The organism is Gimesia sp., assembly GCF_048262075.1.
Lineage (GTDB): Bacteria > Planctomycetota > Planctomycetia > Planctomycetales > Planctomycetaceae > Gimesia.
This window is the reverse complement of sequence record NZ_JBLXFK010000013.1, coordinates 57672-115342: the sequence shown is the minus strand read 5'-3', so window position 1 is coordinate 115342 and position 57671 is coordinate 57672. Positions and strand designations below refer to the sequence as shown.

Below are 57671 nucleotides of genomic sequence, written 5' to 3'. Positions count from 1 at the left end.
AGTAATATCTAACACAGATCTGATGACACCCTGACTTCTGATGTAGGACTACGTAATGAAGAACTATCTCTGGATTGTGACCTCGATTCTGATATTGGTCTGCTGTTGTCATCAAGGCCAGATGGCCGATGCCCAACATTTGCCTTCTGCTTCGCCGGAATCGATGGGTATGGATCCCGGACGACTGGCACTGATTGACTTTGTCGTTCAACGTGGTCTGGAACGAAATTCCATGCCTGGCGCAGTCGTGTTGGTGGGCTATCAGGGAAAAGTCGTTTTTCTCAAAGCATACGGTGATCGACAAGCCCAGCCTGAAAAACTAGCGATGACAACGGATACAGTATTCGATCTGGCGTCTCTTACCAAACCCATTGCGACAGCGACGAGCATCATGCAACTGGTCGAGCAGGGTAAAGTACAACTCAGCGATCCGGTTGCGAAATATATCCCTGAGTTTGCCGTCAACGGAAAGCAGGACATCACTGTCTATCAGTTGCTAACACACCAGGGGGGATTAATCCCCGATAATTCGATCAAGGATTATCAGGATGGCCCGGAAAAAGCGATGGAGCGTATTTATGCACTGAAGCTATACTACGAGCCGGGAACCCGCTTCGCGTATACCGACGTTGGTTTTATTCTGCTGGGCGATATTGTAAAACGCGTAACGGGACAGTCGGTGCATGAATATTCGCAGAAACATATTTTTCAGCCACTGGGAATGACCGAAACAGGTTATCTTCCTGCAGCGGGATTGAGGAAGCGTGCGGCGACCACTCAACAGCGCGAAGGACGCTGGATGCAGGGGGAAGTACATGATCCACGGGCATACAAGCTGGACGGTGTCGCTGGACATGCTGGACTGTTTTCAACAGCCGAGGATCTGGCGGTTTATGCGCAAGCTCTGTTGAATCAGGAGAGTTCTGCAGAAAAACAGTTGTTAAAACCGGAAACCGTCGACTTGATGACCCGGGGTTATCAAGTCGTTGACATTCAGCGAGGGCTGGGCTGGGATGTTCTTTCAGGGTATTCATCAAATCGGGGTGATCTCTTTTCCCATCAGGCATTTGGGCATGGTGGCTTTACGGGAACTTCTCTCTGGGTCGACCCGGCACAGGATCTGTTTGTGATCTTTCTGAGTAACCGGGTTCATCCTGATGGCAAGGGATCTATCAACTCGCTGGCAGGACGCATTGGTACCATCGCGGCAGCGGCGATCAGACCGAGAGCAGATATCCACACTTCTGAAGCATCTTCCAGTGATAGCTTGAACGTACTGACGGGAATAGATGTGTTGCAGGCAGAGCAGTTTAAGTCATTAAAAGGCCTGCGAGTTGGCTTGATCACAAATCATACAGGACTGACCCGGGATGGAAAAAGTACGGTACAGATATTGAATGATGCTCCTGAAGTCAGTTTGAAGACGCTGTTCAGCCCTGAGCATGGATTCGCAGGCAAACTGGATGTGTCAAAGATAGGCGATACCACTGATCAAAAAACAGGCCTGAAGGTTTTCAGTCTGTATGGTAAAACCCGAACTCCTACACCTGAAAGTTTGCAGGATCTGGATGTCCTTGTGTTTGATATACAGGATGTCGGTGCCCGGTTTTATACCTATCTTTCTACCATGGGAAATGCCATGCGGGCTGCAGAGCAGCAGGGGATTCGCTTTGTCGTGCTGGATCGTCCGAATCCGATCAATGGAGTCGATTTCTCCGGACCGGTTCTGGATGACGGTTCGCAGTCTTTTGTCGGCTATCACCGTATCCCTGTACGTCATGGTATGACGGCGGGGGAACTGGCGCGCATGTTTAATACGGAGATGAAGATCGGTGCGGATCTGCAGGTTATTCCCATGCGGAACTGGAAGCGCGAAATGTACTACGATGAAACCGGTTTGACCTGGGTTAACCCCTCGCCCAATATGCGGAGTCTGAACGAAGCAGTTCTCTATCCTGGAGTAGGCTTACTTGAAACAACCAATCTTTCAGTGGGGCGAGGAACTGATACTCCTTTCGAATGGATTGGTGCTCCCTGGCTCGACGGAATGCAACTTGCCCGGGAATTGAATCGCTCGGGGCTGCCGGGGATACGATTCGTGCCTGTTCAGTTCACACCCGCATCCAGTAAGTATGCTGGTGAATTATGTGGCGGCGTGAATTTCATTGTGACTGATCGAAGGCGGTTTCAGTCAGTAAAGGCGGGGCTCGAGATAGCCTGTCAGCTACGCAGGTTGTATCCGGAGCGTTGGGAAACAAAATCGTTTAATCGTCTGTTGGGAAATCAGAGCGTATTTGATGCCATCGTCTCAGGCAAATCAGTCTTGCAAATACAGGCTCTGTTTCAACAGGACCTCGCCGAATTTGGATTTCGTCGTGCAAAGTATCTCTTGTACTGAGTGGGGTGTATTTATCCTTGCTTCAGTGCTGTCTTACCACTCACTGGTATCAAAGATGACCTCTTTAGACCCGATGATTTCGGAATCAAAATCTTCCACTAATGCCTGATCTTTATTTGGATAATTCAGCTGATTGAGTACATACTTCAGGCAATTGACCCGCGCGCGTTTTTTATCATCTGATCGAATTACAGTCCAGGGACAGGCTTTGGTGTCTGTTGCCATGAACATCGCGTTTTGGGCTTTAGTATATTCATCCCAGAGCCCCAGGCTTTTGACATCAATCGGACTGAGTTTCCATTGCTTCAACTTATCCGTTTCGCGTGCTTTAAACCGGCGGAATTGTTCTTGACGACTGACTGAGAACCAGAGTTTAAACAGGTGAATACCAGAGTTCACGAGCATATTTTCCAGTTGAGGTGCTTCACGCAGAAAAGTATGGTGTTCCGTGGGACGACAAAATCCCATGACTGGTTCAACGACGCCGCGGTTGTACCACGAGCGATCAAAAAAGACGATTTCTCCTTTGGTTGGCAGGTGTTCGATATAACGCTGAAAATACCATTGTCCCTGTTCGTTGTCATTTGGTTTTGGTAACGCAACCACACGGGCACCACGAGGGTTCAGGTGTTCCATAAAACGCTTAATCGTCCCTCCCTTACCTGCAGCATCACGCCCTTCAAATAACAGTACAATTCGCTCCCCATTCAATTGAACCCAGCGTTGCAGTTTCAGAAGTTCGATTTGAAGTCGGGTGATCTCACGCTCATATTTTTTCCGCTTCAATTTGGTTTGATAGGGATAGTGTTCACAAAGAATCTGACTTTTTTCGGCCGACTTCACCTTTTTCTGGATCGCTTCAGGAACGATGTCTTGGGGAAGTTTCAGGTGGTAGGTGACAGGTAAGAGTGAGCTGTCTTGTGACTTTTTTTCTGACTTTGAACCCATGAGTTGACCTGTGTTAGAGTGTTTTGAATCAGAACGGAAAGTATGAGAATCGTGATCAACGGCCTTCATTATGAAGTTCTAATGAGAAAAGAGAAGCCCGTTCACTGCTGGATCGGGACTATTTTCGACCGAAATAAATGGTTAGATTGCTGTAAGTGATTTTTGGGTAATAGTTTGTGGTGAGTAGTTTTCAGGGGGCTTTCCCACGTATTGCCGAGTGGTGCTTGATCTGTCTGAGGAGATTCAAAAACTTCCTCTTGCAGCAAAACTGCCTTTTTTTTAGTCTTCCTACCGCATTTCAAGAGTTCTACCCCCCGTTGCAAAAATCAAAATTCATCTGCCGACCATTGTACCATTCACAATTCCGTGAAGACTCAGGTCGCCCCGAAAAAAAATCTCAGGAAAGTAAAGCCGATATGTGGAGATCTATTCTCATCACAGGCATGTTAGTTGTGGTGTGCGGCACAGGAGGTCGTCGTTGCTTTGCACAGGAATTTCGAATTCGCACAACGGTATATCAGCACCAGCAGGCAACAGATCCCATCATCGTATCCCGCAGTGTTTCGATTTTCCACGCTGAGAAAGTTTATGATCATGTTGATGGATTAGGTGAAGTGACGATCTTTGACCCGATCCAGAAAAAACTCATTCTGTTAAATGAGTCCCGTATGATAAAAACGGTGATCAATTTTGATGAAATCAAGCATCTGTTGAATGTGGCAAGGCATCAGACGCAGGAATATATTCACGATCAAATAAAAAGAGAAGAATCTACGGGTAAGGCAATTGCTTCCCGGCTAAAATTTCAGTTGGATCCTTCTTTTGAAACTCAGTTTGACAGCAATAAAAACCAGTTGACACTGGAGAGCAAACTGATCAATTACCGTGTGCAATGTGTTGCCTCTGATCAGCAGGCCTCGGTCGAGAACTATCTTCGATTTGCTGACTGGATGGCACGCTTAAACTATGTTCTCCATCCCTATACGCTGCCACCTGCATCGCGAATTACATTAAATGAAGAACTCAGGACCCGAAATCTGATTCCCATTGAAGTGGAGTTGCAGACACGTCTGGAAGAGAAACTGCACCTGCGAGCCGAGCACAAAATTCACTGGAAGCTGGATCACAAAGACCGTGGCCTGATCCACCATTGGGAAACGCTTCGCAAGAACAAAGATGTGAATTCCATCACCATCCAAGAGTATCTCAAAAACCAGTTTGCAAATTTGAGAAAATGATTCTGGTTTTCGAATTGGATTGAATCAGGATTGCGTGGGGTATTATTTACCGATCACAGGTATAGTTGCCGGTGGTTCATACCATTCAATCTTCTCTTCCAGCAGACTGGAAAGTCGGCTCAAATTCTGATTGAGATAATCTATCAGCGCCTGGTCTTTGTGTGGCTTCCAGTCGTACTGTAATAATTCCTGATATGCTTCTTCAGGAGTTTTCTTTTGCACCAGCATGCGATAGGCGGCGATGACACCACCAGTTCGCTGGGCCCCTGCCGCACAATGGACCAGGACTGGCTTTCCTGCTTTTTCACATCGCATGATTTCTGCAACTGCTTCCGCATAATCTTCGACGTCTCCTGTACCATCACCAATCAGATGCAGAACCTGGTGGTCAATGTGCAGTTTTTTTGCAGTTTCCACTTCGGTTTTCAGATAAGGTTTCTGCAGGTCACTGCCGTTCAACGCAATGACTTTCTCGATCTTATTTTCACTGAGTACCGGTTCAATCAGGTAACTGGAAATCTGTCCGCTGCGATAGATTTTTCCCTGCTCCACGACGCCAAAGCGTTTCGCCACGACCCGGTCTTCCAGAAGTCCTTCCCAGATCAGGACCCCCGCACCAATCAGAACGCTGACAAGGAGAGAGATTTTGATCAGTTTATGCTGGCGAGTGGGTTTACTGGCGTGTTGCACAGCCGCATCCTGCTCAGTGCTGGTACTCATTTTTATCCTCGCTGGTTTAACGCCGTTTCGCTGATTTCCAGGGATTCCTGACCCCGGACCCCTGGCATTGTAGTTGAAGACTGCGTCATCTGAACAGAGGAAAATCAGCTCTCATACCCGCAGGAATCAAGCAGCTTCAAACGGACTGGCATTCGCACTGGGGAAGTATTTACACATCAGAATTCCCAGTTCGTAGAGCAGAATCAGAGGCATCATCATCAGGATCATACTCATCGGGTCAGCCGGCGTCATGAGCATGGAAATGATAGCAATGATCAAGACGGCCATACGCCGTTTCTCATGATAGTCCTGCAGAGTGAATACGGAGATACGTTCCAGAAACAGCATTACGAGTGGGAGTTGGAAACTGAGCCCGAACATCACAGGCAATGTGATCGCAAAACTGATCCACTCGGAAAGGCGAATCTGCGGGTTAACACCCAGTAGTTTATTAAAGCCGAGCAGGAAGTTGAGGACGAAGGGGAAGACGGCATAAAAACAGAACAGTGCTCCACCCAGGAATAGAAAAATACTCATGGGCAGATAGATGTAGACGTATTTACGCTCATGGGGATAGAGACCAGCCGCCACGAACAGCCAGATCTGATAGATCACCCATGGACTGGCAAAGACCAGACCTGCGACAAAGGAGACCTTAAGATAAATTGTGGTAAATGCTTCCTGCACCGCCAGAGTGACAGGTTCGGCCATCGTCTCTTCCAGGCTGTCGATCCGGTATTGATAATCGCGGAGAATTTTTTGCAGTGCTTTGGTTTCTGCAGTCTGTGGCTGTTTACTGTTCAGGCTTGCTATCAGCTCATCAATACTGGCAGACTGACTGGCATCAGGATTTTCCGGGTCTTCGGCGATTTGATGTGGGAGTTTATCCAGATTGTATTCTCTCAGAGCAGAATCAATGGGGGCACGGACAACGGCCACAATTTTGTGACCAATAAATAATGCGCCCACAACACAAATCGCAAGTCCAATTAATGCTTTCCATAAATGAATGCGAAGGGCTTCGAGGTGATCCCCAAAGCTCATTGTGGATTCATCAAATAGATCGTGAGACTGTGGTTTCATCTGACTTTGCATTCTGGAGAGACCAACACCAAACAGCATCACCACGATCTACGTTGTACGGGATGAGCGGTAACGGCATCAGTAAAATGAGCGGGTACTGTTCAGAACAAATGGAACAATGTAACTGGCTCCTGAAGAATTCACGATATTGCAGGAATGTGAATCAGGAGTACCCACTCCATTTGCCCGCTGGATGAGCAGGAGGGAAGAGCGGTGGTAACGAGTACTATTGTAAACAACCAGAACACGCTGTCAACCAGAGGTATTCTGAAGATACAGAAATCAGGGAGTTGCCGGTTCTGCAGGGCCAGCTTCCATCGCAGGATCCGCCGCTTCAGGATCTTCAGGGGCTGCGGCATTCTGTTTCTCCTCAGACTCGATGATTCCGTGTGCCTCGATGGAGTAGGCCATGAAATTGATTACGACGATAAAAAGGGTCCAGGTGAGCATGGTCTTGCCCATTTCTTTATCCTTTGTGGCATAACTCCAGCCCTTTCCAAACGCATAAATCGAGATGAAAAAACCAATTACGCAATGTAGTGGTCCATCATTTTTATACAGCTTTATGAGACTGATTATATAACAGACGAACAGGGTGAGGAATGCGATGCCGAACAGGACCCAGACCAGCATTAAAGGCAAATACGGGGTCACAAAATAGAAAATGGTACCGATCCCGGCCCCTCCAAGCACCCCAATTACTGCGAGTTGTATGGGAGGAGTGATATTGTCGTCACTCTTTTCGCGGTCAGCTTTCGAAACATATTTTGTTTCTGTCAGCTTGGTAATCAGGTTCAAGTCAGGCTTGCAATGCACTGCCAGCAGGCCATTGACCCTGGCGTTATAAATCAATGTCGGAGCGTAGAACAGACAGGCAAGCCCCCACAAAATAGAAGGCATGATCAATACTGAAGCGTCAAGTTCTGCGGGTGTTTTGCCAAGAAATGGACCTTCCACAAAATCTTTGATCTTGTTTTCTTCTGCGTATTCCTTTGCACCATTGTCTCTGGCAATTGATGAGTTGTAACGGACATTCGAGAAAAAGGTGTTTAAATCATTACCGCTAACCGCTCCAATAGCAGCCAGGCAGCCAATCACCGGCAGGTTGGTAATCACGAATACAAAACACCAGAACATTGCTGGTTTCACGAGCTTGAGAAAGATTTTTCCCAGTTTATGCATCATCCAGCCTGGTGTGGAATCCGCCATAGTCATGTGTGGAATGGCCAGTGGAAACATCAGAAAGGTAGGTATAAAACCCGCGGCGATCAGAATTGCTCCTGTTGGGGTTGAGCCATTTGAAATGAAATAATACCCGAGAGGCCCCAGGATTGCTTGTGCTGGCAGACTGAACAGGACAACCCAGAAAATGAATTTCATTCCTAATGCTGAACACAGGAAAAAGTCAAAGTTGATGCGTTTCAGTTTATCCTTTTTCTGTAATGCATACCGGACAACTTCAGTCTGAATAAACCAGATCCAGCCGGGAATGGCCATGATGGAAACAAATGCGATAAATCCCCAGAACGCACGAGGAGGAGTTCGATGGCACCACATCACCATGAAGATGGCGCAGAAAAACAATGTGCTCGCAATGGACGAATAAATGAATGTCTTGACCGCCAGTCCTTTATGATTTTTTAGAAACGTGTAGGCGTCTCCCCAGGATTTTGAATAAAACTCTTCAACCGCAGGTCCTTTGCGTTTTCGCTTGCGACGAGTTGCTTCACTCATGCGACCCGTGCTCAGTTCAACACCGCAGTAAGAACATTCAACATCATCTTCTTCAACATCCTGTCCACACCGCGGGCAGATTTTTGATGCCTTGTCTTCGATTTTATCAATATCCAGCGTCGCCAGAAAATCATCTGTATCTGCTGGCTTGCTGCGTTTTCTTTTCGGTTTTGCAGCAGTGACTTTGACAGGAGCGCCACATTCTTTACAACGTACTCGTTTCCCTTCAGCTTCATCTCTGACGGAAAAGGAAGTATTACACTCTTTGCAGCGAACCTTGATGGGCATGTAAGACCTTTGAGATGTTTAGTGAGATCCCGCGAAATCAATCCCAGTCGACCTGCCCCTGAAAGGTGTTTTCATCCGGTTACGGATCTGGGGGTGCTAAAAAAGTATGGTCGACTCTTTGTTTTCCAATTATCAACAGAGCATGGGGCATTTCGCAAGTGGACAGTCACTGAAATTCAAATGCTCGTGATTTATCTTCTGGAGATAAGTCAGTGTTAATTCAACAATGGGTCATGTTGATTTACTTTGAGAAGCCGCTGCATTTCGAATAATCGAGATCGGGTATTCTGTTCCAGAATTGAATGGTGACTCCTGGAAAAACATTCAAGGGATCGATCCAGGCAGCGCGTTGCACGGCAGAAGCGGCCGACTATCCAGAATAATTCACCCAGATGGACGAGGTCCTGACCCATCAAGGAGATATTTTTTGTCTGTTTGTGGAGCTGGTAAGCTTTTCGAAAGCAGGAAACAGCTCGTAAATGGTTTCCCTTCAGCCCTTGTACGATTCCAAGGTTTCCCCAATCAGCAGCCTGGGAATCCAGATCGCCATACAGGATCTCTCGTGACAATGATATGTTCAGTAGTTGTTCTGCGAGTGAGTAGTCCTTTTGCAGGATCGCGTCATTTGCACGTCCTGTCAGGTCACAGGCTGCGTTGTTCGAGAGTTGGTCCAGCTCTTCTTCGAGGGTCTGATGGTTTGCCGAACGCAGGTCTCCCCAGGCAATGGAATATTGCTGAAACTGAGAGGCTAGATCAAAGAATTTCAGATGACGATAGGCGACTGCCAGATTATGACAGACGACGGATCTCAACTGATTATTTTCCTGCTGTTGTGCATCATCAAGTACAATAGAGAATTCTTCAATCGATTCCAGATGGTGGCCGGTTTCAAGCAGGAACTGACCCAGATACAGACGGCGTACCCAGTTTGATGCGTTGAAATCGTTCGAAAAAAACAGGGCACGGGCCTCATGGGGCTTTCCTTCTGAAGCCAACAGATGTGCCTGTTGCACGATCTCATTCAATTGGTCCAAGCCTTCTGATTTCGATCTCGGGGGCAAAGATTCTGACACTGCAAACTCCTCTCGTGTTTCTGATCTTGTGATTTCCTAGATAGATGAAACGAGAGAGAGTGAGTGAGATGAGAACATTTGAGGGAAGGTGACCCTCTAGCCTGAAGGAGAGACTCAGGCACCTGTCTTCTTGGATTACCGATAATACCTATTTTGACGGTTGTGTCAATTTTAAAATGATTTAAACTCCATCAACTTTGGAAAATTACGAAATCAGCGTGACTGAAGAAGAGCAGCAGAAATTAAATGAAGCATTGCTGCCAATATGGCAGCAGGATTTGAGATAACGGAGACTGTCCGGCAGGATTCTCGAGTGAATGGATTTTGGGGAATGTTTGATAACATAAGGTTATCAAATGTCTTATGGATTATTCGACAAATAGGCACGGCGTTCGCAGCTAGGGTAGACACGCTCTTGTCTGTACTGCAGATATGAGTTGACCATGTGTTGTTGTGGATTGGCTCGACCGCCGCCACAGATCATAAAACTATCCGATGTGAAGACATTCGAGTCAAAATTAAAAATTCTAGGAGATCCCAATGGCGAAGAAGGCTGCCAAAGCAAGTAAAGGCGCCCGGATTGTCCCTCTTGGTGACAAAGTCGTTCTGAAAAGAGAAGTTGCAGAGTCAACCACAGCAGGGGGCATTGTTCTTCCTGACAGTGCGCAGGATAAGCCACAACGTGGTGAAGTAGTCGCCGTGGGAGATGGACACGTCAAATCTGATGGAACGAAGCTTCCATTAACCGTCAAGGAAGGGGACCGTGTCATTTTCAGTCCTTATGGTGGGGACGAAATCAAAATTGGCGGAGAAGAGTATCTGTTGCTCCGCGAAAGTGACATTTTGGCAACTTACTAAGTTGCCCCTGTTTTGTTATTAGCGGTAATCGCTCCCGATTCAGGTGAGCTGGTTACTCTTCCTTTCAAATTTCATACTGCGTACATGGAGAGATAGTGAAATGGCAAAGATGATTGCCTTCGATCAGGAAGCTCAAGAAGCGATGCGACGCGGCATCAGCAAGCTGGCAAAAGCCGTTCGTGTGACGCTGGGGCCAAAAGGCCGTAACGTAATTCTGGAAAAAAGCTTTGGTTCCCCGACTGTGACTAAAGACGGTGTATCTGTTGCCCGTGAAATCGAACTACCAGACAAGTTCGAAGACATGGGGGCCCGCATGGTTCGTGAAGTTGCCAGCAAAACATCTGACATCGCCGGCGATGGAACCACAACTGCTACCATTATGGCAGAGGCTATTTACAATGAAGGTCTGAAATCGGTTGTTGCCGGTGTCAGCCCGATTGCCATGAAGCGTGGCATGGATAAGGCAGTCGAAGACATCGTGGGCAAGCTCCACAAGATGTCGATTGAATGCAAGAACAAAAAAGCGATTTCTCAGGTTGGTAAAGTTGCCTCCAATGGTGACGAAGAAATCGGTAAGATTCTGGCAGACGCCATGGAGCAGGTTGGAAAAGACGGTGTGATTACCGTTGAAGAAGGCCAGAGCCTGCAGACCAGCTTCGAAGTGGTAGAAGGCATGCAGTTTGACCGCGGTTATCTGTCTCCTTACTTCGTGACTGATCCTCAGAGCATGTCCTGCGATCTGGAAGATGCTTACGTTCTGGTTCACGAAAAGAAAATTTCGAACATTAAAGATCTGGTTCCTGTCCTGGAAAAAGTCGTTAATGCCGGTAAGCCTCTGCTGATCATCGCTGAAGACATTGAAGGCGAAGCACTGTCGACGCTTGTGATCAACAAACTGCGTGGTACCTTCCGTTGCTGTGCAGTGAAAGCCCCGGGTTATGGCGATCGTCGTAAAGCCATGCTGCAGGATATTGCGATCATGGTTGGTGGCCAGGCGATCTTTGAAGATCTCGGAATTCAGCTGGAAAATCTGCAGTTGTCCGATCTGGGTGTAGCTAAGAAGATTTCTGTTGATAAAGACAATGCCACCATCATCGAAGGTGGTGGAAAGCCAGGCGAAATCAAGTCCCGTATCGAACAGATCCGTCGTGAACTGGAAAATTCCTCCAGCGATTACGACAAGGAAAAGCTGGAAGAACGGATTGCAAAACTTTCCGGTGGTGTTGCACAGATCAATGTCGGTGCTGCGACTGAAAGTGAAATGAAAGAAAAGAAAGCCCGTGTAGAAGATGCTCTGCATGCTGTTCGTGCTGCTGTTGCCGAAGGCATCCTGCCTGGTGGTGGCGTTGCATTACTGCGGTGTTCTGCAGCCTGCAAACCAACCGGCCTTTCTCAGGAAGAAAAAGTTGGTTACGAAATCATCCTGCGAGCCTGCCGTGCTCCTCTGACCTCAATTGCCAATAATGCTGGCGATGATGGCAGTGTGGTATGTGAAAAGGTTTCTGACCTGGAAGGTAACATGGGCTACAACGCCGCAACTTCCAAGTACGAAGATCTGGTCAAAACCGGGATCATTGATCCGACTCGTGTCACGCGGTCAGCTCTCCAGAATTCAGCCAGTGTTTCGACACTACTGCTGACCAGTGATGCTTTGATCGCTGAGAAGGGCAAGGATGACCATGGCGACGACGATCTGCACTAAGCTCAGATTTCGTCCCGTTTTATAATAGATTTAAAGCACCCGGCAGGAGACTGTCGGGTGCTTTTCTTATTCCTGCTGGATCGGGTGACTCAACCCGGCAGAGCGGTTCTGGTGGTTTTTCGTCTGGTTTTCGACTGCCCTGAGCCAGAATGTTAGAATCTGCGCATTGCGGACAGCAACTGATATTAGTACCATTTGCATCATTCCCGAGTTCCGTCAAATCATTGTTTACTCCTTCATTTCCAGAAGATTGGTAGAGTTTCGTGGCAAGAGAAAAAGTAGTTTTGGCATACAGTGGTGGCCTGGATACTTCCGTGGCCGTCAAGTGGATCAATGAAAAATACAATATGGACGTGATCACTTATACCTGTGATCTCGGCCAGGGTCGCGATGTGGATGGAATCAAGGAAAAGGCGATCAAAACCGGTGCTGTAGAAGCCGTCATTGAAGACACTAAGAATATGTTTGTCGATTTCTTCGTCTGGCCTTCTCTGATGACGGGTACGATGTACGAAGGCAAATATCCACTGGCGACCGCATTAGGACGTCCTCTGATTGCTCATCGTATGGTCGAAGTTGCCAAGGAGCACGGTGCGACAGCAGTGGCACATGGCTGTACTGGTAAGGGAAATGACCAGGTTCGGTTTGATGTTTCATTTCAGACGCTGGCACCCCAGTTGAAAATCATTGCTCCCGTGCGAGAATGGAAATGGACTCGTACCGAAGAACTGCAGTATGCCAAAGAGCACGGCATTGAAGTGGAAGCCACGAAAGAAAGCATTTTCAGTATCGACCAGAACTTATGGGGTCGTTCTGTAGAAGCCGGTATTCTCGAAGATCCCTGGGTTGCCCCGCCTAAAGAAGCCTATAAATGGACGGTTTCCCCTGAAGATGCTCCCAATCAACCGGTAGAAGTCACGATTGAATTTGAGCAGGGACGTCCGATTGCCATTGATGGAAAAGAGATGGACGGTGCTGAGCTGATTCTGCACTTGAATAAAATCGGTGGAGAAAATGGTGTCGGTCGCATTGATCATGTTGAAAACCGCCTGGTAGGGATTAAGAGTCGCGAAATTTATGAAGCACCTGCTGCTGTCATTCTGCATAATGCCCACCGCGAACTGGAATTCCTGACTCTGAGCAGGCAGGCACTGCGATTCAAGACCTATGTCAGCCAGACCTGTAGTGACATCATTTATGATGGCCTCTGGTACAGTTCATTCCATCAGGACCTGATGGGATTTGTCGAAAAGAACCAGCGTTTTGTTTCCGGAACTGTACGAGTTTCGCTGTATAAAGGAAATCATACAGTGACCGGTTTGAAGAGTGAGCACAGCCTTTACAGTCCTGAGCTGGCAACCTATGAAGAGGGTGATCAGTTTCCTCATGAAACAGCCTTGGGTTTCATCAGGATCCATGGACTGGCTCAGCAGACTCAGGCTCGTCAACAGTTGCTGAAGGGGGAGCCCAGTTCCAAGCCAACCCGGATTATGCCTCCCAGTCAATCTGACAAATCCTGAAAAAACAGGTTTCTGACGCTCGATCAACCCTGAGTCAGATCTTATCAGCTGATTTTTATCAGCAGCTATGAGTGATGACTCAGGCTAACTTTAATACATGTGGTCGCATGATGGATCAATCGACACAGAAAGGACGAACCATCGCAATCGGTGATATTCACGGTTGCGATGTTGCTCTGGGTACGATTTTGTATCACCTCGAATTGACTCGGGAAGATACCTTTATCTGTCTGGGGGATGCGGTTGACCGGGGGCCTGGTACCAAACATGTGATTGAGATTCTATTGGATCTTAAAGCCACCTGTAAGCTGATCATGATCAAAGGGAATCATGAAGAAATGCTGTTGGATGGCCTGCAGGGAGGCCACTGGGAATCAATCTGGCTGCAGCATGGTGGCAAAGAAGCAATCGACTCCTACGGTGGTCGCTACGATCTCATACCAGAAGAGCATCGTATTTTCATGGCGACTGCACTGGATTATTACGAGACAGAGACCGATATCTTCGTTCATGCGACGGCTGTTCCTGGCGTTCCTCTGGAAGACCTGACAACTCAGGAGCTCCGCTGGGACCGAATCACAGGTGAGGAAGAGCCGGATCCTTCTGGTCGTCGAATCATCTGTGGACACACGGCACAAAAATCGGGCAAACCTCTGGTTTATGATGGCTGGGCCTGTCTTGATACGGCTGCCTATCGAGGAAACTATCTGACCGCTATCGACGTGCACACAAATGAACTCTTTCAGGCTAAACAATCGGGAAAATACCGGGATGGTAAGACGCTCGAACGTTATCTGATTAAGTAATCGTAGTGCAGAAGCAAGAAGTTACCTGCTTCTGCACGTGAACACGGAGTCGATCAGTCTGTCAGGTGCATCACTACCATTTTCTCTTCGCTCATTTCCTGAATAGCATATTTAGGGCCTTCCTTACCTGTCCCACTGTGCTTGATTCCGCCATAAGGCATAGCATCAGCCCGCCACTGGCTGGACCAGTTAATGTGGAGGTTACCACTCTCAACTTCACGGGCAAATTTCATGGCCCGATCGAGATCCTGTGTGAAAATACCAGCCGACAGTCCATAAGTCGTATTATTCGCCATGCGGATCGCATGCTCAATATCATCAAAGTATGACAGTGCGACTGCAGGGCCGAAGATTTCATCTTTTTCGACCTGCATCTCGGGACTAGTGTTATCCAGAATCGTCGGGGCATAGATAGCGCCCTGACGTGTCCCTCCTGTTACCAGCCTCGCCCCCTGGCTGACCGCTTCGTTGACCCATTGTTCGACACGACTGGCATCCGATTCGCGAACCATAGGTCCAATTTTTGTTGATTCTTCCAGCTGGTTGCCGGTGTGCAGAACGTCGACTTTTGATTTTAACAGATCTAAGAAGTCAGACTTGATTGCAGAAGAAGTCAGAATGCGTTGAGCTGAGATACAGACCTGACCGGCGTTGGCGTACCCGGCCATACTGACTGCAGTCGCAGCTTTCTCAAGGTCGGCATCATCCATGATAATGACGGGACTGTTGCTGCCGAGCTCCATCGTGACTTTCTTCAATCCAGCCATTTCGCAAATTTTAGTTCCCACTTCATAACTGCCGGTGAAGCTGATTTTGCGAATTCGGGAATCGGTACAGATGGCGCGACCAATTTCCCCTCCAGGGCCGGTGACACAGGCAATTGCTTCTTTAGGCAAACCTGCTTCCAGTAGAAGCTCTGTCAGCTTCAACGCCGACAAGGGAGTATCGCTGGCCGGCTTGATGAGGATGGCATTACCGGCTGCAATGGCAGGACCAACTTTGTGGCTTACAAGGTTTAAGGGGAAGTTAAAAGGAGTAATCGCAGCGACGATTCCACAAGGGATGCGAAGTGTAAATCCAAGCTTGTTCTGTCCCCCGGCGTTCCCTTCGAGAGGGATCATTTCACCGGTCATACGTCGGGCTTCTTCGCCTGAAAGACGGATCACTTCAGCACTACGAATTGCTTCGACTTGACTCTCCGCCAGAACTTTACCTTCTTCCAGACTGATCGTCCGCGCGAAATCATCTTTTCGCTCCAGCATCAATTCAGACGCTTTTTGTAGAATCTGACTGCGTTCATACGCGGTCATGGATTTCATGATGCGGGCACCCTGCTCCAAGACTGCAACCGCATTCGCAACATCGTCGCTACTCCCCTGGGGGATTGTGTCAATGACCGATTGATCGAACGGGTTGATCACATTGATTGTTTTTGAGGTATCCTGCCATTGTCCCGCGCAAAACATTTTCATATTGATCAATCCTTTATGGAAAGGGGGAGCCAAATAAGTTACAAAAATCAGACAATTTCAGAATAGACGTGCTGACAGAATCTGACAACCCAGGCAGGCCGCTGATTTCAGAGCTGAGACAACGAAAAATACATAAGTGTCATATTTGCAGAGTCTTATAGCTGTCTATTCTGACTCAATATTGATCTTGGCGGAATGTCACAGATTTGTTAAAACACGTCTGCTTCTCAGGGGACAGTTCTGTCTCCCATTTCATTTCTCTCAATAATCTGCTGTGGCGAACACATCGCGGCAGTGAATTGCCCTCAACAATTTTCCTTCTATCGGGTGGATATGATCATGGCCAACCTTCGATGTGTGGCACCGTGGATGGTATGCAGTATCATTATGCTTCTGGCGGGTTCAGGTTGTGAAACGCTGCCTGAGTGGGATTCTGAATCGATGGCCACTACTCATAAGGCTGAAAAACGAGTCAGCCAGGCAGAGGAGTATCGTACGCGGTTTCAAACCAAGCGCGACCCCAAAGCTCTGAACTGGATCCTTAAAAATCGTCTCTACTCTGGAATGCCACGTAACAGTGTGGAAAAAGAACTCGGTGAAGAAGGCGAATTTCAGGAAGCGTCCAAGTGGCTCAAGGCCACTGGCGGCACGTTTCGTACGTCTGATGAGGCTTATCGCTGGGGACCTGACGAAAGTGGTCGCAGTGTCTATCTGATCTTCCGGGATGATGTCCTGGTCAACTTTGATCCCAAAGACTTTGATCTGGAATAGAGTCTTATCAGACTTGGAATGGCACGTTGGCTGAAATGGTCCGCACGCTCGTTGGCGTGCTCGCCTGACATTGACCATCTGTCAATACAGGCTTGATGGACCACTCGACTGTGTCCAGTTTTACTGTAGCGTCTCCAGGGCCATTTGGGCCGAGATATTGAATTGAGAGACGCTATCGTTCAATGTGAAACGCTCTAGCCATCTTCGTTACTGAATCTGTACCAGGTCTTTTTCTTTTTCGCGATTCAGCCTCAACTGTCCGCAGGCAGCGTCGATATCATCCCCTTTGCGTTTCCGGACCGTCACATTGACGCCCCCTTTAGCAAGTGTCATAAAGAAGCGGTCCACGTCTTCGGTACTCGGAGTCTTGTAGCCTGTCTCTTCGACCCCATTGGCGGGGATCAGATTCACATGGGCATTGCGATGCTTCAGCAGGCAGGCCAGTTCATGTGCATGGGCGGGACTGTCATTCACTCCTGCAAGCAGGATATATTCAAATGTGACACGTCTACCTGTTGTCACATAATAATAGTCGGTCGCATCGAGAATTTTTTGAATACCAATTTTGTTATTCGTGGGAACGATCTGATCCCGAAGTGTGTCATTCGGTGCGTGGAGTGAAACTGCAAGGATGTAAGACTTGTTGACGTCTGCCAGTTCGCGGATTTTGACAGGCAGTCCGACCGTGGAGACAGTGATTTTGCGGGCTCCAATGCCCATCCCGCCTTTATGATTCAGAGTATCAAGAGCGGGGATCAAGGCAGACAGATTCGCCAGTGGTTCCCCAATTCCCATGACCACGATATTTGAGATGCGTTCTTCTTCCCCGATGACTCGATCCAGTCGTAAAATCTGTTCCAGGATTTCCCCCATGGTCAGATTACGGGTTAAACCCAGTAATCCGCTGGCGCAGAAAACACAGCCCATGGCACAGCCGACTTGAGTACTGATACAGACGGTGTTCCTTTTGGGTTCACGCATCAACACGCATTCGACGTGATGTCCGTCATGCAGTTCAAGTAACAGTTTTTCCGTGCGATCTCTGGAAGTCTGGTGTTTGACGATACTGGTCGAAAAGAACCGAAAGTTCTCTTTGAGAAGATCTCGAAACTTCTTGGAAATATCGTGCATCGCATCAAAGTCATTGACGCGTTTCGTGAAGATCCAACGCCGGATCTGATCTGCACGATATGAGGAAGAGTCATGATCAATGCACCATTGCGCAAGCTGATCCCGAGTCAAGTCAGTAATCAATGGGAGCTTATCGACTTCCGACGCGGAAGTCTGTGGAATCTCATTTTCAGAAGGCAGCATTTGGAGGCTCAAGCACATGGGGTTCGCAGTCAGTCGAAAGCACTGCGAACAGGTTTTGCAATTCAATCCGGTTTGGGAAAAACGCCCGAAATCTTGTTCAGGCACACGAATCTCTGTAGGTATCATACCGGAGACCCGACCGCATGACTACTATTTCCAAGAGTACTTTCTGATTCCCACCTGGCAAATGTAGTGAGGGGGGATTGTTTTACGGTACATTCGTCTCATCTGGAGGAGCGGGAAAGCTGACTACAGTCCCTTTTTTCTTCTGGCTGCCTTTTGGTTCTTCAATGGATTCCAGATCGAATGAGAGTGCAGGGATCGGAGGGAGAGAACTCGGCATTACCGGCAAATCGGGGGTAGAAAGATCCGGTGCCACTAAGGTCGGCAGTTTAGGGGCAGATTGTGCCTGCAATTGTTGTTGCTCGGGTTTGAGTTGTGGCTGAGGAGCGTTTTGTGATATCTGTGGTGTATCGACAGCACGCCCCGGGTTTTGTCTCACGATCCGCCGACCATCATCTTCAATCGCATTTCTGTTAAACGCGATTGTCTGCCCCTGAATTTCTGCTCCCACGATACGATAATGTTGCCCGGCAGGAGCTTTGAGAGCAGTCAACAGATTACCGGAGTCTGGCGTATTTCGGTCCTGTGGTGTGGATGAGAGCATCAGTTCCAGGCTGGATCCATCTGGGTATTTCAAACGCAATTTGGGTTGAGAATAGGCTACGTTTGTATTTCCGAATGGGTTTCCAAACTCTGCAACGCGCTCAAAACGCGCATGAACTTCGTTTTTTCCGGCTGCCAGTCTCGGGCGGGTATAGGTTTTGTTTGCCATTACTAATTCTGCATTCGACATATGCAAATGCCAGTTGCCAGTCGAGGCAATCACAATATCATCCGCCCCGAAATGCAACTGAGGGTAAACGTACAGAGAAGAGGCGATTTGAGATGCTGCGACCGGGGGCATTCTGTCAGACCCCAGAAACATGGCACATTGAATCAATGTCGGTACCGGTACAGACTGGACAATTTTTGGCTGATTCAATTGTGCCATCATTTTGGTTTTATCATTAGTCGCATAATAAAGTGAAAGTAGTGCGACCGAACTCTGGTTCGTCTCCAGGTCAACATCCAGATTCCGCAGAATTGCTTCTTCGGCTTCGTCATGCTGTTGATACTTTTGCAGGATGCGAGAGCAGAGTAAATTCGCTTCCCAGACATCGCTGGAGTAGGTCTGGGATTTGAGGGCCATTTTCGCTGCGTCTGGCTGTCCCAGGTAATCGCGGATGCCCGCAAGATTTGCCGTTCCCGATGCCAGCATGTCATCACGGCGGAAATAGCCATCGCCGAGATTCGCCAGTTCATTATATGTATGTGAAGCAGCAAAGAGCTGTCCCTGTGCCTGCTGTGTTCGCGCAACGTAATACCAGTAGGGCGGGTAATGGCTCATGAAGCGTTCCAGACGCTTTAAAATCCGCAGCCGTACGCGCGGGTTCTGTTCCTGCATTGCCTGGTCGAGGGTCTCAAGATCGTCGTCTCGAATCAACCAGTCATCGGGGATGTTTTTTTCCTGAGCCAGTTTCCAGAATGTATCCAGAAACAGGGTGGAGCGGGAAATGACCGCTTCCATACGTTCCTTGTCTACCTTCCAGACATCCAGATCTTTCTGAGCTTCTACATTTCGATAGTCCCACCAACTGTTAGCTCCATTTCGGATTGCACTACCGAATTGCAGCGTCAGCACATCGGTTGTTAAAGCCAGTGCATTGGTCGCGACTTTCTGGCGCGCATGATACTTGTGTTTGTTTTTGAAGTATTCCCGTTCCTGCTCAGCAATCTCTACCTGCCCAATTTCGTCCAGAACAGCAGAGTAGAGTTTGACGACTTTCTCGTCTCCGATTCCGTTCAAATTCAAATTGTTCAGAATCTTTTCCCGCTCTTCAAACATGACTTCCTTGGTGCCCGATTTTTTGATGCGGTAGAATGAAGCACGGCAGTAATTGAGGGCAATCGCCGTCTTACCTGCAGTCGGGTCAGGTTCTTTGCGGGCTTCCTCTGCGTGTAACAGAACCAGAGCGGGGCCACTGAGAATCAAGGCCACCAGCAATCGAATTGTTGTACTTCGAAATCGAGTCGGCATGTGATCTCCTTAACTGCCGATCAGCATCAGTATTATGGCAGGAGTTTGGGTAATGTCGTGGATGCTTTGCACATCAATGCAGGAAATTAATTTCGTCTACCTAAATCTACACGATGAATCTCATACGGGGGGAATTTCCCTGCTATTTTTAATGATTTTTTGAGTGGTGCAACGACTGGCTGTCCGGTTGTGTAAAATGGGGTGAGTCTGGTGCCTGTTTTGGCGGAGGTGAGTCGATACCGGTTTGCAGCTAGACAGTGTCTAATTTTACTGTAGCGTTTCCCGGGCTGTTTGGCCCGAGTCTATTAGATTGCGAGACGCTATGGTTAAATGTGATGCGCTCCAGCCGTAAAAAAATCCCACTGTTTTCTGGATGAAACCAGTGGGATAACGTATGACAATTTAGTCGTTTGTTTCTGTTCAGGCCGCTTTTGAGATTTGCGGAGTTTCTGAATAAAGTGTAGGGAATTGTGGTGAAGAAAGTCGTCCCAGGCTTTCGGCGATTCCACGAACTACTGTTTCCTGTTGAACTTCCGTTAATTCTGAGAAGATCGGCAGAGCCAGGCATTCACTGGTGATCAGTTCGGTCTGAGGCAGATCTCCGGACTTACAGTTCAGGTACTCAAAACATTGCTGCAAATGGAGTGGACGAGGATAGTAAATCGCACAACCGATCTGCTTCTCTCGCAGATCCTGAAGAACCTTATCCCGTTGGCCCCCTTTTACTCGGACACTGTACTGGTTGTAAACGTGGCGTCGATCAGGGAGAACCGTGGGTGGTTCTACGCAATCAAGTAACTGATAATGGCGGAACAGGGCGTTGTAGCGTCGTGCATTTTCCTGACGTTCGGTCGTCCACTTATCAAGATGACGCAGTTTGACCCGCAGAACTGCTGCCTGCAGTGCATCCAGTCGACTGTTGATACCAATTTCGGCATGCTGGTATCCGCCGAGATCGCCATGAACCCTTAAGCGTCTGATACGTGTTGCCAGGTCTGGATCGTCGGTTGTTACTAAACCACCATCACCGGCTCCCCCCAGATTCTTTGTAGGGAAAAAGCTGAAACATCCAACGGTACCGAGGACCCCTGCGCGGCGCCCTCGATATTCAGCCCCAATGGCCTGAGCTGCGTCTTCTATGACAGGAATTCCATTACGAACCGCATTTCTCCAGATCGGTTCCATATCTGCACATTGTCCAAAAATATGGACAGGCATGATTGCTTTAGTTCGATCGGTGATTTTGCTCTCAATGGACTCAGGACACAAATTGAAGCTGACAGGATCAATGTCCGCAAACACGGGGGTTGCACCAACGCGTGCAATGCAGCTGCCTGTTGCAAAGAAAGTAAACGGGCTGGTTATGACTTCATCACCGGGACCGATTTCCAAAGCCATCAGGGCCAGTAGTAAGGCATCGGTACCAGACGCGACCCCGATCGCATTTCGGGAATCACAATATTCTGCGATATCGCACTCAAACTCTGCAACTTCATCACCCAGTACAAAGGACTGGTCATCGAACACTTTCAGGACTGCTTCCTGAACCTCAGATTTGATTCTCTGATATTGGGCGACAAGATTGATGAAAGGGACTGGGGTGGGGGTGTTGTTTGTCATTCAGCGACTCCATTCGCTATGGGAATCCGGGGAGTTCCGTGCTCAAAAACCGGTAAAAATGGTAGTTTTGAGAGATTTGGTACACCAAATTATCAGGTTAGACAGTGAGAGATCGATTATCTTGAGGGGATTTCCATCCTGGAATTCTCAATAACAAATCGAAGTTTCGTCGGTAGATTATGTTGAGAACCTGTTTGTGTCAATATGTGTCGAACTGAAAACTGGCCCGATTGATCCAGGGGCATCCAGGGGGCTGAAAACGGCCTCGGGCAGCGAATTCGGCAATCAGCCAATGATTGTTCTGAGGATTGCCGATAGTAGTAGCATACTCTGGATTTAGAGAGATTTTGGTAGTCTTGACACGTGTTTTTGCGAGATCTACGATGAATCGAGAGTTCGAGGTTGAAACGACATTCCAAAATCGACTATATAACATTAAATACCTGTCTTACAGACCTGTCATCAGGCGGTTTTCAGTAAGACTGGTAGTTTTTTGATAGCAGAAGCCTATAATCTCTGAGAAGGCTTCGAGCAGATTTTTGCCTATTATTTCAGAGCAATGTCCAGAAAGGAAAACTCATGGCACACGTGGTTACAGAGGCTTGCTTCAATTGCAAATATACAGATTGTGTCGTGGTTTGCCCCGTAGAATGTTTCTACGAAGGGGAATCAATGGTATACATCAATCCCGATGAGTGCATCGATTGTGAAGCCTGCGTGCCTGAATGCCCGGTTGAGGCGATTTTTCACGAGGACAATGTTCCAGAAAAATGGCAGGAATATACTCAGATCAATGCTGAAAAATCACAGGAACTCCCTGTGATCACCGAAAAGAAAGAGCCCCTGACTGATTCATGATTCAGGTTGATCATTCGAAATAAATTAAAAAACTCCCCATTACTGGTTCAGTAGTGGGGAGTTTTTGATTAATCGATGACATTGAGTCGCTGTCCCAGTTCCCGTAATACTTCAATATCACTTTCGGGCCTGGTGGGACTTTGTGGGTGTGTTTTATTGGTTTTAATCCAGCCCCGTAACAGCAGAAACTGTGCAGCCGAGTGCTTATATGCGGGTGAAGGGCTACGGAAGGTGAAGTAGCCCAGGTACTGCAGTTGATCATTCAGTTCATAAAAAGCAGGGTCACCGGCCGCCCAGAGCGCATCGCGTCTGGCAAACAGGTCAGGGGCAAAGGTACTCAGCCCCAGCAGGTAATCGCTGCCGTACTGAATCATATCAATGCCAAAGTCATTGCCAGTGAAAACTTTAAAATCAGGGCGTTTCGCGTCTCGTAACTGCAGGCGTTCCCATTCTGGTTCCCGGTGAAAAGAGGAATGTTTGGCACCGATGCATTGTGGGATTTCCATCAGTGCTTCGTAAGTGCCCAGATCGTAAACAGAACCGAACGGTGCCAGGTCACGGGTTAATTCAAAGCCGATAAAACGGTCGGTGTTCGCGGCAATTGTCTGATAAGCTGTGATAATTTGATCTGGCGACTGTTCTACCAGGCCAAAGGACTGAAAAATCACGGGAATTCCACCATAGGATTGGATCAGGTCAATTTTTCTCTGGTAACCTGCAGCATCAAAGGCTGCGCCTGGTTGATCGGAGACAAAAGCTCCTGCGACAAACGAGCCACCATTCAAGGTTTGTTGTGTCACTTTCAGGACTTCGATAAAGGTCGATTCATCAATCAGATTGACATAACCTGTATCCATATTCACAGCAGGTGTAATTCCGACATCGGCAGTCCGCGAGATATGAGCAGAGAGTGAATCTCGGTCGATTTCACCCGAATCCAGATAGGGAAGTAGCACAGCAGAGATCCCGGTAATTTTTCTTCTCGGTTTGATCATACTGACGGGATCATAGACTACGGGTGGAGCTGCTTCTGGCATTTGGGTGTTCCTTGCTATATATTGAACAGGTTGTATCCGATCGGCGATCAATTGACTGTCAGGATACCAAATTTGCGCTCAATCTTGGAGGCTTTCATGAGTTTTCGGCACAGAGATTCTTTTGCTTTATTGTTCATACTGTGTTTCCTTGTTTTGACCAGTAATACCCTGGCTGCCGCTGAAAAACAAAAACCGAACGTCCTGTTTTTATTTACGGATGATCAACGGGCGGACACAATCCATGCATTGGGGAATCCATTGATCAAGACCCCCCATCTGGATCAGCTGGTTCATAGTGGCTTTGTCTTCAACAATGCTTATTGCCTGGGGAGTAACTCAGGAGCGGTTTGTGTCTGCAGTCGAAATATGCTGCTCAGTGGGCGAACTTACTTTCGCTGGACCGGAAGATACGCTTCAGCTGAAAAATCGAATTTCCCGGATTCGATGAAAGCTGCCGGATACCACACGTACCATCATGGTAAAAAAGGGAATACTGCAGCGGAAATTCATAAACGATTTGACCAGTCCAAATATGTGAATGATTTGCAGGCGCGTCTGTTGGGGCAGCCGGGTAAAGAGATCGTTGATAACGCGATTGAGTTTTTGGATATGAAGAACGATCAGCCCTTTTTCATGTATCTGGCGTTTGCCTGCCCACACGACCCCAGGGTTGCCGATCAGGAATATATGGATCTGTATCAACGTGAAGAGATTCCATTACCCAAAAACTATCTCCCACTGCATCCCTTTAATAATGGAGAGCAGGTGGTGCGCGATGAATTGCTGGCAGGTTTTCCCCGTAGCAAAGCAGAAGTCCAAAAACATCTTCATGATTACTATGCAGATATTACCGGGTTGGATGGACATATTGGTCGTCTTTTAAAAGCGCTGAAAGAGAGTGGTGAGTACGACAATACGATTATCATTTTTTCTTCCGATCATGGCCTGGCTGTGGGCAGCCATGGACTGATGGGGAAGCAAAGTCTGTACGAGCATAGTATGAAGTCTCCCCTGATATTTTCAGGACCGGGGATTCCTCATGGCCAGAGTGATGCGCTGGTTTATCTGTACGATATTTTTCCGACGGTTTGTGAAATGGTCGGAACAGAGATTCCACAGGGCTTGGATGCCGAAAGCATGTGGCCTGTGATTGAAGGTAGTAAATCGCAAATCAGGGAGACACTGTTTACCGCTTATAAAGATGTACAACGCTCAGTACGCGATCATCGTTGGAAACTGATTACCTATCCGCAGATCAATCAATCGCAATTATTCGATCTTCAGAATGATCCACAGGAAACACAAAATTTATTCGGGCAATCTGCCTGTCAATCTCATGCAGATCGCCTGTGGGCGTCGATGAAAGACTGGCAGAAGAAAACAGGTGATACGAGTCCACTGAAATCAGCTTCACCGCAGGATGCGAAGTTTGCTGCTCCCACGCCAGAGGAACTCAAGAAATTAAAAAAAAGCTGGGAACCTAAAAAGAAAAAAAACAAACAGCAACCATCGCAAAAGAGACAATAACTTTATGGTATCAGAAGATCGGCCACCGATACGATTGGATCAGTTTTTAAAACATCAGGCTGCAGTGGGTACTGGCGGTCACGCGAAGGTAGTCATCCAGGCGGGTGAAGTGACTGTAAACGGCGTCGTGGAAACCAGACGCCGTAAACAACTGGCACCCGGAGATGTTGTTGCCTATGCCGGAGAAGAGTGGTGTGTGGAAGTGACACTTGACGGCTGACTATCTTGTGCCGCTACGGTGGATGTTAAAGATCCCACCAATCACAATCACACAGACCATCAATCTTAAATAATCCGTCGCCGTTGCGTTCCGCCAGGCATTGAGCAGATAATCCATCCAGCCGTCGATCCAGAGTTCCATTGAACGTCCCCCCGTTACTGGCCCGCAACAGTCTGTTAACTCATTAATTTTACACTCTTAAATGAGACAGTGCGTGATCGAGTTAACAATTACGCATGCAGAAGCACTGAAGGTTGCGTTTTAGAATCGGGGGCGCTTTTTTAACGTCTCAATTTTCTCCTGCATTTCACCTAAACTCTGATCGGCGGGTGTCAGTCTGTTCAATTGTGATAGTGTCTTTTCAGCATCGTGGGACTGAGCATAAAACAGCTGACTCTGGAGAAGTAACCTGAGTACTTCCGGCTGGTTCGGAATCAAAGTATTCGTCCGTTCCAGCAGGCTGAGCGCTTTGCCAGGGACCCCGGTTTTCTGATACCAGTCAACCAGTGTCACTACGTCCTGTAGCAATTCCACAGTGAGTTGTTCAGATTTTGCATCATTTATTTTTTGTGGAAAATTTAAACGGTGTTCCGTTTTTTCTTCCAGTTGGAGCATTTGCAAAGTACGAGAAGCATTTGCTTCTCCAGCTGCGACTGCGTAATTTAACTGCTGTATAGCTTCCTGCGTACCGGCTTTCGCAAGATAAACCTTTGCCAGCAGGGAGTGTAGTTTGCCTTTTGAGTCGGGGTAATCGGTCGACTGCTTCAAAGCCTTGAGGAGAACCCGTTCCGCGTTCGTGACTTCTGATAAACGCAGGTAATTCTCTGCCAGTTGCCAAGGGGACTGCTGGTTTGGAACTACAGGCTGCTCCTCTTTTGCTCCTGCTTTATAGCTGGCCTCCAGCGTATTGTGTGCCAGGTTAATTCCTCTGACCAGATCGCGGCGGAGCATCTTCTGATCAGGCATCGAAAATGCCCGCTCGAATTCCCGAATCGCTTTCTGGTATTGCTTCGTTTTAATATACGACCAGGCTAGCAGGTTGCTCAGTCTGACATCGGAGATCTGTTGCTGTTGCAGGTTATCGACGTAGTGGATTAATTCATCATAGCTTGCGGCTGCAAACAGTTGTTGCGCATAGGCAACTTGAAATGCCAGGCGATGAGGAAATTTTTCAATTGCCCGGCGTGCCAGTTTAAGAGAGTCATCGGGATGCCAGTATTGGTTGCGGATTGTTCCACTGCGGTTCGGTTCCAGTTTGAGGATCAGGACTCCCTGTTCGTCATAGACGGGTGTCATACGATAGACCAGGTCCTGGTCGAGAAGATGCCAGGGAAAAGCAGAGACTGTATCTCGACTGAAAGTAACGAGGTAATCAGCGGGTAAATTCTGAATCGCTTCGTGCAGCTTTTCTGCATTGGTAATTTCAAAAAAGTTCAGTTTTTGATAGCGATGCCCTGTGGTCGCGACATCAGCTCGTCGTGTAATCAGTCTGGCATCGGGGCTCGTGTTTTTGCTGATCCATGTGCCGGCTGCTGTCCAGTTACTGAACTGATTAGGAGGGAGTTGGTCTTTGTAAAAATTCTGAGGATCGCGAATCATTTTCAGATTCGCATGAATCAATGCACTATCGGTTTTCAATTGCCAGCCTGCCAGGAGTAACAATAGCAGTAAGCAGACGGCGATCAGTGTTTTGCGAATCTGAGGTCGGGATACTTCGAAGTGATTTGCAAAAGCGACCCAGCCTGCGGGCAGAAAGGCCAGCACGACAGGCAGAAGCGGCAAGGTAAATCGCTGCTGCATCCACGGCCAGAGAGAGAGGATTCCCATGCTGAAGATCAGGTAGCAGAACGCGACAGTTCCCCCCTGCTGACGACGTTTGAGCATCCCGTAGCATGAGAGTACGAGTACTATCGCACCGAGCATCATGTAAACCCAACTCGGTCCCGGCAAGAAGGCGTTTTCATCCAGTATCATCCGCGAATAGCGAGGCATTGTGCCAGGCATATCGGGAAACAGTTTCTGGCAAAAACTATCGAAGTGAATCTGGCATCGTTGTAGTATATTAAACATGGTGCCGACAAGACCGTGTGATTTGAATTCCTGCAGGGCAACAGATACGTAACCACTTTTTTCCAACGCAGAGTTACGGAACATCCAGAAACCTGTTGCTGACAGAGAACAGGCCACTCCGATCAGCCATCGCCAGCGGGTTCTTTTTAAGACGGCCCATGTCCCGACGGCTAACACCAGGGCGATGCCGATCGTTCTTAAAAACGGAAGGAAAATCAGCAGACAGGTGAACAATGCCAGCTGCCATTTTCCTGGAGACTCTTGTTGAACAACCAGTAGATACAGAATCGCCAGAGTGCAGGCCATGAATGGTATTTCACTCATGACGAGCGTAGTAAAAAACAGGGTGTAGGGATTGATGGCAACCATCCCGGCAATCATTATTGCGGGCCAGTAAAAATGATCCGGGTTGGGATGAAATGGATCTTGCTCTGGTTTCTGGAGATGCAGGACATAGAGATATAACAGCGTCAGCATCGCAAGTCCTGTCAGCCAGACAGTGGCTTTCGCCAGCATAACATTGTAGGGAGCAATCAACGCTGCCGGAGATAACAGCAGCGACATTCCCGGCGGCCGATGGGCATACAATGGTTCGCCCGGTGTATCGATTTCACGATATCCCATGCCGTTGACCAGTGATTTCGCCATGATGACATAACGGGCACTGTCAGGTGTAAAGAAATAGAGCTGGTTCCAGCGTGCGATCACCATGCCTGAGAATGACAATAGCAGTAATAATATGCTGATCTGGTGCGACCGCGGTAAAGATAGCAATGGACCTTTCATGAACGGAATCAACTAATAAAAAGGAGTAGAAAATGAGATATCGGCATTGGGATCTCTGGGATAAGCAATTGTTATACCTCTTTGTGGCAGTTGAGCGATGCTGGAGAAACTTCTTGCCTGAACCTGAAAATCAAAACGGTACTGCAGATTAGAGATACTGTCGAAAAGAAAAAAAGAATTGATTCTGGGTGGGGCGAGCCGCATTAAAAGATACGGGCATCATTACTGGATGATTTTTCGCAACGTTGTTGTTTTTTTGCAACATCCAGGAATCTTGATCTCCCATTCACCTGCCGTTGCATTTTGAAGTCAATTGTTTCACAATTCGAGTCGCGCCTCATGGTCTTTTTATGGATTGATCAAGTCTGGTATATTACCCGTTTGGGCTGTTTAAGATTTAAAGCAGGTATTTCATCATGGATGACGAACGTTTTCATATTCTCAAAAAATCACTTCAGACCGTTGCCGAAACAGAAGAATTAGCCCGTTTTCTTGAATCGCAGGGGACGTTCTCTTTCCCGGCCTTGGAGAATGGGCTATTTCCCGCGGCGATTGCCCATGAATCGACGGGATATCAGAGCATCTGGGTTCGCGATAATATTCATGTCGCACATGCATTAAATGCAGTGGGAAAGTCGGGGCCAGCCTGCAAAGCCATTTCCACTTTGACAGAGTATTTTATCAAACACCAGGATCGGCTTGGTCAGATTATTTCCGGACAGGCAAATGCCACTCAAGTAATGAACCGCCCTCACATTCGCTTCGATGGTAATACGCTCGGAGAGATTGATGAAAAGTGGGCACACGCACAAAATGACGCGCTGGGGTATTACGTCTGGTTTTATTGCCTGTTGCTGACGCAGGGAAAGTTGGAGCCCATTCCCGCTTCACTGGAATTGCTGGCATCCTTTGCACGATACTTCGAATCGATCCGCTTCTGGGAAGACGCAGACAGTGGTCACTGGGAGGAAGCCCGGAAAATAGAAGCTTCCAGTATCGGCACGGTACTCAGCGGATTAAAGATGCTGAAACGCTACCTGGACCAGAGTGGGAACTGGGATCAGTTTCGTCATGACGGGGCATTGGTTTCTGCGGAATCAGTGGAAGCATTGATTCAGCAGGGACAAACTGCGTTGGATGATATCCTGCCTGCTGAATGCATTCAGGCTGACCCCCTGCTCGCGCGAAAGTATGATGGTGCGTTGCTCTTCTTGATCTTTCCTCTTGGTCTGGTACAGGGGGAAATGGCCGAGACCATTATGGAAGATGTTCGATCACATTTAATGGGTGAGTATGGGATCCGTCGTTATCAGGGTGACTCTTATTGGTGTGCCGACTACAAAGATATGTTGGGAGAAGATGATCGTACCGTTGATTTCAGCGATGATCAGTCCAGTCGAGATAAACTGTTGAAGCCCGGGCAGGAAGCGCAATGGTGCATTTTCGATTCCGTGATGTCGGTGATTTATGGGCAGCGGTTTCTGCAGTCCAGCAATCAGGAAGACTTAGACAAACAGCGTTTCCATCTGGATCGTTCCCTCAGTCAACTCACAACCAGTGAATCTGTATTTGGCCCGTACAAATGCCCTGAATCATTTTACCTGGAAAAAGGCAGATATGTTCCGAATGACATTACCCCACTGTTATGGACGCAGGGCAATTTAATGATGGCTCTGCAGCAATGGAAGCAGACGCTGAAGTCTCGCGAATCGGATAAGGATTCCACCTTGTTCTAAGATAGTAGTTGCTGAATCAGCCTGTGATAGACTGACTGATTCGATTCCTTTAACGCTTCCATTGCCTGATGTAAGATCCCGGTCTGTCGCGTAGTGACAGGAACAGGTGTGTTTTCTCCCGGAACTTCAGGAACCAGTTTTTTAATCAATCGATCCAGCAGGATATTGATTCCTGATTTTGTCATTGAGGAGACTAAGATCGCACTATTGGGAAGTGGTTGTTTCCAGAGTCGTGGAAGATCAGATTTGTGTGCGACCAGGATCGATTCAGGCCATTGAGTAATGAGTCGCTGGTCGTCAGCCTGTTCGGGTTGGCTGATATCAATCAGGACGAGGTTGCAATTCGAAGATTTCATCATCTGTTCTGCACGCCGGATTCCCGTCGATTCGAGAGCATCAGCCTGTTCGCGAATTCCCGCAGTATCGGAAAACTGAATGGGCCAGCCCTCAATCGCCGTACTGGCAGTGAGTACATCACGGGTTGTACCAGCCTCATTAAATACAATCGATCTCTCATAACCGAGGATTGCGTTGATCAGACTTGATTTACCGACATTAGGACGTCCGGCGAGAACAACACGCCAGGGAGATGTCAGGTGGTGTCCGAATTGTTCCCAGTGCAGTAATTTCTGGATTCGTGATTGATAGTAATCCGAGTTAAAGGATTGGCGCGCCACAGGCAGGAGCGATTCAAACGCAGATTTTAATAGACCTTCCGACTGACGCAACAAAATTTCTGCTGTTCGAAATGTGGTCGCTGCGGCGAGCCTGTCCTGGAGTTCGACGTCTAATGCAGTTCCCGTGTTTTTCGCCAGTTGCTCCCATGAATTTTGTGAGCAGCCATGTACTTCGAGATCAGAAAGAATTCGGTCTACAGCAGCCATACCGCCATGACAGTGAATATCAACGGTTGTCTGATTGAGGCGGCAGATCACCAGATCCTCGTTAGAGGATTGTCCCCAGAGTCCGTAAACAATGCGATTCAGTGGTTGTTCTTCCAGTGATTTGTGATTGGCTGCATTGAAACAGACATTGATGGCAGGTGCGACTGAATTCAATTCGCCATAGACGCGTATTGTCGCGACGGCCCCTCGACCGCGGGGCGTTAACAGTGCGGCGGCACAGGGAACGGAATTATGATTTTCAATCGAATGGGACATGTTTTTTATCTGATCCCGCTGATTTTTTGTGCAACGATCGCCAGACCCTGCAGTGTTAATAATGGCTCGAACCGAACTAGATCATCAAGATGCGACGCCAGTAATGAGGAGCCTCCACCTGTAAGCAGAACCAGCGGTAATACCGAACTGGTTTTGAAAAGAGAATGATTTTGAAACTGGCCAATCAGCTCGCGAATCGCACCCAGTTGTCCCCAGAATAATCCACTGCGAATTGCATTGATAGTATGTTTTCCCAGTACGACTGGTTCTTCCTGACGCAGGTCAGCTACAGGAATGAGTGGCAAGAGTGCCGTATAATCATGCAGAGATTTTGCCGAAAGTTCAAACCCAGGTAGTATTGCTCCACCAACGAAATGCCCTTCTGTCGAGACAACATCCACTGTCGTCGCGGTTCCAGTATCGACGATAATGGCACCTTGATCTGTGTTACGTAAAGTATTGGCGGCGACTGCGTTCAATAACCGATCAATCCCCACTTTTCGCGGCTCGTCCACATCAATATCCAGAGGGAAATCAGCTGTGTTGAGGACTTCGATCGGTGACGGCAGGGGAGATAACGGCCAGTCAGAAACAATCTTTTTGATTCCCCTTGGATTCGAACCGGCGACGACACTCTGGCAGCGTTCCAAGTCCTGGTGACCCAGCCAGTCCTGAATCTGATCCCAGGGGAAGGGGCCATCAATCGGCGCTGATACAGAATGCTCAACGCGGGGAAGCTGCTTGTATTCTGTTACAGGTAGGTCTGTCTGCAGAGTCACAAACTTGATTCGACTGTTACCGACATCGATTGCCAGTTGTTTAAGCGAATGCTTCATGGGAGTACACTTTATGATGTATGAGCAAATTCCTGAGACACTGAGTTTGAAGGTCTGAAGCACTTTCGGAGCTGCCTGATTCGATCCTGCTGCTGCGCATCCCATTTATCCATCGCGTTTTGAATCCATTAAACACGTTCCAATTCCTGTCAGGATAGTTATCGTAAACCTGGATACAGGCTAGACTGTGTCCAGTTTTACTGTAGCGTCTCCAGGGCTATTTGAACCGAGTATAATAGTTTGAGAGGCGCTATGGTCAAATGTGATTCGCTCTAGAACAAAGTTCGGTCATTTTCGTTTTCATCGGAATCTTTTTTGGGAGAACTGGTTTTGCGTCGGCCTGTTTTGGAAGGTCCTTTCGTCTCGATCGATGCGGTGGCGTCGAACTCTTCCAGTACCGGATTTCCATCTGCATCCACCCGTGTCAGGATTTCAATTTTCTGTTCGGCTGATTCCAGAGACTGGTAACACGAACGGAGCAGTTTCACCCCGCGTTCAAAGTGTTCCATCGATTCCTCAAGGCCAGCCGTACCTTCTTCCAGAGTGGATACGATTTCCCGCAATTCTGCCAGTGATTCTTCAAAGAGTGGGGCTTCTGACTGTGTTGCTTTTTTCTTTGCCATATCGAATGTCTTTAAATATAAAAATGATTTATCTGGGTGTAAAAAGTGGCAGGAAACCATTAGGAGTCTTCCTGTATTTCCTTAATCTGGCTTACAATTGTGCCATCGGAGATGCGCGTGTGAAGTACTTCATCTTGCTTCACCTGGCTGATCGATTTTACAATATTCCATTTTGAGGATTCGTCTTCTGATTGCTTACGGGTAATACTATATCCCCGGGTCAGCACTTTGAGTGGACTCAGTGCATCTAAAGCGGATGCCAGATGTCGTGTTTCAGTTTGACATCGGTTGATGAATTCACGCGTACTACGTTTCAGCCTGCGATCCAGTTCATCAACCTGGTCAGCACGTTGGTGAACCATATCGAGAGGTCGGGTTAACACGGGACGGGCGGCAATTGCATCCAGCTGGAGTCGCACCTGTCGCGCGCGCTGTTTCAGATTTGTGACAAGCTGACTCTGCCAATGTGTTAAAGTCGCCAGAACATCGGATTGCAGGGGGACTGAGAGTTCTGCTGCTTCACTGGGGGTTAATGCCCGACGATCCGCGACCAGATCAGAGATGCTGATGTCAATTTCATGACCGACTGCGCTGATCACTGGAATGGGACAGGCAAAAATAGCACGCGCGACCACTTCTTCATTAAAAGCCCACAGATCTTCAAGACTGCCTCCCCCGCGTCCCGTGATAATTGTGTCTACATAGGGAATACGAGCAGCCAGTTCGATTCCAGATGCGATCTGTTCTGCGGCTCCTTCCCCTTGCACTGCGACAGGTACAATGACCAGATCGGCAGCGTTCCAACGTCTCGTAATCACCTGGAGCATATCCCGAACTGCTGCACTGGTTGGGCTGGTCACCAGGGCAATTTTTCTTGGGAACTGGGGGATGGGCTGTTTATGTTCCGGGTTAAACAGACCTTCCGCAGCCAGTTTTTCCTGCATCTGCCGAAATGCTAATTCAAGTGCACCCACTCCCTGGGGAATAAGTTGTTCAATATTTAATTGATAGGTTCCACGAGCCTGGTACACTTCTACGGGGCCGGCAGCGACAACTTCCATGCCATCTTCCAGCTGGAACTTTAATCGTGAGGCGGTACGTTTCCAGATGACGGCTCTTAACTGGGCGGAATCATCTTTCAATGTCAGATAGACATGACCAGAGCTGGCGATTGTACAATTGGAAATTTCTCCGACGACCCATGCATAAGGGAAGTTTGCCTCTACCAGATTTTTAATCTGACGAGTGGTTTCAGTAACGGAGAGAATTTCAGGTTCAGCAAGTGACATAAGCTCGCGATCGATTATCAGGAACAGGAGATCAGGGTAGCAGTGAATTCAGATAGGATATGCCGCTGCGACAATCATCCCGTTTATTTTCACCCTGGGTGCGATCAACGGTAAGCCATCCCTGGTAACCGGTCTCCATTACCAGAGGTAGAAAGTGATCCCACATAACCATACCTTTTCCCAGCGGAACTTCTGATCCTTCGCCATCCATTTCACGAACTGCATCACGCAAGCGGTATGATTTTATCCATGTATACAATTCTCGAATTGTTGATTCCTGGTCCTGGCGCGTATAAACCATTTCTGCCGTATCAAAGTCAATACCGATAAAACCAGTGGTTACTTTTGAGACTAATTCACGGATGACGGCAGAAGAGTTCTTTTCACAGGCAATACAAATTTCTGTACCAATGTGTGAGGCATGTCGAGCCAGATCATTCAGTACTTCACATACCATGGGGAAAGTGCTGGTGTCTTCTGACTGAATCGTTCCGGGATGAATGATCAGATAGGGGGCTTTCAGCCGCCAGGCGAAATCCAAAGCGGATTTGATTTGCGAAACTCTCTCGTCGAGAAATTCAGGATCAACCAGAGTTCGTCGAGCCGGTAGCCGGAGGGAGGCGACAGACAGGTTAAATTCTTCCAGCAGCTTGCGAAACTGTCGCTCGCCGGAAGCGCCAAATGAAGAAGGTGAGATTTCATTTTGAACATCGAGTTGTACTCCGCGCGCGCCAATCTGAGCGGCTGTTTTAATCGCTTGCTTGATGGGCTGGCCAAAGCAGCGGGTAGCGACTGCGAGTTTAAAGCGTGACATTATTTTCCTTAAATCAATGCTGTTTACTGGCATTTTAACTGTGTGGCATAACTGCGGCAATCGGATTGACTGGCAAAGTTTATCTAACTGTCTGTGAAAAGAGAATGATATCTCCGAGTTATCAGATCAGGATCCAGAAAATGACCTCTTCCAGGCTCTTCCTGATTGAGATTCGATCAAAAAATGGTCGATCTTGATTAGAGAGAATCAATACTGTTCGGAAACATCCCATGATACTGTCATCGCTTGCTACCTGCTACCTTGCGTTACTGGCCGGTTTACCCGTTGAGGGTAATCTCGTGGAAGATACGTTGCCCGTTCTGTCCTATTCTTTTGAAACCAGACAGGACCAGGACTTCGACGATCTGCCAGATGACTGGTCCAGAAGAAAGGGGACCGGATATCCCCAATATGTCGATGTGAGTATTGATCGGAACCTGGGACATACAGGCCAGCAGAGTCTGCATTTTGGAGTGAATGGAGGCCATGCTACCATTTATTCGCCTCCGGAAAAAATCGATGCTGATCATGCCTATATATTTCGTGGTTATGTCAAAACGCAAAAATTAATACATGATGCTGCGTTAATTTCGATTTCTTTTCTGGATCATAAGCGTCAGCGCGTTCAGCATTTTGTCAGTCGTCCTGTGACCGGAACCCATAAGAACTGGGTTGAAGTGACACTGGGGCCATTGACTCCCCAGGCCAATGTACGGTTTATCGTTCTTGGTTGTCACGTAGCTCACAATGCCCAGAAAGATATTTCTGGTGATATCTGGTTTGATGATCTGTGGGTTGGCAGCTTGCCGCAGTTGGATATTTTAAATAATTACCATCGTCATTTTGTAGATCATTCTGCGGAGATCCGCATTAGCAGTCGCATCAGTGGCTTGAATCCAGACAACCAGTATCGACTGGATCTGGAACTGACCGACAATACGAATCGGCACATTGCCGAATCTTCCCTGGCACTGATGACAAAACCTGATGATGTCAAAGCTGTTGAGAACAGTCGTTTACTCGATGGAAATAATCACACGGAAGTCTGGCGTTTGCAGCCAATGGAGTATGGGTTTTATGAAGTCAGATCCAGGCTGGTCAGGGATCAGAAGTCCATCCTGGAAAAGAAAACGACATTTGCCGTGATTGATCTTGTCAATCCCAGGCCCACAGGGGAATTTGGCTGGACCATCTCGGAGGAGGATGAGAGTCTGCCGATTAAAGAGCTACCTGATATTGCAGCTCAGGCAGGAATCAACTGGATCAAGTATCCTCTCTGGAATGTACTGGAATCTGATGACATCCATCGCACGAGCCGGGTTGCAGAGATGCTGGACCAGTTTTCCAATCGGGGAATTACGCCTGTGGGACTCTTAAATCATCCTCCCAAAAAATTACGATCACAGTTTGCGAAAGACTGGTTGGGGGTGAGTGGGATTTTCACAATGCCGTCGAGTTTTTGGTCTCCTTCGCTGGAAGAGGTGTTTGCCCGATACACCTCACTGGTGAATTACTGGCAGTTGGGAGGCGATGATGACAACAGTTTCATTGGACTTCAAAATCTCAACGAGACACTTAGAAAAGTGAAGGTACAGCTGGATTTAATCGGTCGCGATACCCATGTAGGCATTCACTGGGACTGGAAGACTCCTCTGCCGAAAGATAACATGCCCCAGAGTTTTGTGTCGATTAATAATGCTGAACGACTTTCCCCTAAGGACCTGGCCCGTGAACTTCAGAACGCCCGCCTGGCCCCAGGCGGCAGTCCGCGCTGGGTTACATTAACTCCTTTGCCAAAAGATGGGTACCCTGCTGAAGAGCGGGGCATTGACCTGGCAAAACGTATGGTGACCGCAAAATACCTGGGAGCAGATGTGATTTTTGCATCATCCGTATTTCACGAACAGTACGGATTACTCAATCGAAATGGATCCCCCACGTTATTATTTTTGCCATGGAGGACCATCGCGATCGCGTTACAGGGAACCCGGTACCAGGGATCCTTCAACATGCCCAATAAGAGTACCAATCATGTTTTTATGCGTGATGACGAGGCGATCATTGTAGTCTGGAATGACGAGCCAACTGAGGAAGTGATTTATCTGGGTGAAGATGTAGTCGCAACTGATGTCTGGGGCAGACGCATTGCTCTGGAGCGTGATTCAAGCACACATCGCCATACTTTACCGGTGAGTACTTCTCCCATGATTCTACGAAAGTGTAATCAACAGATTGCAAACTGGAGGCTGGCGGCTCAATTTGAAATAGGAAAATCAAGAAGTGAGTATGGAGGCCACGCCGATGCGGTGCTTGGGAAAAATACATTCTTGCAGAGTGTTCGTGGTAAGGCGGTATTAAATGTACCTCGGGGATGGGAAGTGGAACCGCAGGAATGGGTGTTCGATACAGGTGCCGGAGAAAAATTTCGACTGGAAACATTCATGACGCTACCCTCAAATGCCAGCCTGGGCAGGAAAGATGTTTCCATTGATTTTGATATCTTTGCGGAACGTAAATACTCGATTCGAGTCCACAGGTCTTATCATGTTGGATTAGGCGATATTATGGTTCAGGTTACAGATAAAAAAATTGAGGGAAACGTACTGGAAATCGAACAGGTGATTGTTAACAATACCTCACCCCTGGAGACGCTCCAATTCCGCTGCAGTTTATTTATACCAAACATGAAACGCATGCAACGGTTTATTACCGAGCTGAAACATGGGCAGGACCGGAAATTATATTATATTCCGAATGCAGATGCTTTGAAGGGAAAAGAACTCTGGCTGAGAGCCGAACAGGTCAATGGCCGGCGTATTCTTAATTACCGCTGGACAGTGGGTGAGGACTGGGACAAGCCTGAGGCGGTCTCAAGAAAGCAAAGAAGAACAGAAGACTCGACACGACTTCGGTAATGATAAACTTCACGCCGCAGAAAGATCTTCATCTTCGGTGATTTCCTGCGGCTCACTCTCATCCGTGTCTTCTTCTGCAGCTGATTCCAGGTCCATTTCTTCTTCGGTAGCATCGTCTGCCGGCTCCGGCTTTTCCGGCCTGATGCGAAGTGATTCACCCATGGGTAAATCATCCAGATTTTTCAGGCCAAAGATTTCCAGGAATTTTCGTGTCGACTCATAAAGAAATGGTCGACCGAGGGAGTCATCTTTTCCACCGATTCTAACCAGTCCACGATCCATCAACTGCTTTAACATTTCCGCACTCTGCACTCCCCGGATTGATTCAATGTCGGCTCGGGTAACGGGTTGTCGGTAGACAACAATTGCCAGGGTTTCCATGGCAGGGGCCGAGAGTTTGAGTGCGGCCTGTCTTTGATGAAGTTTATTGAGCCAGAAGGAGAATTGCGGCTGTGTCATCATCTGGTAACCGGTGGCAACGCGTTTGATGTGAAATGCGGAGTTTGTCACTTCGAGCGCCGCATTGATCTGGTCAATCAGTTCTTTCGCCTCACTGGCATTTGCGAGAGTGGCCAGTTGTGCAATCTTCCTTGTTGAAAGTGCACTTTCCGCTACGAAAAGTACTGCTTCTACCTTCGCCATTTTTAACGTTCGCCGGGTTTCTACTTCCGGGCCTGAGTTAAACTGCAGCTGGTTATCCTGCAACGAGCGAATGAAGAAATTCCAGCGAAAAGCATTGTCATCGCCCCTCTGAGAGGTACTGGCGAGACTGGCAGACGCGGATATCGTTCTGTCTCTGTGGGAGGGATCATTGCGAAGCGAGTAGTGATGTAGCATTGATGGTCTACCGCACCGTAAAGTTTTGAGTATAAGTCGCCACTTTCTGACTGATTTCGTCTTCCACGGTCAGTTTCATGATATGTGGTCCCAGCGAAATGTTTCTTGGGATTTCAAACTTGTAACTGTGAAAGTAATCTTTGCGAACATTGCGGCAGAGATCTTCGGTAGTGTCGAAAGGGATCTCTGCAACCAGGTCTCCATTGCTGCCCGCTTTAAAAATTTGAATTTTTGATTTGAGCAGAGTGCGATACATTCCATCGGCGGTCAGTTCGCTGGTGAAGTTTTCAATCTCAGAATACACAAGTACCGGACGTCCTGGTGTGTATTCATCACGTTCGAAGCGTTCATAACTTCCGAAGCTCTTAATCTTATGGCAGAAGGCTACATTTTTGAGGGAGAGGTTGGCTTTTTCCTGAAGTCTCGCGGTCGCCTGGCGTAGTTGCGTCACCGTTTGTGTCGCCCGATCAGCCTGGTCGGGAATGGCTTCCTGGTCAAAATAGTTTGCAACCGCCCAGAACGTCTGTTGCCAGAATTCCTGATCAGCTGGATCAATTCCCGGGATTGCCTCCAATGCGCGTTCGTGCTGATTTGCCATCAGGTACAGCATACGAAGATACACATGCCGTTCAATAAAATGCTGTTTCTCTGCCGGAGTAGAACCTGTTTGAAGCTGAGAAATTTCTGCTTCGGCAACAGAGATCAGCTGCTGTAATTGATCTGTTGATGACAGGTTGGATGGATTTGTGTCAGCATAACCAGGTGGTGTAGCCAGTTCGGCTGTTTGAGGTGCAACAGGTTGCAATTGTAAATTATTAGAGGGGAGTGTTTGAGGGATATTTTCCTGCTGACCGATGATCGCAGTGCTCGTGCGAGAGATTCCACTTTGTAATGCGGAAGTACCCTGTTGAAATGCTGTAGACAATCGGTTTTTTAAAGTTCCTACAACAGGAATATGGTTGAGTCCCTGACTGATTGTCTGCGAAGTGGAATACGGTTGAGATTGAGTTGATCCAATGGCGGGGAGCCCATTTTCTGGATCGGGTCCGATCCCTTCCAGGTTTCCAAGCTGGACTGGATTGGATGACATTAACTGCTGGTTCTCACCCGGTGGAATCTGTCCTGGCGGCGGCTGTTGAATACTGGCCTGGATTACAGGTGCTTCAGAATTACCCGGCTCACTGTGCCCCAGTCCCGGGAGGGAAACCTGTGAAATGGAACCAGTATCGTTCTTGGCAAGCTGCTCCTGCTGCATGCTGTTTACCATTCTCCGTGTGCGGAGAATATTTTTGATCATTTCCGGATCGACTCCTTTGAAACTACTCAGATATTGAGTTCGTTCCTGAGGAGAAGCATCCTTCAGTTCTTCATGCATGTAGGCAAGTAGTTCCGCGTTATGGGTAGTGACTTTAACTGGTGTCTGGTCTTCGGAAGCAACTTCTTTTTCAATGTCTGACCTGGTTTCCTCAGCTTGATCAGCGGCAGCTACGGCTTCTTCTGTATCTTCGTTTTTATTGTTTTTTGGCTTTGCTGAAAGTGACTTTCCCCAGTTCCATGGCGCAGTGGGAGCTTTCCAGGCCATAGTCTGTTTGCCTGGGGCAGAACTGCAGCCATTGAGTGATAATAAGATGAAAACAGCAGGGAAGACCATGCTGAGCCGGAAATACTTCATTTCGTTGCCCGGATCATTGGGGTAAAGGGCTCAATTAATGGAGGAGCACTGTACTTGTGCCAAACATTGAATCAGTTGAAAGGGATTGGAGAATCAGGTCGAGGCTGATTCTATAACGAGTATCTGAAATGACAGGACACGCGTTTTATGAAAAATCATAAAATGAAGCAAGATCGATTCAAGATTCAGGCGATCAGAACCGGGAGGATAGAACTGCCTGGCTCAATTTGCAGGCAGTCTGAGGGATGAGTTAGATTGGTGGGGAGTTATAAGTCTCCTAATAGTAATGGATTACAGCGAATGCTTCGCGGCGTCAAAGGGAAGGGATTACCTCCTGGTGTTTTCAAATGATTTATTTTGTGTGGACGCAGTTGTTGGTGATCAAGGCAGTCCGATTCGTCTCCGTTTCGAAATACAGGACCCTATTTCCAGCAGTATGACCAACGCAATATTCTAGTTCAGGGTAATTCCCAATTGCTGTCGAATAATTCTGCCCAGACGGTTTCATTTTTAAATGTACCATCATTTTGTTTTTTAAATTGAACGACGGCAATATCTCCCAGTTTAGGGAAGAGCCAGGAGTTGGAAGCCAGAAAATCTTTTTCATGCATTGTGTGGCCTGAATTGATGACCACATAGCGATTAGGATTTAATGGGTTTGGATAGATCAGAGCAAGCCCATGATTTTGTGTATCATACTTTTGGCCATTCACCGTAATTTGATCTTTGGTCCATTCGACAGGCAGGTCTTCCAGTACTTTTGCAATCATCGCATTTGAGCCCGGGTCACCAAACAAGATCAAATTTTTATCTGCAATGATCTGATCAGTAACGCCAGTATCCTTGATCACTGGAACTTTGGCTCTCAGCCATTTGTCAAATTCTTTTTCAAAGAGTGATAAAACAGATGCAGACCACTCATTCAGTGGCGGAGTCCATGGTGTGCCGGCTCCTTGAACACACACAAAGGGAAGGGTAAAGGCATCATCGATGGGCCCTTGCAGATTGTGACGTTTTCTCTGGTTGGGGTTTTCGATGAACGTTTTCGAATCTTCATACTTCAAAACATCCCAGCCATTGTTACCCTTGATAAAATAGACCTGTGGCAGCAGGCCATTGGCCGCTGATTCGAGTGGCAGCAGATTTCCATCGAGTTCCACCTTGGGTGCAATATTTCGAGCGATTGAAAGTGCAGCAACATTCTCGGTTGTCAGAATCAGATTGCCTGATTCTTCATCCAGGCCGCCTTCGACCAGGGTTGGCTCATACATTTCATCAAGCTCTTCGATCGTGACCCATTCGCATTCATTAAATTTGGGTGTATAGGTAATAAATCGAATCTGTTTTTTACCAGGCCAGGCAGGACGCCCTTCCTTTGAGTGTTCTAACAGTTTGGACAGGAAGTCCTGATAAGCGGGCATGCGAGACTGGTGTGCTGCTTCAGGGCTGATAAACAGGGGGATTTCAATATCTTCTGTTTTTGCTTTCTCAACCATTCTGGTACTGGAAACCAGTTGTTTATCTTTTCCGCCACCGTAAGTCACAACTGGCACATTCGCTGCATTGAGTGCATAGTCAATCGAATCGTAGATATGCAGTGTCTTGTGCTGATAATGGGGGAGCTTGTCTTTGTAGTTCTGATATTGATAGAAGTCGACAAAACCCGCCCCGGGACCCACGCCACTCCAGAGTGAAGGATAATGCAGGCCGATGTGCCAGGTGCCAGCACCTCCCATTGAGAAGCCGCGTAGTGTAATCCGTCGCTTGTCAACCAGGTATCTTCTCTTAACGTCTGCGATGGCTTCATGGACGTCTACTTCTCCACTCCATCTCCAGCCGTTATCAGTACGGCCAAATGGATCCAGATGTAACCAGTCATGATTTTTCCGGGGACCTTTTCCGTTAGGATGTGCGATGAAAAATACTTCGTTGCGTTTACCACCGCGGCCATGCAGTTCGACATGTAGTGGCCAGCGATGACTGGTTTTTTCTTGATAGTCTGCAGGGAAAGTTAGTGCATAAGGCTGCACGGAACCGTCGATCTTGGAATAGTATCCAAAAATGACAGTACCAGTCTGCTCAGTCCATTCGGGTTTTCCTGCTTTGAGTTGTTCTGCTCTTTGCTGTCCTGTTTTCAAAACCTGAAAAGTATCTTTGACATATTGTGGTTTGTAAAATTCATTATGCCGTAAAATCCATTCAGCCGCCTTGGCATACACTTCAACATCCGCCAGGAGATTCTGTTTGATCTTGGGATTCTTTTTCAGTTCGCTGATCTGATTCTGAAGCGTTTCCAGCTGTTTCTCAAGCTGGGCCTGATCTTTGGGGCTGGGGGTCTGAGCCAGTAGCTCGCCTGGATTTGGGGACAATAAAGCCCAGAAAATCAGTATGCAAATGGCAGGAGAAATGAAGAGGCGATTCATATTTAAACCCTGAAAAATAAGGGAAACGAGATCATGCCTGGAGGCTGGACCAGACTCACTGAATGATTTTTCACGTTCTTAAGAGCGAACCCTTTGCCGAAGGATTTTAAATCAGGTGATGCATCTTTCAGACGTGAATAAAACCATCAATTACAGTATCACGGATTGAAGGGCCAGGCAAGAGGTACAATGATCACAGTCATCAGCCAGACGATCAAAGTCAAGGGGCCTCCAATGCGAAGGTAGTCGGCGTATTTATATCCACCGGGACCGAAAACCATCAGATTAGTCTGATAACCAATTGGAGTCGCAAAGCAGGCTGCTGCGGAAATTGTGATGGTAATGACAAAGGGCATCACATCAACATTCAAAGTTGCAGCCGCGGCAATGGCGATTGGGAAGATTAAAGTTGCTGTCGCTTTCGCCGTGATCAGGTTAGTAAGTACCAGGGTGATCAATGACAGAATGGCCAGCACGATCACCGGACTGTTATTGGCCATGCCTGTAAAACTGGATGCAATTAAAGAGGCTGCTCCGGAATTCTCAATAGCCCGCCCGATCCCCAGGCCAGCTGCGATCGTGATTAAAACGCCCCAGTCGATGGACCGCTTCGCTTCGGTCGCACTACAGCAGCGTGTGGCAGTCATCAGTCCGGCAGCAACCATGGCAGCGACGATCATCTTGATGTTTGCAATCGCAACCATCAGGATCATGGCCAGTAAAATCGTACGGGCAATCCAGGCACGTTCATGCCGCGGAGGAGTGGAATCTTCTACCTGGCTCACCAGAAAGAATTCACGGGAATTTCTCTGCTGATCAATAAAGGAAGGATGTGCTTCGATCAAAAGCGTATCGCCGCGCTGGAGTTCAATATCGCCGATTTTTTTATTGATTCGCTGTCCATTACGGGCCACGGCAATGACTGCTGCATTGTAATTAGAACGGAATTTGGCTGTGCGAATTGACATGTTGATGAATCGAAAGCTGTCGGAGACAACCGCTTCGATAAGACAACGTTCAGAGCGAGGTCCTGAGAGTTTAAACAGCTGATCGGTGGCAGGCTTGAGTCCCGGGATTTTCTGAAGATCGATGACTGATTCCACAATTCCCACGAATACCAACTGGTCATTGGCGGCCAGTCGCTCGTTGGAGGAGACCGCTGCAATAACGTCGTCCTTCCGGTCGATTTCCATCAGGTACATTCCCGGCAGATGGCGCAGTCCCGCCTGTTCGATCGTTTTGCCAATCAGGGGGCAGCCTGGTTCAACAATCATCTCCACGGTATATTCACGGGGATCGTCCATGGGAGTGATTGCCGGTTTGCGCTCGGGCAGGAGCCAGCGAGAAAAAACCAGCAGATAGATCAAGCCAACGATCATAATGGGGACGCCAACCCAGGCGATTTCAAACATCGATAGCCCGGGGCGATGCGCCTGGTCTTGCAGCAAGCCATCCACGACCAGTGTTGTACTGGTACCAACCAGAGTACACAGCCCTCCCAGAATTGCGGCGTAACTCAAAGGCAGCATCAGGTGAGATACCGAAATCCGCATTTTCTTGGCCCAGTCGGAAATGATGGGCATCATCATAGCGACGACGGGGGTGTTGTTGAGGAAGGCGCTCAGAACTGCTGAAGGGAGCATGACCCGGGCCTGGGCATCCGTCAAAGATTTGGGACGTCCCAGCATTTGTTGTCCGGTGAAGGCAAATCCGCCTGTCTGCCTGATTCCTTCGCTGACGACGAAAAGAAAGGCAACGGCAATCAGACCTTCATTGGCAAATCCGGCGATAGCATCGTCTGCCTGGATCACCCCCGTAACGACCAGGATGGTGAGCCCCCCCATCAAGATGGTGTCGGCACCGGCACGCAGAAACGTCAGGGAGCAGATCACGCCACCCAAAACCAGAAACGTAACTACAATATGCCAGTCCATGTTGGTCAATAATTCATAATCAAAAGATGTGTCAAATTGAGTTTCACTATTGGTTGATTCCCAGTTCGTTCAACGTCTGGATCAGTTTTGGGTGTAACAGACCATTTGTGACTATGACACCCTGATTGTTAGCGAGTTCATAACCCTGGTTAAATTCAAGCGAATTTCCGTGGATGTCCGTCACGGTTCCCCCTGCTTCCTCAACCAGTAAAACACCTGCAGCATGATCCCAGATCTTTTCACGATACCCGGCACGCGTCGGTAGTCGCATGTAAATGTCAGCTTCCCCTTGTCCCACAATGGCGTACTTTGCCTGGCTGTCGAGCCGCCTGGGGTCTTTCTTAATCCCCAGTTGATCTGCGATCTGTTGGGAATGTCCATGAGAGCTATGCCCGGACTCGACAGACTCACAAAATCGAGACTCGGAGAAGTCTTGTGTCGTTGTCACATGAATGGGGGATGAACTCTGAAGACTGCCCTGTTCAAGAGGCATGGCAAATGCACCCTGGCCTGCGACTGCATAATAAACCGTACCCGTGGCTGAGCTGTTTTCGGGACAGGGGAGGTTAGGGCAACCTAAAACACCGACGACAATTTTACCGTCAACGATCAGTGCCAGAGAAACGGCATATTGCTCTTTTCGCAGAAAACCTTTCGTGCCATCAATCGGATCGAGTGTCCAGAAACGATCGCTATATGTTTTTGCTCCGCCATGATCGATCCATGAACAGACTTGTTCCGGAGTTGTATCAGGAACACCTGCTAACGAGAGTTCAGAGACGATTTTTTCCAGAAACTCCTGGTTTTCGGACTCTTTCAATTCAGCGGCATCTTCTTCGCCGATGACGGGGTCTGCAGGAAATTCTTGCAGCAGCTCTCGGCAGATCACTGCCTGGCTGCTGAAGTCAGCGATTGTGACCGGACTTTTGTCTTTCTTTTCCAGGACTTCATCTGTGATCGCTGATTGAACAGAGCGACAAATAACGGAAGCCTGTTTGACGGCAGCGAGGGCTATTTCTAATTCCCTCTGGTATGGTTTCGTCATGTTTCTTGCGATTCTTCGATCTGTATGCTTACCTTATACAGGAATTTCAAAAGGCTGCCGGCCCTGCTGTATCAGTCTGGGAAAGTGAAAGCCGGCAAGTACCTGTCGACATATCATAGTCAGCCGGTCTTACAGTGGCAGTGCCACCGGTTGATTTTTTTCACAGCTTAGAGCGACCGCTTCTGTAAATTCCATATATTTCACACCTGAGGCAAAGTCTGTATGGTGTACGATTTCTTCGCCGCGAATCGCCCCGATAAACTCTGCTTCTACGCGCCAACCACCCTGGTCTGCCTGAGGAACCTGAATTTCTTTTAATTCAGTCTCACCCATATGCCCTACGAAGATTTTCTCTTCCGGAGTGAAATGGACCTTAATTGTGCCATGGCTGCCGTAAAGGTGAATCTGCAGTCCCGGGCCAAACAGGATTGAACCACTGAGGTGATACATGGCATTGGCTCCGCCCTGGAGCCTGGTGACGATCTGCAGGCTGTCTGGGATGGTCACATCAGCATAACCGGGCCTCTTCGGTGAGGGGCGCTGTGGTTCAAAAATTGAGCTTTGTGCGAAGACGCGCTCAGCAGGAGGAACCCAACGACTGAGAGTCTCATGCAGGATTCCCATCGTGAGCACATTGTTTCCACTGATTTCTTTGTCCTGACGCCAATGCAATTTTTTGCTGTAGTCCCAGAACGAGTCGTCAGCCCCCAGTACCACTACTTCTCTTAAAGCCCCCAGATATTTCTGGGTGATCAGCTTAATGACTTCCGGATTGTATTTGAGGCCAAATGGGCTGGGAACAACCTGGGCGATCAGGTCGGGTCTTGCCTGTGAAACCTGAAGCATCTGTTTTGCTTCGGCTAGATTTCGTGCCATTCTGGCTTCTGTCAGAACATGCTTCCCTGCTTCCAGAGCCATGCAAGTAATTTCACAGTGCAGATCTGGCCAGGTTCCGATCATCACGGCGTCAATTTCCGGATCTTCAACCAGTTCTTTCCAATGTGAGTAAGTTTGGGGGATCGCATATTTGCGAGCCACTTTTTCGGTCGATGCAGGAGTCGAGTTAACCACTCCACAAATTTCGACATCCTCAATCGCTTGAAATCCAGGAATATGGCGGGATTTTGTATTGGCCCCTGCACCCACAATTCCGATACGGATCGTTTTTTTACCCATTAGTGTACGTAGTCCCGATGATCCAAAATGCGTGTTTCGAAGTGAAAAATATTCCGCTGACCAGAATCACAGTTTTACTTGTGGTTTACCTGTTTCAACGTATTCGACGATTCTAACGAGCTGAATTCTGGAGGACCATTCACACAAAACAAACAATTAAAGGTTCCCCAAATTCTAAGGGGAAAATGGTCGTTTTGTTCCTGATTTCTCATTAAATCGCAGCGGGGGTATTGTTAGAATGTATACTAGGCTGCTGATTTCTGTTGAGGTGGGGTCTCAATCTTGTTCAAGATTGCCACTGCAGCCTGGGCTGATGCTCCAGGAATTACGGTTTCATCATAAAGAGAAGAGAGTTTATGCCGGGCTCTTTCCAGTGAGAGTGGAGTCCTGAGCCAGTCACCTAAGATGGTTGTTATTTTCGCCACATCCTTGACTGGCGATCCCACAGAAGGGAATTCGGGCATAAGTTCTCTATCCGCTATCAGATTCGGCAGCGACATGTACTTACAGGTGATGAGTAAGTGTGCCATGAAGTACATTCCCCAATGGCTGCGGTAGATAACGACAGCCGGAGTTTTTCTGGCCAGTAATTCCAGGCTCACAGAGCCTGATACCATCAGACAACAATCAGCGGATTCGATGATTTCAGAGGTTTTTTTGAGATAGAGCTGAATTGGTAAGTGCCCGAGTTTTGCTTCCTGAATGAACTGGTCGCAGAGTTTAAGGTGGGATTCCTTGTAACAGGCGACAGGAAATGCAACATCCGGATGTTGGTCAGAGAGTTGACTGATTATTTGTAGCATGAAAGGAAAGTTGCGCGATACTTCACTGGTACGTGAGCCTGGCAGCACCCCTACCTTTTTCTCTGATTGTTTCAGTTCACTCAGAATGTTGTTGTCCAGCTCTTTTGACGCAACTTCATCAAAAAACGGGTGTCCGATGTAGTCGACTTTCACTCCCCTGGATTCATACCATGCTTTTTCAAATTTCAATCCGGACAGGACATAGTCTACGTTTTTACGCACACGGCGAATGCGCCAGGGGGCCCAGGCCCAGAGTTGAGGGGGGAGGTAATAAAAAACAGGGATCCCCAATGCTTTGGCTTTTCTGGCCACCCACCAGTTGAATCCCGGAAAATCAACCAGAATGACGGCATCAGGACGGTGAGATTCCAGATATTGTCCTGCCTGCTTGATCAACTGAATAAATTTAAAAATGAGCGGTAACACATTGAAGATACCCATGACGGCGTAGTCAGTCAGTCTGACTTCAATGTGACAACCTGCTGACTGCATTTCAGGGCCTCCAAATGCAGAAAAGGCAGCATCTGGATTCCGTTTGCGAATTTCTTCAATCAGATGTGCTGTATGCTGATCGCCACTTGGCTCGCCAACAGAAAAAAACAGGTGCATCAGAGGATCCTCATTCAATTCTTGAGTCGATACGCGTCGAGAAATATGGCTCGGCACAATTCGTGACGACTGGTTTGGAGCAACAGCGAATCCCCGCACTCAATCGTACGGTGCAGTCCCCCCCCAAACCTCGTAAAGTTATGTTGAATAAGGGTTTTTGGTCAACCCCGAATTTGAGGGTATGATCAGAGCGGTGGCGGGAAATAAAAACAGCTCCCTGAAAAGTAAATCAGGGAGCTGTTTGATGTGATCAATGTGTGGTCGTACTCAACTGCTTGATGGAAAGCAGCCTAAGTTCTGCTATCAGAAGGATTAACCTTCAGCAGTTGCGGTTTCTGTTTCTTCAGCTGCTGCCGCTTCAACGATTTCCAGTCCGGGTACGATGATTGTCTTGATCAGAACTGAGGTATATTTCTGGCGGTGCCCCGTGTGTCGACGAGAATTCTTTCGGCGTCGAAATTTTTGAATTTCGAGTTTTTCACCTTTGAGCTCTGCCTGAACGACTTCTGCTTCCACGGTTGCTCCTTCAATTGTGGGAGTACCAATGGAACTGGCTCCTCCACCATTGGCGAGCAGCACGCTTTCAAAAGTAATGGGATCGCCTTCTTTTGCTGTAGCACGGTAGTCGATTGTCAGGGTATCGCCTTCCTGAATCGTATATTGACGGCTGCCATCTTCGATTACTACAAACATCCTCAAACCTTCTTTTCTTCTTACACTTTGATCAATAATTTGCTGAAGACGGATTGATGTATCAAAGTCAATCCGGTTTGTATTCAGAATCAATCGCGCAATGCCATTGATAGTATATAGTTAAGCAATTATGCTTTACTGCGGCAATTCGTTTCACAGTATCTGCTTTGCGCAGAACCTGTTCCAATCACACGAATAGCGAGCAGGGCATTGTAAGGTGTCACTTTTGAAATTTCGAGTCAGAAACCCCTAGAAATTTACTTCATTTCCAATATCGTCATAACATCGCGCCATTAAATGTTCTGGCTCTACATCTGTACGGGCGTTTATTATTATTGAGGTCTGAGCAGTTTCTTCGAGTTGGGTGATGTCTTTCCGCCGTTTATTGTTGAGATAATTTGCGACATTTTCATGTACATTCAGTACAAGGCGGGAAATATTTTTCTTATTCACTGTGGTCATGAGAGTTCGCATGACTTCGATTGCCATACTCTCGGCGGTTTTCACCTGACCAGTTCCGCGACAGGAAGGGCAGTCTTCGTACATACTTCGCCTCAGGGAAGGGCGAATTCGCTGACGCGTCATCTCGATCAGGCCAAAAGGGCTGATGCGTAGTACTTTGGTGCGGGCACGATCTCGTTTGACGAGTTCTCTTAATTTGCGTTCCACGGAACGGCGATGTTTTTCTTCCCGCATGTCGATGAAGTCGATCACGATCACACCACCGAGGTCACGCAACCTGATTTGTCGACTGATTTCTTCAGCCGCTTTCATGTTGACTTTGAAGGCGGTTTTTTCCGCATTATCATCTGCTCGATAGTTTCCACTGTTAACGTCAATCGCGACTAAAGCTTCCGTCTGGTCGATGACAATGGAACCGCCTCCCTTCATGGGAACATGGCGATTCTGGATGCTGCAGATTTCATCATCCAGTTTACTGTTATAAAAAATGGGGTCATTGCCAGTGTAGTGTTTGATCCGGTTGACGTGCTTGGGAAGCACGACCTTCATAAAATCTCTGGCTCTCTGATAAGCCGTTGGTTCGTCGATGTAGAGCGTGTCGATCTCGCTGTTGTAGATGTCGCGAATCGTGCGGATCATCATATCGCTCTCCGAATAAATCTCGACGGGAGCTGGTAGTTTTTTAATACGACCTACGATGGTTCCCCAGAGACGCAGCAGGTAGTTTAAATCGCGTTTGAGGTCATCGGCAGTTCTGTCGATTCCGGCAGTACGTACGATAAATCCGAGACCCGGTGGCGGTGCCAGTTGAGTCAGGATCGTTCTCAGTTCTTTACGTACATCTTCGTCAGCAATTTTGCGGCTGATACCAACCCGTTGCAGTCCAGGCATTATCACCAGATAGCGTCCGGGAATACTGATATAAGTGGAGAGGGTAGGGCCTTTATTCCCAAGCCCTTCTTTGATGACCTGTACCAGGACTTCGCTGCCTCGTTTCAGGATTTCCTGAATGGGGGGTTTGTTGGCAACACTGCGTTCATTAACGCGGCGTCCCTTCTGGTTGCGTCCGCGTCCTGGTTTACCGTTACCGTCACCTTGATCGGTGAGGTGTTTGTAATATTGATGCTCAATATCGCTGACATGCAGGAAGCCATTTCGGCCAACCCCAAAATCAACAAACGCAGCCTGAATGCTGGGTTCGATATTAACAACCCTTCCCTTGTAGATATTTCCTACCAGGTTTTCGAGGCTGTTTCGTTCAACGTAAAGTTCTTCGAGAATGCCATCTTCTACGATCGCAATTCGGCTTTCCTCCGGTTGGAGGACATTAATCAGCATTTCCTTTTTCATGGAATACCCTTTGTCGTGTTACCCGACGAAAATTGTATTCCTCATCAGCCACGGGGGCGGCGGACCTGCTACGCATTGAAGGAATCAGTGCTGTAGTGGAGTCGGCCAGTTGCCTGCAGAAATGCTGGAAAATTCCAGCGGAGGCAGGCCTCGTTACATGAGTTGCGCAGCAGCGGAATAAATCCCGCTGAACACAATCAAGAAGAGGTTTCGTGATGCGACTGCTGAGTCGAATCATTTCCTGTGTGAAGTCACAAAAAGTCAAGAACAGATACATATCCGGCTGGTCTCTGTTGGCAGTCTTGATATTCGATTCAGGCAAGCTGCAATGTTGCATGAATTGCCAGTCGAATATCGATAACTGATGTGGTGAGACCAGAACTGCGATCTGCTTGGACCTTTGCTGGTTTTGAAACCGTGTTACGAAAGCCGCAGCATAACCCTTTAAGGCGGCACTTGCCGTCTTTTGAATGATTTCCCGGGGGTAGTCTGGTGGTATGCTCATGCTGTCTTTGAAAACAGAAACTGGACGCAGGAAAATCCCCCAGACTGATAAAATATATCAGGGTTGGTAATGAGAAGTTCCAATATTGTTCCTTGTTCTGCTCACACGATTTAATTTCAGGGTCAGGAAATGATGTTGAAATACATTTCGTCTTGATGGAATTTGTTTGTACGCGATCCACTCACCACCGAGGTGAGCTGGATGGCCGCTGGCTGAATTATTGAATATCAGTTTCAATCAACGGCAAATTGTAAATGTATAAATGTGGTGAGAGATGCCAGCGGTAAGGCAGGCATCAATCAGGAATCTGTTGCTTACTGACAGGTTGACGTTATTTGGAAAACCAGCTGCTTTCGACACATGGCGGTTACAGTGGCAGTTCTTCATCAAACAGGTCAGGGCAGATTTTATACAGTTCTCCTCTTAAATAACTTTCTACGTCTCGGGCTACGTCGATGGTCATCGCGTGTGCCGCAATTTCCTCTGCCCGAGCGATTGTCAGGTGTCTGATTACTTCTTTTACTTCCGGAATTGCCAGTGGTGTGGCACTGATCTGCCTGATTCCTAAACCTGCAAGCAGGGGAATCGATTTCAGGTCAGAACTCATCTGTCCACAGACGGTCACCGGAATATTTTTTTTATGTGCTGCCTCTACGACCATCTTTATCAGCCTTAAAATCGAAGGATCTGATGAGTTGTAGAGTGGTGAGACTGCAGGGTCGGAGCGGTCTACTGCTAGAGTATACTGGATTAAGTCGTTCGTCCCAATGGAAAAAAAGTCAACTTCTTCCGCAAACTCTTCTGCCAGGAGGGCGGCGGCAGGTACTTCCACCATCATCCCAATGGGGATATTGGGGTTAAATTCGACTCCCCGCTCCTCGAGGTCTTCGAGTACGTCCCCGACGATCATTTTAGCCTGTCGCCATTCCAGCAGAGTGGAAATCAGGGGAAACATGATACGGACGTCACCGTGGACGGCAGCCCGGAAGATGGCCCGAAGCTGGGTTTTGAAAAGCGGTAAATCCCGCAGGCTCAATCGGACGCTTCTTAAGCCCAGCGCAGGATTCATGCCCTCTTTCGCCAGATGTCGGTATCCCCTGGGAATCTTATCGGCTCCCAGATCGAGTGTTCTGATGACAATTGGCCGATTCTGGGCTGCCTGTACTACTTTGCAATAAGCATCGTAGTGGACTTCTTCGGTGGGTTCCGTATTAGATTGAAGGTAGAGAAATTCAGTTCGATACAGTCCAATTCCATCGGCACCCCGTTCTGCACAGTGTTCGACTTCATTTGGGAATTCAATATTTCCCATGACATGAATTCGAGTGCCATCTTTCGTCTCGGAGCGGATTTTTCGGCGGGATGCCAACCGGGCGGCCATTGATCGTTGACGTTCGCCGGTATCTTTATATTTGGCGAGGGTTTCCTCGTCCGGATCGATGATGACTTCGCCATTGTTGCCATCAACAATGACCATGTCACCACCTGAAATATCAGAAAGAAATTCGCCCAACCCAACGACTGCGGGAATTTCCAGTGCACCAGCCAGAATTGAAGTATGGCTGGTTCTCCCGCCGACTTCTGTGGCAAAGCCCAGGACAAATTCCTTCGCCAGTCCTGCTGTCTCGCTGGGAGTGAGGTTATTGGCAAGGACAATAATCGGGGTTGTCAGATTAGAAAGTTCTTCGCGTTTCTCTCCCAGCAGTTGTTTCAGAAGCCGTTTTTCAAGGTCGATGATGTCACTGGCGCGTTCAGCCAGATAATTATCACCGAGGTGTTGAACCAGTTTGGTATACCGTCGGAATACCCGGCTGGAAGCATGCTCTGGTGAATAGCATTTTTCGCGGATGAGTGTTTCGATCTCTTCCCGCAATCGGGGTGAGCTGACCATCTGTAAATGGGCGGCAAAGATCGCGCCGTACTGTTCGCCTAATTTGTCGGATGCCAGCTTCTCATTTACTGCGATTTCTTCGCAGACGGCGTCAAGGGCTGACTTCAGCCGAGCGATTTCGGTATCGATGGCATTGACACTGACGAACTGACGTGGGATGCGAAAATCCTCCGCACCCAGAATGAGTGCGGGGCCGAAATTGACTCCCGGAGAAACAGCGATTCCACGTTTAACAAGCATTCAATCAGAGCCTAATTTGGCGCTTTCAACAGACAGGCAACTGGCGGTGTACCACGCAGTCGAATAGTACGGGGGTTATTCTGACAGATCAGTCAGTTCTTCGAATTTCTTGTACCCGGAATCAAAAAATTGAACAATTTCTTCCATCATTTTACTGGCGTCGTCGCCATTCGCTTCCAGGACCAGTTGAGTTTCGGGCAACGCTCTTAACTCAAGCAGGTCATAGACCTCCTTGGCATTTCCCGTCTGGTCCCCATTGGAAATCTTAAAATCGCAAGTGTAGTCACGGGCGATTCGTACTATTTCTGAAATAGGACGAAGGTGGAGCCCTTGTTTCATTTTGACAGTGACAATCTGACGGCAAACAGATTCTTGCATGGCACTAACTGATAACTACTCAAGCAACCTGAAAACAAATTACTCTCATGGAGATAATGACCGCTGCTTTCAGTGAGATTTCGTAATTACCCCTTTCCACTTAGTTCAATCAACCAGGAGCCACAGCGAAGCATGCGTTCTGAATATCAGAAATATGGTTAACTTAGGCAGGATATAGTCAGTCTTTTTGGGCAGGGTCTTCCCTGACAACACTAATACTCACCTTAATCCAATTGATTACTGTCAGCCTCATTCAACAGTTCTACAATGTCTTCTATGCTTTTGGACTGACGTAAAAACTTACAGAAGTTTTGGTTTCTCAAGTGGCGTGAAATATTTTCTAATCCACGTAGATGATCACCGGGGCGATCCAGGGGTGAAATCAGCAGGAACAGAATGAAGACGTCTTCTCCATCCAGGCTGGCAAAATCAACGCCATCAGATGACAAAGCAACGGCAGCGGTTAAATTTTCCACTGAGGAGTGCTTGGTATGAGGAACTGCGACACCATTTCCAATTCCCGTTGATCCTAATTCTTCCCGTTTGAGAATTGCTGAGACGATACCTTCCTCATCATCTGAAGAAATGCTGCCAGCGTTTTTCAGGCCAGCCACCATTGTACGGATCGCTTCTTCTTTGGTAGTGACATTCAATTCCGGAATGATCGCGTCCGAAACCACGAAGTCTGTTAACTTCATGTATTCTTTCCTTCTAACTAACTACATCTGCTAAAAAATCAGTGTTTGCAGTCAATATGCAAAACTAATGTTGTAAATTATGACACCCGGTGCTGATTTAATTTTAAATCTGCACACCGCAAGTCACACTATAAGTATTGTAAGCGAGTTTTCTTCAGCACTCAGTAAAAAACATGCTGAGGTTCAGAAATTATTCTGATTCTGAATCTTCTTCGGCCTCGGCCTCGGCTTCGGCCAATCCGTTTTCCGCGATTTCATTCAGAGGGAGATCGCGGCGATGATCCTGAATCTTTTGTTTATATTTTTTAATCTGCTGCTCCATCTTACTTAGTGCAGAATGGAAGTTTGATTTCACTTCTTCTCCTTCTGCGTGGGCAACAAAATTATGTTTATGCTCTGCATCAACGAGAATCTCGACCCGGTTCTGATTTTGCCCCTGGTCGATAGTGATTTGGATTGCAGTCACCCGCTCAAAGTACGTCAGTAACTTCTCAGATTTTTCAGTAATATAGTCGCGAAGACTATCTGAAACGCTACCATGCCGACAAGTAATCGCAACTTGCACTGACTGTTCTCCTGTAAAAAATATACCCACGTTGTGTATACGTGTGTTGAGTTGGCCTAGTCCAGCAATTCATGATGCTAACAGATTCTAGCTGGCCGGGTCCAGATATACCAGTCACTAATTCTGAAGCTTGACCTTCAAAAATCAGTACCTTTTCCGCTCTTGACGGATGGGATATGATTTCATTACTGGGGAATGAGGATTCTTATGTCTAGGTGTTGGTTTGAAGGAGTGTTCTTGTGCCGTGCAGATCCCGATTGAAAATGCGGCTGTTCAACAAATATAAGCTTTCGACAGGTTGAATTGACTCAGACTTACAAACTCTATTTTGAACTGGCTGATTCAATGGAATCACTTTAATTTGGTAAGCTGGAGCATCACAATTAACGGTAACGGCTTCAATCTACTAGATTCGGGCCAGGCAGCCTTGGAGATGCTGCCGTAAAACCGGACACAATATAAAATAGAATCGCTTGATTGTCTGGAAATATTCTGCTGGTTCGTTATCCCGAGAGTGCTACGTTATAATGACGTTTATACATTTTCGTTTATGTCTGTTTAATTGAGAGGTAAGATAGTAGCCTATGCCTACTTATGTTTATGAAGTCGTTCTCCCGGATGGTTCAGCAGGAGAACGGTTTGAAGTGATCCAGAGAATGAGTGATCCCATATTGACGACTCACCCGGAGACCGGTGAGCCAGTCCGGAAAGTGATCACGGCAGCATATTTTTCGGGGAAATGGTCGGATGCTGAAGCGAAACGGACAATAAATGATGACAAACGCCTGGGTGAACTTGGGTTTACCAAATATGTGAAGTCATCAAAAGGGACTTATGAAAAAAGAGCAGGTGATGGCCCGGACCTGATTTCTGCAGATTAGACCATGTCTTGTTTTACGGTAGCAGCTTTAGAGGCATTTGTACCGAGTATCATGGTACACGTGACGCTATGCTAATATGTGTGCGAACTCACCATCGATGGGATTGAGATTTAACATGCGGGACAACGATTTTCATCTTGCAGAGAAAAACAGTGATTGAGGAGGATGTTATTATGAAGTCGCAAAATCGGCATTTCATTCTGGGTTTATTCATGATTACGGGACTGGTATCACCGTCTCAGGGAGAGACACCATCTGCAGTATCTGTTGAAAAGCCCGCCTATTCCCATACTCAGTGTGAGGGGACTTATCCCCATCATCTGCAGGGGCTCTGCGTTGACGGGCAGGGAAATATTTTCTGGAGCTTCACAACTGAACTTGTGAAAACCAACTCTGCTGGAAAAGTACTGGTAAAAATACCTGTAGGAAATCACCATGGGGATCTCTGTTACCATGCAGGAAAAGTTTTCGTTGCGGTGAATTTCGGCGATTTTAATAATCCCGAGGGGAAAGCTGATTCCTGGGTATACGTCTATGATGCGGAAAGGCTGCTGTTGATAGCCAAGCATCAGACTCCCGAAGTTACTTTTGGGGCAGGGGGAATTGCCTGCCATGCTGGCAAGTTTCTTGTCGTGGGAGGCTTGCCCAAAGGTGTAAACGAGAATTATCTCTATGAATATGATTCCAGCTTTAAATTCATCAAGAAGCATATCTTGAAAAGCGGTTATACGTTGTTGGGAATCCAGACGGCGTGCTTTGCTGATAACAAATGGTGGTTCGGTTGCTATGGTTCCGAATTACTCACGGCAGATGTTAAGTTCAACTTTACAGCCAAATATGACCTGGACTGCGCTTTAGGGATCGATCGGGTCAATGACAAGCTGCTGCTGATCGGTCGCAATACAAAGAATAACAAACAGTACACAGGTGAGGCGTTGCTGGCTGTTCCTGATGCTGACAAGGGGTTTGTCATCCGGAAATAACCGGGTGTGAATGAAATCGGAAAGTAAGGTAGCGATAACAGACGCTATCTGTTTCCACCACCTCCCTGAAGATTGGAAGCTGCCAGTCCAAACAGTGCCCCTTCCAATAAATGTCTTTCAATAAATGCACCAATTGCTTCTGATTTAGTGTATTGCAGAATGACGTAGTCACCGGGCTGAATTAAAACACGCTGGCTGGGAGTCCGCACTGCTTCATAGAGATCTACTTTGATCGGAAGTTGTGTCCCATTAGGCAACTGTCTTAGAATGATGGCGTTACTTGCGCTGATGGTTACATCCTGATTTAAGGCTGACGGGCCTCCAGACGATTTACTGTTTCCGCCTCCTTGTGATCCCTGGGCAATCGAAATGGCGCCCAGAATGTCCAGATCGTAATCACGTGGCAAAGTGTATTGTCCGCCACCCAGTAAGCCGCCGGTATAAAAGATTTCCGTATCTCGTGACTCAATAAATACGACGTCGCCATCATGTAGAATAATATCATCGCGCGTGAGATGTACCTGTTCTCCAGGATTCAGGCGGATCGGTATTTTGATGATTCCCGAGCGCTGCATAGTGGAGTCGTTAATGATGGTCGGTGCCATGTAGTCACCCGAATAAAAACTCCCGTCACTGGAGTAGAGCGGCTGACCGACTTCAAATTCCGGGTCTTCGGGCGTTGGCGAATAGTGTGGAATTGGAGTGTAGGAATCGGATACCTGCTGAATCTTCTGGTCTGATTCAGAGTTGTCTGACGTATGAGTGCCGGTCTGGATGGGTTGTGGACACAGTGGCTGATTCATCCCATGTGCCCCCCCTCGAATGATATATATAGAGTTTTCTGCGTCCAGCCCGGGCAGGCCTCCTGTTTCTGCGAGCGCATGTAACACGTCATTATTATAAGCCGGTAGATTGATGACCCGCCCCGTACCCCGTTTTGATCGACCTACATTCAGGTTACCAATGGTCG

47 protein-coding genes (2 of these 47 cut by a window edge) are annotated in these 57671 nt (G+C 47.8%); 15 read left to right on the top strand and 32 right to left on the bottom strand.

All coding sequences use genetic code 11. The annotated features are described in order from the left end of the window. Nucleotides 1–5, top strand: partial view of an NAD+ synthase gene (locus ACN0YH_RS21950; RefSeq protein ID WP_417381739.1) — the final stretch only. Its footprint begins 1672 nt before the window's first position; only the last 5 of its 1677 coding nucleotides appear in the window; its start codon lies beyond the left edge, outside the window; the stop codon is at nt 3–5. 50 nt (nt 6–55) lie between these two features. Then, nucleotides 56–2398: an exo-beta-N-acetylmuramidase NamZ domain-containing protein gene (locus ACN0YH_RS21945; RefSeq protein WP_417381738.1), complete on the top strand. Its 2343-nt coding sequence runs from the start codon at nt 56–58 to the stop codon at nt 2396–2398. Between the two features lie 33 nt (nt 2399–2431). Here ACN0YH_RS21945 and ppk2 read toward each other — a convergent pair whose 3' ends face one another. Continuing rightward, nucleotides 2432–3346 carry a polyphosphate kinase 2 gene (gene ppk2, locus ACN0YH_RS21940; protein ID WP_417381737.1) on the bottom strand — a complete coding sequence of 305 codons (915 nt, stop codon included), beginning with the start codon at nt 3344–3346 and terminating at the stop codon, nt 2432–2434. A 416-nt stretch (nt 3347–3762) separates the two neighbouring features. Here ppk2 and ACN0YH_RS21935 point away from each other — a divergent pair, with 416 nt between their 5' ends. Continuing rightward, nucleotides 3763–4584, top strand: a complete 822-nt coding sequence (locus ACN0YH_RS21935) for a hypothetical protein (protein ID WP_417381736.1) — start codon at nt 3763–3765, stop codon at nt 4582–4584. A gap of 42 nt (nt 4585–4626) precedes the next feature. On the opposite strand, the gene ACN0YH_RS21930 is transcribed toward ACN0YH_RS21935, so the two are convergent. The 4 genes from ACN0YH_RS21930 to ACN0YH_RS21915 form a co-directional block, all read right to left on the bottom strand. Next, on the bottom strand, nt 4627–5304 hold the full coding sequence (locus ACN0YH_RS21930) for a dual specificity protein phosphatase family protein (RefSeq protein ID WP_417381735.1): 678 nt from the start codon (nt 5302–5304) through the stop codon (nt 4627–4629). A gap of 126 nt (nt 5305–5430) precedes the next feature. Then, on the bottom strand, nt 5431–6387 hold the full coding sequence (tatC, locus tag ACN0YH_RS21925) for a twin-arginine translocase subunit TatC (protein ID WP_417381734.1): 957 nt from the start codon (nt 6385–6387) through the stop codon (nt 5431–5433). Between the two features lie 282 nt (nt 6388–6669). Beyond that, entirely contained in the window at nt 6670–8409 is a 1740-nt protein-coding gene (locus tag ACN0YH_RS21920) for a hypothetical protein (RefSeq protein WP_417381733.1), read from the bottom strand. A 215-nt stretch (nt 8410–8624) separates the two neighbouring features. Then, the gene (locus ACN0YH_RS21915) at nt 8625–9482 is read right to left on the bottom strand and encodes a tetratricopeptide repeat protein (protein ID WP_417381732.1); all 858 of its coding nucleotides are present in this window, start codon (nt 9480–9482) and stop codon (nt 8625–8627) included. 540 nt (nt 9483–10022) lie between these two features. Between ACN0YH_RS21915 and groES the strand changes: the two genes are divergently transcribed. Together groES and groL are read left to right on the top strand one after the other, a co-directional pair. After that, complete coding sequence (gene groES, locus ACN0YH_RS21910; RefSeq protein ID WP_002647314.1) at nt 10023–10340, top strand: co-chaperone GroES; 318 nt, start codon at nt 10023–10025, stop codon at nt 10338–10340. A 100-nt stretch (nt 10341–10440) separates the two neighbouring features. Then, nucleotides 10441–12042 (top strand): chaperonin GroEL, encoded by a 1602-nt coding sequence (groL, locus tag ACN0YH_RS21905; protein WP_417381731.1) that lies wholly within the window; start codon nt 10441–10443, stop codon nt 12040–12042. Nucleotides 12043–12108: 66 nt separating this feature from the next. On the opposite strand, the gene ACN0YH_RS21900 is transcribed toward groL, so the two are convergent. Continuing rightward, on the bottom strand, nt 12109–12237 hold the full coding sequence (locus ACN0YH_RS21900; RefSeq protein ID WP_417381730.1) for a hypothetical protein: 129 nt from the start codon (nt 12235–12237) through the stop codon (nt 12109–12111). A 68-nt stretch (nt 12238–12305) separates the two neighbouring features. On the opposite strand from ACN0YH_RS21900, the gene ACN0YH_RS21895 reads away from it, so the two are divergent. Together ACN0YH_RS21895 and ACN0YH_RS21890 are read left to right on the top strand one after the other, a co-directional pair. Beyond that, on the top strand, nt 12306–13562 hold the full coding sequence (locus tag ACN0YH_RS21895; RefSeq protein WP_417381729.1) for an argininosuccinate synthase: 1257 nt from the start codon (nt 12306–12308) through the stop codon (nt 13560–13562). A 74-nt stretch (nt 13563–13636) separates the two neighbouring features. Further along, nucleotides 13637–14368: a metallophosphoesterase family protein gene (locus tag ACN0YH_RS21890; RefSeq protein ID WP_417381728.1), complete on the top strand. Its 732-nt coding sequence runs from the start codon at nt 13637–13639 to the stop codon at nt 14366–14368. Nucleotides 14369–14421: 53 nt separating this feature from the next. On the opposite strand, the gene ACN0YH_RS21885 is transcribed toward ACN0YH_RS21890, so the two are convergent. After that, nucleotides 14422–15840 (bottom strand): aldehyde dehydrogenase family protein, encoded by a 1419-nt coding sequence (locus ACN0YH_RS21885; protein ID WP_417381727.1) that lies wholly within the window; start codon nt 15838–15840, stop codon nt 14422–14424. 339 nt (nt 15841–16179) lie between these two features. On the opposite strand from ACN0YH_RS21885, the gene ACN0YH_RS21880 reads away from it, so the two are divergent. Beyond that, entirely contained in the window at nt 16180–16611 is a 432-nt protein-coding gene (locus ACN0YH_RS21880) for a hypothetical protein (RefSeq protein ID WP_417381726.1), read from the top strand. A 207-nt stretch (nt 16612–16818) separates the two neighbouring features. On the opposite strand, the gene rlmN is transcribed toward ACN0YH_RS21880, so the two are convergent. From rlmN to ACN0YH_RS21865, 3 genes are all read right to left on the bottom strand, one after another. After that, a complete protein-coding gene (gene rlmN, locus ACN0YH_RS21875; protein WP_417381725.1) occupies nt 16819–17925 on the bottom strand; it encodes a 23S rRNA (adenine(2503)-C(2))-methyltransferase RlmN in 1107 nt (368 codons plus the stop codon). Between the two features lie 208 nt (nt 17926–18133). After that, entirely contained in the window at nt 18134–20065 is a 1932-nt protein-coding gene (locus ACN0YH_RS21870; RefSeq protein ID WP_417381724.1) for a tetratricopeptide repeat protein, read from the bottom strand. Nucleotides 20066–20485: 420 nt separating this feature from the next. Next, on the bottom strand, nt 20486–21685 hold the full coding sequence (locus ACN0YH_RS21865; protein ID WP_417381723.1) for a DegT/DnrJ/EryC1/StrS family aminotransferase: 1200 nt from the start codon (nt 21683–21685) through the stop codon (nt 20486–20488). Nucleotides 21686–22264: 579 nt separating this feature from the next. Here ACN0YH_RS21865 and ACN0YH_RS21860 point away from each other — a divergent pair. Further along, the gene (locus tag ACN0YH_RS21860; protein ID WP_417381722.1) at nt 22265–22543 is read left to right on the top strand and encodes a ferredoxin family protein; all 279 of its coding nucleotides are present in this window, start codon (nt 22265–22267) and stop codon (nt 22541–22543) included. Between the two features lie 68 nt (nt 22544–22611). Here the strand turns inward: ACN0YH_RS21860 and ACN0YH_RS21855 are convergent, their stop codons facing one another. Next, nucleotides 22612–23580, bottom strand: coding sequence for a dihydrodipicolinate synthase family protein (locus tag ACN0YH_RS21855; RefSeq protein ID WP_417381721.1), 969 nt, complete (start codon nt 23578–23580; stop codon nt 22612–22614). Nucleotides 23581–23676: 96 nt separating this feature from the next. Here ACN0YH_RS21855 and ACN0YH_RS21850 point away from each other — a divergent pair, with 96 nt between their 5' ends. Both ACN0YH_RS21850 and ACN0YH_RS21845 read left to right on the top strand, forming a co-directional pair. Next, nucleotides 23677–25107, top strand: a complete 1431-nt coding sequence (locus ACN0YH_RS21850; protein WP_417381720.1) for a sulfatase-like hydrolase/transferase — start codon at nt 23677–23679, stop codon at nt 25105–25107. Between the two features lie 4 nt (nt 25108–25111). After that, complete coding sequence (locus ACN0YH_RS21845) at nt 25112–25327, top strand: RNA-binding S4 domain-containing protein (protein WP_417381719.1); 216 nt, start codon at nt 25112–25114, stop codon at nt 25325–25327. Here ACN0YH_RS21845 and ACN0YH_RS21840 read toward each other — a convergent pair whose 3' ends face one another. Together ACN0YH_RS21840 and ACN0YH_RS21835 are read right to left on the bottom strand one after the other, a co-directional pair. Continuing rightward, nucleotides 25328–25468 (bottom strand): hypothetical protein, encoded by a 141-nt coding sequence (locus ACN0YH_RS21840; RefSeq protein ID WP_417381718.1) that lies wholly within the window; start codon nt 25466–25468, stop codon nt 25328–25330. A 120-nt stretch (nt 25469–25588) separates the two neighbouring features. Next, entirely contained in the window at nt 25589–28183 is a 2595-nt protein-coding gene (locus ACN0YH_RS21835; RefSeq protein ID WP_417381717.1) for a hypothetical protein, read from the bottom strand. 416 nt (nt 28184–28599) lie between these two features. On the opposite strand from ACN0YH_RS21835, the gene ACN0YH_RS21830 reads away from it, so the two are divergent. After that, nucleotides 28600–29919 carry a glycoside hydrolase family 15 protein gene (locus ACN0YH_RS21830; protein ID WP_417381716.1) on the top strand — a complete coding sequence of 440 codons (1320 nt, stop codon included), beginning with the start codon at nt 28600–28602 and terminating at the stop codon, nt 29917–29919. On the opposite strand, the gene ACN0YH_RS21825 is transcribed toward ACN0YH_RS21830, so the two are convergent. From ACN0YH_RS21825 to ACN0YH_RS21805, 5 genes are all read right to left on the bottom strand, one after another. Then, nucleotides 29916–31079 (bottom strand): GTPase, encoded by a 1164-nt coding sequence (locus ACN0YH_RS21825; protein ID WP_417381715.1) that lies wholly within the window; start codon nt 31077–31079, stop codon nt 29916–29918. The genes ACN0YH_RS21830 and ACN0YH_RS21825 overlap by 4 nt on opposite strands. A gap of 5 nt (nt 31080–31084) precedes the next feature. Continuing rightward, the gene (locus ACN0YH_RS21820) at nt 31085–31915 is read right to left on the bottom strand and encodes a type III pantothenate kinase (protein WP_417381714.1); all 831 of its coding nucleotides are present in this window, start codon (nt 31913–31915) and stop codon (nt 31085–31087) included. Nucleotides 31916–32187: 272 nt separating this feature from the next. Then, nucleotides 32188–32538 carry an exodeoxyribonuclease VII small subunit gene (locus tag ACN0YH_RS21815; RefSeq protein ID WP_417381713.1) on the bottom strand — a complete coding sequence of 117 codons (351 nt, stop codon included), beginning with the start codon at nt 32536–32538 and terminating at the stop codon, nt 32188–32190. Nucleotides 32539–32597: 59 nt separating this feature from the next. Continuing rightward, entirely contained in the window at nt 32598–33827 is a 1230-nt protein-coding gene (gene xseA / locus ACN0YH_RS21810) for an exodeoxyribonuclease VII large subunit (protein WP_417381712.1), read from the bottom strand. A gap of 31 nt (nt 33828–33858) precedes the next feature. Then, entirely contained in the window at nt 33859–34641 is a 783-nt protein-coding gene (locus ACN0YH_RS21805; RefSeq protein WP_417381711.1) for a sugar phosphate isomerase/epimerase family protein, read from the bottom strand. A 230-nt stretch (nt 34642–34871) separates the two neighbouring features. Here ACN0YH_RS21805 and ACN0YH_RS21800 point away from each other — a divergent pair, with 230 nt between their 5' ends. Further along, complete coding sequence (locus ACN0YH_RS21800) at nt 34872–37556, top strand: hypothetical protein (protein WP_417381710.1); 2685 nt, start codon at nt 34872–34874, stop codon at nt 37554–37556. Between the two features lie 9 nt (nt 37557–37565). Here ACN0YH_RS21800 and scpB read toward each other — a convergent pair whose 3' ends face one another. From scpB to hpf, 13 genes are all read right to left on the bottom strand, one after another. After that, nucleotides 37566–38393: an SMC-Scp complex subunit ScpB gene (gene scpB / locus ACN0YH_RS21795; RefSeq protein WP_417381709.1), complete on the bottom strand. Its 828-nt coding sequence runs from the start codon at nt 38391–38393 to the stop codon at nt 37566–37568. A 7-nt stretch (nt 38394–38400) separates the two neighbouring features. Then, on the bottom strand, nt 38401–39975 hold the full coding sequence (locus ACN0YH_RS21790) for a hypothetical protein (RefSeq protein WP_417381708.1): 1575 nt from the start codon (nt 39973–39975) through the stop codon (nt 38401–38403). A gap of 548 nt (nt 39976–40523) precedes the next feature. Beyond that, entirely contained in the window at nt 40524–42488 is a 1965-nt protein-coding gene (locus ACN0YH_RS21785) for a prolyl oligopeptidase family serine peptidase (protein ID WP_417381707.1), read from the bottom strand. Nucleotides 42489–42646: 158 nt separating this feature from the next. Beyond that, nucleotides 42647–44422 carry an SLC13 family permease gene (locus ACN0YH_RS21780; protein ID WP_417381706.1) on the bottom strand — a complete coding sequence of 592 codons (1776 nt, stop codon included), beginning with the start codon at nt 44420–44422 and terminating at the stop codon, nt 42647–42649. Between the two features lie 46 nt (nt 44423–44468). Continuing rightward, nucleotides 44469–45467, bottom strand: coding sequence for a 3'(2'),5'-bisphosphate nucleotidase (locus ACN0YH_RS21775; protein ID WP_417381705.1), 999 nt, complete (start codon nt 45465–45467; stop codon nt 44469–44471). 129 nt (nt 45468–45596) lie between these two features. Continuing rightward, the gene (locus tag ACN0YH_RS21770; RefSeq protein WP_417381704.1) at nt 45597–46643 is read right to left on the bottom strand and encodes a Gfo/Idh/MocA family protein; all 1047 of its coding nucleotides are present in this window, start codon (nt 46641–46643) and stop codon (nt 45597–45599) included. A 245-nt stretch (nt 46644–46888) separates the two neighbouring features. Continuing rightward, nucleotides 46889–48055 carry a lipid-A-disaccharide synthase gene (gene lpxB, locus ACN0YH_RS21765; RefSeq protein ID WP_417381703.1) on the bottom strand — a complete coding sequence of 389 codons (1167 nt, stop codon included), beginning with the start codon at nt 48053–48055 and terminating at the stop codon, nt 46889–46891. A gap of 312 nt (nt 48056–48367) precedes the next feature. Further along, complete coding sequence (gene rplU / locus ACN0YH_RS21760) at nt 48368–48748, bottom strand: 50S ribosomal protein L21 (RefSeq protein ID WP_417381702.1); 381 nt, start codon at nt 48746–48748, stop codon at nt 48368–48370. Between the two features lie 249 nt (nt 48749–48997). Continuing rightward, nucleotides 48998–50560 (bottom strand): Rne/Rng family ribonuclease, encoded by a 1563-nt coding sequence (locus ACN0YH_RS21755; RefSeq protein ID WP_417381701.1) that lies wholly within the window; start codon nt 50558–50560, stop codon nt 48998–49000. Between the two features lie 872 nt (nt 50561–51432). Then, a complete protein-coding gene (gene ptsP, locus ACN0YH_RS21750) occupies nt 51433–53196 on the bottom strand; it encodes a phosphoenolpyruvate--protein phosphotransferase (RefSeq protein WP_417381700.1) in 1764 nt (587 codons plus the stop codon). Between the two features lie 75 nt (nt 53197–53271). Further along, the gene (locus tag ACN0YH_RS21745; protein WP_417381699.1) at nt 53272–53574 is read right to left on the bottom strand and encodes an HPr family phosphocarrier protein; all 303 of its coding nucleotides are present in this window, start codon (nt 53572–53574) and stop codon (nt 53272–53274) included. 224 nt (nt 53575–53798) lie between these two features. Further along, the gene (locus ACN0YH_RS21740; RefSeq protein ID WP_417381698.1) at nt 53799–54272 is read right to left on the bottom strand and encodes a PTS sugar transporter subunit IIA; all 474 of its coding nucleotides are present in this window, start codon (nt 54270–54272) and stop codon (nt 53799–53801) included. 190 nt (nt 54273–54462) lie between these two features. After that, a complete protein-coding gene (hpf, locus tag ACN0YH_RS21735) occupies nt 54463–54837 on the bottom strand; it encodes a ribosome hibernation-promoting factor, HPF/YfiA family (protein ID WP_417381697.1) in 375 nt (124 codons plus the stop codon). A gap of 584 nt (nt 54838–55421) precedes the next feature. Here hpf and ACN0YH_RS21730 point away from each other — a divergent pair. Both ACN0YH_RS21730 and ACN0YH_RS21725 read left to right on the top strand, forming a co-directional pair. After that, on the top strand, nt 55422–55718 hold the full coding sequence (locus ACN0YH_RS21730; protein WP_417381696.1) for an FmdB family zinc ribbon protein: 297 nt from the start codon (nt 55422–55424) through the stop codon (nt 55716–55718). 173 nt (nt 55719–55891) lie between these two features. Next, entirely contained in the window at nt 55892–56701 is an 810-nt protein-coding gene (locus tag ACN0YH_RS21725) for a hypothetical protein (RefSeq protein WP_417381695.1), read from the top strand. 44 nt (nt 56702–56745) lie between these two features. Here the strand turns inward: ACN0YH_RS21725 and ACN0YH_RS21720 are convergent, their stop codons facing one another. Continuing rightward, nucleotides 56746–57671, bottom strand: partial view of a polysaccharide biosynthesis/export family protein gene (locus ACN0YH_RS21720; protein WP_417381694.1) — the 3' portion only. Its footprint extends 583 nt past the window's final position; the window shows 926 of its 1509 coding nt (coding positions 584–1509); its start codon lies off the right edge, out of view — the gene reads right to left on this strand; the stop codon is at nt 56746–56748.

What these genes read in the sequence shown, in the direction of transcription:
- ACN0YH_RS21945 (WP_417381738.1), top strand. Translation starts at nt 56, where the DNA reads ATGAAGAACTATCTCTGGATTGTGACCTCGATTCTGATATTGGTCTGC.
- ppk2 (WP_417381737.1), bottom strand. Translation starts at nt 3,346, where the DNA reads ATGGGTTCAAAGTCAGAAAAAAAGTCACAAGACAGCTCACTCTTACCT.
- ACN0YH_RS21935 (WP_417381736.1), top strand. Translation starts at nt 3,763, where the DNA reads ATGTGGAGATCTATTCTCATCACAGGCATGTTAGTTGTGGTGTGCGGC.
- ACN0YH_RS21930 (WP_417381735.1), bottom strand. Translation starts at nt 5,304, where the DNA reads ATGAGTACCAGCACTGAGCAGGATGCGGCTGTGCAACACGCCAGTAAA.
- tatC (WP_417381734.1), bottom strand. Translation starts at nt 6,387, where the DNA reads ATGAAACCACAGTCTCACGATCTATTTGATGAATCCACAATGAGCTTT.
- ACN0YH_RS21920 (WP_417381733.1), bottom strand. Translation starts at nt 8,409, where the DNA reads ATGCCCATCAAGGTTCGCTGCAAAGAGTGTAATACTTCCTTTTCCGTC.
- groES (WP_002647314.1), top strand. Translation starts at nt 10,023, where the DNA reads ATGGCGAAGAAGGCTGCCAAAGCAAGTAAAGGCGCCCGGATTGTCCCT.
- groL (WP_417381731.1), top strand. Translation starts at nt 10,441, where the DNA reads ATGGCAAAGATGATTGCCTTCGATCAGGAAGCTCAAGAAGCGATGCGA.
- ACN0YH_RS21900 (WP_417381730.1), bottom strand. Translation starts at nt 12,237, where the DNA reads ATGGTACTAATATCAGTTGCTGTCCGCAATGCGCAGATTCTAACATTC.
- ACN0YH_RS21890 (WP_417381728.1), top strand. Translation starts at nt 13,637, where the DNA reads ATGACTCAGGCTAACTTTAATACATGTGGTCGCATGATGGATCAATCG.
- ACN0YH_RS21885 (WP_417381727.1), bottom strand. Translation starts at nt 15,840, where the DNA reads ATGAAAATGTTTTGCGCGGGACAATGGCAGGATACCTCAAAAACAATC.
- ACN0YH_RS21880 (WP_417381726.1), top strand. Translation starts at nt 16,180, where the DNA reads ATGGCCAACCTTCGATGTGTGGCACCGTGGATGGTATGCAGTATCATT.
- rlmN (WP_417381725.1), bottom strand. Translation starts at nt 17,925, where the DNA reads ATGCTGCCTTCTGAAAATGAGATTCCACAGACTTCCGCGTCGGAAGTC.
- ACN0YH_RS21870 (WP_417381724.1), bottom strand. Translation starts at nt 20,065, where the DNA reads ATGCCGACTCGATTTCGAAGTACAACAATTCGATTGCTGGTGGCCTTG.
- ACN0YH_RS21865 (WP_417381723.1), bottom strand. Translation starts at nt 21,685, where the DNA reads ATGACAAACAACACCCCCACCCCAGTCCCTTTCATCAATCTTGTCGCC.
- ACN0YH_RS21860 (WP_417381722.1), top strand. Translation starts at nt 22,265, where the DNA reads ATGGCACACGTGGTTACAGAGGCTTGCTTCAATTGCAAATATACAGAT.
- ACN0YH_RS21855 (WP_417381721.1), bottom strand. Translation starts at nt 23,580, where the DNA reads ATGCCAGAAGCAGCTCCACCCGTAGTCTATGATCCCGTCAGTATGATC.
- ACN0YH_RS21850 (WP_417381720.1), top strand. Translation starts at nt 23,677, where the DNA reads ATGAGTTTTCGGCACAGAGATTCTTTTGCTTTATTGTTCATACTGTGT.
- ACN0YH_RS21845 (WP_417381719.1), top strand. Translation starts at nt 25,112, where the DNA reads ATGGTATCAGAAGATCGGCCACCGATACGATTGGATCAGTTTTTAAAA.
- ACN0YH_RS21840 (WP_417381718.1), bottom strand. Translation starts at nt 25,468, where the DNA reads ATGGAACTCTGGATCGACGGCTGGATGGATTATCTGCTCAATGCCTGG.
- ACN0YH_RS21835 (WP_417381717.1), bottom strand. Translation starts at nt 28,183, where the DNA reads ATGAAAGGTCCATTGCTATCTTTACCGCGGTCGCACCAGATCAGCATA.
- ACN0YH_RS21830 (WP_417381716.1), top strand. Translation starts at nt 28,600, where the DNA reads ATGGATGACGAACGTTTTCATATTCTCAAAAAATCACTTCAGACCGTT.
- ACN0YH_RS21825 (WP_417381715.1), bottom strand. Translation starts at nt 31,079, where the DNA reads ATGTCCCATTCGATTGAAAATCATAATTCCGTTCCCTGTGCCGCCGCA.
- ACN0YH_RS21820 (WP_417381714.1), bottom strand. Translation starts at nt 31,915, where the DNA reads ATGAAGCATTCGCTTAAACAACTGGCAATCGATGTCGGTAACAGTCGA.
- ACN0YH_RS21815 (WP_417381713.1), bottom strand. Translation starts at nt 32,538, where the DNA reads ATGGCAAAGAAAAAAGCAACACAGTCAGAAGCCCCACTCTTTGAAGAA.
- xseA (WP_417381712.1), bottom strand. Translation starts at nt 33,827, where the DNA reads ATGTCACTTGCTGAACCTGAAATTCTCTCCGTTACTGAAACCACTCGT.
- ACN0YH_RS21805 (WP_417381711.1), bottom strand. Translation starts at nt 34,641, where the DNA reads ATGTCACGCTTTAAACTCGCAGTCGCTACCCGCTGCTTTGGCCAGCCC.
- ACN0YH_RS21800 (WP_417381710.1), top strand. Translation starts at nt 34,872, where the DNA reads ATGATACTGTCATCGCTTGCTACCTGCTACCTTGCGTTACTGGCCGGT.
- scpB (WP_417381709.1), bottom strand. Translation starts at nt 38,393, where the DNA reads ATGCTACATCACTACTCGCTTCGCAATGATCCCTCCCACAGAGACAGA.
- ACN0YH_RS21790 (WP_417381708.1), bottom strand. Translation starts at nt 39,975, where the DNA reads ATGGCCTGGAAAGCTCCCACTGCGCCATGGAACTGGGGAAAGTCACTT.
- ACN0YH_RS21785 (WP_417381707.1), bottom strand. Translation starts at nt 42,488, where the DNA reads ATGAATCGCCTCTTCATTTCTCCTGCCATTTGCATACTGATTTTCTGG.
- ACN0YH_RS21780 (WP_417381706.1), bottom strand. Translation starts at nt 44,422, where the DNA reads ATGGACTGGCATATTGTAGTTACGTTTCTGGTTTTGGGTGGCGTGATC.
- ACN0YH_RS21775 (WP_417381705.1), bottom strand. Translation starts at nt 45,467, where the DNA reads ATGACGAAACCATACCAGAGGGAATTAGAAATAGCCCTCGCTGCCGTC.
- ACN0YH_RS21770 (WP_417381704.1), bottom strand. Translation starts at nt 46,643, where the DNA reads ATGGGTAAAAAAACGATCCGTATCGGAATTGTGGGTGCAGGGGCCAAT.
- lpxB (WP_417381703.1), bottom strand. Translation starts at nt 48,055, where the DNA reads ATGCACCTGTTTTTTTCTGTTGGCGAGCCAAGTGGCGATCAGCATACA.
- rplU (WP_417381702.1), bottom strand. Translation starts at nt 48,748, where the DNA reads ATGTTTGTAGTAATCGAAGATGGCAGCCGTCAATATACGATTCAGGAA.
- ACN0YH_RS21755 (WP_417381701.1), bottom strand. Translation starts at nt 50,560, where the DNA reads ATGAAAAAGGAAATGCTGATTAATGTCCTCCAACCGGAGGAAAGCCGA.
- ptsP (WP_417381700.1), bottom strand. Translation starts at nt 53,196, where the DNA reads ATGCTTGTTAAACGTGGAATCGCTGTTTCTCCGGGAGTCAATTTCGGC.
- ACN0YH_RS21745 (WP_417381699.1), bottom strand. Translation starts at nt 53,574, where the DNA reads ATGCAAGAATCTGTTTGCCGTCAGATTGTCACTGTCAAAATGAAACAA.
- ACN0YH_RS21740 (WP_417381698.1), bottom strand. Translation starts at nt 54,272, where the DNA reads ATGAAGTTAACAGACTTCGTGGTTTCGGACGCGATCATTCCGGAATTG.
- ACN0YH_RS21730 (WP_417381696.1), top strand. Translation starts at nt 55,422, where the DNA reads ATGCCTACTTATGTTTATGAAGTCGTTCTCCCGGATGGTTCAGCAGGA.
- ACN0YH_RS21725 (WP_417381695.1), top strand. Translation starts at nt 55,892, where the DNA reads ATGAAGTCGCAAAATCGGCATTTCATTCTGGGTTTATTCATGATTACG.